The organism is Streptomyces sp. NPDC090021 (genome assembly GCF_044748225.1).
Classification (GTDB): Bacteria; Actinomycetota; Actinomycetes; order Streptomycetales; family Streptomycetaceae; genus Streptomyces.
In genome coordinates this window covers 1-55,005 of record NZ_JBIVFO010000005.1, presented here as the reverse complement: position 1 = coordinate 55,005, position 55,005 = coordinate 1, and the positions used below count along the sequence as shown (strand labels likewise).

The following is a 55,005-nucleotide window of genomic DNA, read 5'->3' as shown; positions in this document are numbered from 1 at the left end:
GGCCGCGGCCGACGCCGCCGAGCGGACCGGCGCGGGGGTGGTGTCCTCGACGTGGAAGATCTCTTCGTGCACCCGGGTCCGGGCGACCCCGAGCGCGCTCAGGGCCCGCTCCGCGCCCTGCACCAGACCGTACGGCCCGCACAGGAACCAGCCCGTGACCTCCGCCACCGGAAGCAGGGCGGGCAGCAGGGACACCAGCCGCTCCTCGTCGAGCCGGCCGGACGGCAGCCCCGACTCCTGCTCCTCCCGGGAGAGCACCGTGACCAGCTGGAACCGCGCGGGATAGCGGTCCTTGAGGTCGGCGACCTCCTCCAGGAACATCGTCGAAGCCGCCGTACGGTCGCTGCGCACCAGGCAGAAGCGGGCGTCGGCCCGCGCGGCCAGCAGGCTCGCGGCGATCGACAGCACGGGCGTGATCCCGCTGCCGCCGACGATCGCGGCGTAGTGCCCGGCGGCGGGGGCCGCGGCGGGATCCAGCACGAAGCGTCCGGCCGGGACCATGACGTCCAGCACGTCGCCGGCCGCGATCTCCTTGTGCGCGAAGGTGGAGAACTCCCCGCCCTCCACCAGCCGCACGCCGACCCGCAGCAGCGCGGGGCCCGGGCCGTCCGCCGTGGGGGCGGGCGAGCAGATCGAGTAGGTGCGGCGGACCTCGGCGCCGCCCTCCGGGGCGGTGCGGCGCAGCGTCAGGTGCTGGCCGGGGGCGTGCCGGTAGTCCTCGCGCAGCTCCTCGGGGACCCGGAGGGTCAGCGCCACCGAGTCGTCGGTGAGCCGGTCGACTTCCGCCACCGTCAGCGGGTGGAACGCGCCGTGGCGGGGGGCGGCCATCTACAGCTCCTTGAAGTGGTCGAATGGTTCGCGGCAGGCGGTGCAGCGGCGCAGCGCCTTGCACGCGGTAGAGGAGAAACGGCTGAGCAGCTCGGTGTCGGTCGATCCGCAGTTCGGGCAGCGGACGGACAGGGCCACCGGGACCGGCCCGCCAGCCGCGTGCGGCCTGGGCGGGGCGATGCCGAACTCGGCCAGCTTGCGGCGGCCCTCGGCGCTGATGTCGTCCGTGGACCAGGCGGGGGCCAGCACGGTGGTCACCCGCACCTCGGGGATGCCGTGGCCGGTCAGGATCCGCTCGATGTCGGCGGACATGGCCTCGATGGCCGGGCAGCCGGTGTAGGTGGGGGTGAGGGTGACCTCGGCGTGGCCGTCCTCGTGCATCCGCACCCCGCGCACCACGCCCAGCTCGCCGAGGGTGAGCACCGGCAGTTCGGGGTCCGGGACGGAGCCGGCCAGTTCGGCCAGCTCGGCCTCCAGGCGGGTCGTCGCGATGTCGGCGCTGGTCACCATGACGCCCCCGGGTGGCTGCGGTGCAGGTGCTGCATCTCGGCGAGCATCCGGCCGAAGGACTCGGTGTGCAGTCCCTGACGGCCGGCGCCGGCGGCCCAGGCGCCGGTGCGCGGCCCTTCGGGCAGGGTGAGCCCGGCACGCTCCACGACATCGGTCAGCGCGGCCAGCCAGCGCTCTTCGAGGGCGGCCCAGTCCACGCCGTCGAGGCCCTCCACCGGCTGGAAGAGCTCCCCGGTGAACTTCCACAGCGCCTTCAGCGCCGCCTGCATGCGGGCGCGGCTCTCCTCGGTGCCGTCGCCGAGCCGCAGGGTCCACTGCTCGGCGTGGTCGCGGTGGTACGCGGTCTCCTTGACGGCCTTGGCCGCGAGGGGCGCGAACGGGCCGTCCCCGCGGGCCAGTTCCGCGTAGAGCTCGTACTGGTGGACGGAGAAGTACAGCTGGCGGGCGATGGTGTGGGCGAAATCGCCGTTCGGCTGCTCGACCAGCTGGAGGTTGCGGAAGGACCGCTCCTCACGCAGGAAGGCCAGCTCGTCCTCGTCGCCGACCATGGACAGCAGGATGCGGGCCTGGCCGAGCAGGTCGAGGGCGATGTTGGCGAGGGCGACCTCCTCCTCCAGGACGGGGGCGTGGCCGGCCCACTCGCCGAGCCGGTGGGAGAGGATCAGCGCGTCGTCGCCGAGGGCGAGGGCCGCCGCCGCGGTGGCGGTGCTGGTGGTGGCGGTGCTGGTGTCGGTGCCGGTCACAGGTGGCTCACTCCCTCCGGGATGTCGTAGAAGGTGGGGTGCCGGTAGGGCTTGTCGGCGGACGGCGCGAAGAAGGGGTCCCGCTCGTCCGGCGAGGAGGCGGTGATCGAGGCGGAGGGAACGACCCAGATCGAGATGCCTTCGTTGCGCCGGGTGTAGAGGTCGCGGGCGTTGCGCAGGGCCATTTCCGCGTCGGGGGCGTGCAGGCTTCCCGCGTGCGTGTGCGAAAGGCCGCGGCGCGAGCGCACGAACACCTCCCACAGGGGCCAGTTCTGCGTCATACCCGTGCCTCCTCGTTCTGTCCGGCGGGCTTCGCCGTCTGCTGCTGTGCCGCCTGCTGCTGTGCCGCCTGCTTCCGCGCGTACGCGGCGGCCGCGTCGCGCACCCAGGCGCCTTCCTCGTGGGCCCGGCGCCGCTGGCCGATCCGCTGCTCGTTGCAGGGGCCGTTGCCCTTGAGCACGTCCCAGAACTCGGCCCAGTCGATGGCGCCGAAGTCGTGGTGGCCGCGCTCCTCGTTCCACTTCAGGTCCGGGTCGGGCAGGGTCAGGCCGAGGGACTCGGCCTGCGGGACGGCGATGTCCACGAACCGCTGGCGCAGCTCGTCGTTGGAGTGGCGCTTGATGCGCCAGGCCATCGACTGCGCCGAGTGCGCCGACTCGTCGTCCGGCGGGCCGAACATCATCAGGGAGGGCCACCACCAGCGGTCCACCGCGTCCTGCGCCATGGCGTGCTGCTCCTCGGTGCCCTTGGAGAGGGCCATGAGGAGCTCGAAGCCCTGGCGCTGGTGGAAGGACTCCTCCTTGCAGATCCGGACCATCGCGCGGGCGTAGGGCCCGTAGGAGCAGCGGCAGATCGGCACCTGGTTGGTGATCGCCGCGCCGTCCACGAGCCAGCCGATGGCGCCGACGTCCGCCCAGGTCAGGGTGGGGTAGTTGAAGATCGAGGAGTACTTCTGCCGGCCCGAGTGGAGCTTGTCCAGAAGCTCGTCGCGGCTGGTGCCGAGGGTCTCGGCCGCGCTGTAGAGGTAGAGGCCGTGGCCCGCCTCGTCCTGGACCTTGGCCATCAGGATCGCCTTGCGGCGCAACGAGGGCGCGCGGGTGATCCAGTTGGCCTCGGGCTGCATGCCGATGATCTCGGAGTGGGCGTGCTGCGCCATCTGCCGGACGAGCGATGCGCGGTACTCCTCCGGCATCCAGTCGCGCGGTTCCACGCGCTCGTCCGCCGCCACGGCTGCGTCGAACGCCGCCGCGAGCTGTGCGCCCAGGTCAGCCGTCATGCCCGTCCCGTCCGTCCCGTCTGTCCCCAGGGCCGTGTCCGGGCCCGTTTCCGGGGTCACTGCCACCATTCCGGCCCCTTGCGGTGTATGCCGGCCGTCCGTCACCCGACCGACCGATCGTTCGGTTCCTTCACTTCAATGGTGAGACGGCGGCCCGTAGGGTGTCAACCTCTGTGGTCAACCCTGTGGACGCCGGACGATCGGGGCGGGATGGATGCGAACGAGCACGAGCTCGCCGAAGGGGCCGCTCCACCACCCCCGAGGGCGCCCGGAATCGCCGGTCTGTCCACCCCGTACCGGGTCGTGACCGCGCTGGCCCTGGGCGCCGTGGGCATCGCCGCGTGCACGCACCTCGCACTGGTCTTCCTGCACGTGGCCCCCTCCAACACGGTGAGCAGGCAGCACGCGCGGACGATCGACGCCTGGATCTATCCCGAGTTCGAACAGAACTGGAAGCTCTTCGCGCCCAACCCGCTCCAGCAGAACATCGCCGTGGAGGTGCGCGCCGAGGTCCGGACCGCCGGCGGCGAGCTGATCACCACCGGCTGGCGGGACCTGAGCGCCGAGGACGCCGCCGCGATCCGGCACAGCCTGCTGCCGAGCCACACCGAGCAGAACGAGCTGCGCCGGGCCTGGGACTTCTACACCGGCTCCCACGACGAGGACGAGAAGCCCGTCGGCGAGCGCGGCGAGCTGTCCGAGGAGTACCTGCGGCGGATCGCGGTGAACCGGCTCGCACCGGACCACCGCGGCGGGCGCATCCTGCGGATCCAGCTGCGCTCGGCGACGACGGCCGTGCCCGCGCCGAAGTGGAGCACCGAGAGCACCGATACCCAGACCTACTACCGGGAGCTGCCGTGGTGGAAGGTGTGAGACGGGCCCGCGCCGCGCTGGCGCGGGCCGTCGCCGAGGTCAGCGGGCAGGCGCTCGGCCCGTACCAGAGCGCTGTCGTCCGCATCGGCTTCGCGGGCACCTGGCTCTTCTTCCTGCTGCGGGAGTTCCCCCACCGCGCCGAGCTGTACGGCCCGGACGGGCCGTGGAGCCAGGAACTGGCGCAGCGGCTGCTCGACTCCAACGGTGCCTTCACGGTCCTGACGTGGTCCGGCTCGGCCCTGTGGTTCGAGACCGTCTACGCCGTGGCCGTGCTGGCGAGCGCCGGCCTGCTGCTGGGCTGGCGCACCCGGGCGATGTCCGTGGTATTCATGATCGGCGTGCTGTCCCTGCAGAACCGCAGCGTGTTCATGGGCGACGGCGGGGACAACGTCATCCACCTGGTCGCGATCTACCTGGTGCTGACCCGGTGCGCGCAGGTGTGGTCGCTGGACGCGCGCAGGGCGCGCAGGCGGGGCTCCGCGACGGCGGGGGCGGCCGGGCCGGTGCTGTGGGGGGTGCTGGGGGTCGTCTTCGCCCACGGCGCCGCCACCGGGCGGTTCAGTCCCGGCTGGCTGGCGGCGTTCGGCGCGGTGTGGGTGGTCTGCGCACTGTGGTGGCTGGTCGACCGCCGCGACCCGGAGGGCGAGGGGCGGGCGGTCCTGGACGTCCTGGCGAACCTGCTGCACAACGCGGGCATGCTGGTGATCATGGTCGAGGTCTGCCTGATCTACGCGACGGCCGGCTGGTACAAGATCCAGGGCTCGCGATGGCAGGACGGGACGGCGCTGTACTACCCCCTGGGGCTGGACTACTTCACCCCGTGGCCGGCGCTGTCGGCGCTGCTGGCGGGCAGCGGGACGCTGGTGATGCTGCTGTCGTACGGGACGGTGGCGGTCCAGGTCGCCTTCCCGTTCACGCTCTTCAACCGGCGGATCAAGAACGTGCTGCTGGTGCTGATGATGCTGGAGCACGCGGGGATCGCGGTGCTGCTGGGGCTGCCGTTCTTCTCGCTGGCGATGATCGCCGCCGATGCGGTGTTCCTGCCGACGGGCTTTCTGGTGTGGCTCGGTGCGCGGGCCGCGGCGCTGCGGGCGGCAGCGCCGCGGGTCGTCCGGCGCCCGGAGCGGCGCCCTGCGGGGCCTTCCCCCGCCCCGCCGCCACCCGGACCCGGGCTCCGCCCGGACCCGGCCCTCGACCGCGGGACGGGCTGAGAGCGCCGAGGGGTGGGGGCCCGGGCTCCGTCCGGGCGAGGGGTCCGAGGGGTGGATGTCCCGGGGCGCGGAGCGGGGGCCGTAGGGTCGGGGCATGAGTGAGGATCAGGGGTCCGGGGAGATCGCGCGGGACTGGGCGGAGGCGTCCGGCCGCGGGGACCTCGTGCTCCTCGACGGGTTCCACGCGCTCAAGCACGCCCTGCGCTTCGGGGCCGACGTGCGGGTGGCCGTCGCGGACGATCCCGGCGCCGTACGGGCCCTGGCCCGGGCGCTGGCTCCGGACGTCGAGGCCGCTGTGGTCCGCCTGGTGCGGCCGGCCGTGCTCAGGGAGCTGCTGCCCCGCGTCCACCCGACCGGGGTCGCCGCCCTCGCCGTACGGCCCGACCGGGCCGCGGGCATTGCCGGCCTGGGGCGGATGCCGAGGAAAGCGCCCGTCGTCGTCCTCGACAACCCCCGCAACCTCGGCAACGTCGGGGCCGTCGTCCGCCTCGCCGCCGGCTTCGGCGCCACCGGCGTGGTCACCCGCGGCGACCTCGACCCCTGGCACCCCAACGTGGTCCGGGCCGGGGCCGGACTGCACTACGCCACCACCGTCGAGCGCCTCGCCCTGGAGGAGCTGCCGCCCGGGCCGCTCTACGCGCTCGACCCGGAGGGCGGGGACATCCGCGGCCTCACCCTCCCGGACGACGCGCTGCTGGCCTTCGGCTCCGAGCGGCACGGGATCTCCCCCGAACTGCGTGCGCGGGCCGACCACCTGGTGTCACTGCCGATGCGCCCCCAGGTCTCCAGCTACAACCTCGCCACCAGCGTGGCCATGACCCTCTTCCACTGGGGCGGTCCCCCGCCCGCCGGGCAGGAGAGCGGCGAGGACTCCTAGGAGTCCCCCGGCCAGGACGGCTGCGGCCGCGCCGAGCGTCGCCCCGTCGGGACGGACCAGGGCCGGCCGCGCCGTGCCTGCCAGGTCGGCAGGGCGAGCGCCGCCGCGTACACCGCACCGGCCGCCAGGACCGGCCGCACCCGCATCCGTTCGTCGCGCGGCCGGGCGGAACGCCGGGCGAGCGCGGCGAGGAGGAGCAGCGGCAGCAGCTGGAGGGCGCGCGTTCCGAAGAAGTGCGGGACGCGCAGGTCCCCTCCGGTGGTGGACCAGCCGGTGAGGAACATCCCGGGGCCGCCGTCGGGCACCCCCACGTTGTGCGCGCCGCTCTCGGCGAGGGCCGGACCTGCGGCTTCGCCGCCCTGCCGCTCGGGGGTGGGCAGGACCACCAGGAACGCCGGCGCGGCGCCGATCGGCGCGAGGACCGTGGAGATCCGGATCGACCAGGTCGTGGCCCGGTCGGCGGTTCGCGGGCGCCGGAGCAGGGCTGCGAGGACGAGCGTGCCGAGCCACAGCACGAGCGGACCTGCTCGCCGACTACGCCGAGGCCGCCGAGCGGGTGGGCCGTAGCGACCTGGGCTGCCTCGCCCGGCGGGTGGCCCGCGAGGAGCTCGTCGAGGCGGTGGCCGTGGGCACGGTGCTGGGCGACGCGGGCTTCGCCGCCCTGCGCGGGACCGCCCAGGTGGACGCCTCCGCCCGGATGTGCGGGGAGGAGGCGTCCAGGCCCTGGACGGGCGCCGGACGCTCCGGCGTCCGGCCGTCGCGTCCGGCGGCTACGCCTGGCGGCGGACCTCCACCACGCGGAAGCGGTTCGAGACGAAGGCGCCGTCGCACAGCGCGGCATTGGCCGCGGGGTTGCCGCCGGAGCCGTGGAAGTCCGAGAACGCCGCGGTCTGGTTGACGTAGACCCCGCCGGTCAGGTTCAGCGAGAGCTGGGCGGACTCCTCCAGGCAGACCTTTTCGAGGGCGCGCTCGGTGTCGGGGGAGGTGGTGTAGGCGCCGACCGTCATGGCGCCCTTCTCCCGCACGGTGCGGCGCAGCAGGTCCAGCGCGTCCTGCGTGGAGTCCACGGCCACCGCGAAGGAGACCGGGCCGAAGCACTCGGAGAGGTAGGGCGCCTCCGGGTCCGGCTTGGCGGCGTCCAGCTTGACCATCACCGGCGTACGGACCACCGCGTCCGGGAACTCGGGGTTGGCGACCTCGCGGGACTCCAGCGCGACCTCGCCGAGGCCGGCGGCCGCCTCCAGGCGGGCCCTGACGTCCGGGTTGACCAGCGCGCCGAGCAGCGCGTTGGCCCGGGCGTCGTCACCGAGCAGGCCGCCGACCGACGCCGCGAGGTCGGCGACCACCTCGTCGTACGACTTGTGGCCGGCGTCCGTCGCGATGCCGTCGCGCGGGATCAGCAGGTTCTGCGGGGTGGTGCACATCTGGCCGCTGTAGAGCGACAGGGAGAAGGCCAGGTTGGCCAGCATCCCCTTGTAGTTGTCGGTGGAGTCCAGGACGACGGTGTTGACGCCCGCCTTCTCCGTGTAGACCTGGGCCTGGCGGGCGTTGGCCTCCAGCCAGTCGCCGAACTCCGTGGACCCGGTGTAGTCGATCAGCTTGATCTCGGGACGGACGGCGAGGTCCTTGGCGATGCCCTCGCCCGGGCGCTCGACCGCGAGCGCCACCAGGTTCGGGTCGAAGCCCGCCTCCGCGAGGACCTCGCGCGCCACCCGCACGGTCAGGGCGAGCGGCAGCACGGCCCGCGGGTGCGGCTTGACCAGCACCGGGTTGCCGGTGGCCAGCGAGGCGAACAGGCCCGGGTAGCCGTTCCAGGTCGGGAAGGTGTTGCAGCCGATCATGAGGGAGATGCCCCGGGGGACCGCGGTGAAGGTCTTGCCGAGCTCCAGCGGGTCCTTCTTGCCCTGCTGCTTCGACCAGTCCGCCTGTCCGGGGACCCGGGTCTGCTCCTCGTAGGCGTAGGCCACGGCCTCCAGCCCGCGGTCCTGCGCGTGGGGACCGCCGGCCTGGAACGCCATCATGAAGGCCTGGCCGCTGGTGTGCATGACCGCGTGCGCGAACTCGTGCGTGCGGGCCGAGATGCGGGCCAGGATCTCGATGCAGACCAGGGCGCGCGCCTCCGGTCCGGCGTCGCGCCAGGCGCCCATGCCGGCCTTCATCGCGGGCAGCAGCACGTCCGGGTCCACATGCGGGTACTCGACGCCCAGCTCCGGGCCGTACGGGGACACCTCGGCGCCCGCCCAGCCGTCGGTGCCGGGCTGGCCGAGGTCGAACCGCGTGCCGCGGAGCGCCTCGAAGGCGGCGAGCCCGTCGGCCGGGGCGGTCTCGCCGTACGCCTTCGGGTGCTCGGGATGCGGAGACCAGTAGGCGCGGCTGCGGATCGCCGACAGGGCCTGGTCCAGGGTGGGCCGGTGCTTGGCGGACAGCTGGGGGACGGTGAGCTCGGCGGCCATCAGGGACCAACTCCTCGTTGAGCCGGGCGAAGGAGAGCAGACTGGAGTTAGAGTAACCGAACGATCGGTCGGGACAAGAGGGCCCGGCGGACCTGTGGACAAGTCGGTGCGGGAGGATCAGGACATGACAGCAATCGAGCGGTCCCGCACTGTGGCGGTCGTCGGCGCGGGCACCATGGGCCAGGGCATCGCCCAGGTCGCCCTTCTCGCAGGTCACCGCGTGCTGATCTACGACATCGACACCGCCCTCGCCGCCGACGGCGTCGGCATCGTGCAGGACCGTGTCGAGCGGATGGCCGCGAAGGGCCGTCTGGACCGGGCCGAGGCCGAGGAGGCGGTCGGCCGGATCGCGCCCGCCGGGGCCCTCGCGGACCTCGCCGGGGCCGCCCTCGTCATCGAGGCGGTCGTGGAGAACGTCCAGATCAAGCAGACCCTCTTCGCGGCCCTCGAAGAGGTGGTGGAGCCGGACGCGCTGCTCGCCACGAACACCTCCTCCCTCTCCGTCACCGAGCTCGCCGCAGGCCTCGCGCACCCCGGCCGCTTCCTCGGCCTGCACTTCTTCAACCCGGCCCCGCTGCTCCCGCTCGTCGAGGTGGTCAGCGGCTCCGCGAGCGACCCGGCGGCCGTCGAGCGCGCGTACCGCACGGTCCTCGGCTGGGGGAAGACGCCGGTCCGCTGCGCCGACACCCCCGGCTTCATCGTCAACCGGATCGCCCGCCCCTTCTACGCCGAGGCCTTCGCGGTGTACGAGGAGCAGGGCGCCGACCCGGCGACCATCGACGCCGTGCTCCGCGAGAGCGGCGGCTTCAAGATGGGCCCCTTCGCGCTGACCGACCTGATCGGCCAGGACGTCAACGAGGCCGTGACCCGCTCCGTGTGGGAGTCCTTCTTCCGCAGCCCCAAGTTCGTCCCGTCCCTGGCGCAGCGCCGGCTGGTCCAGTCGGGCCGCCTGGGCCGCAAGTCGGGGCACGGCTGGTTCCCGTACGGCCCCGGCGCGGCGGCCGCGCAGCCGCACACCGCCGGCCCCGAGGAGGCCCCGGCGAAGGTGACCGTCGTGGGTGACCTCGGGCCGGCCGCCGCCCTGGCCGACCTGCTGGAGGAGGCCGGGATCGCGGTCACGGCCACCGAGCACGGGGGCCCGTACATCCAGCTGCCCGGCGAGGGACAGCTGGTCCTCGCGGACGGGAAGACCTCCGTCGAGTTCGCGGACGTCGTCTACTTCGACCTCGCGCTCGACTACCGGAGCGCCACCCGGATCGCCCTCTCCGCCAGCGCGGACACCAGCGAGCGCACCCTCGCCGAGGCGATCGGCCTCTTCCAGAAGCTCGGCAAGCAGGTCTCCGTCATCGGCGACGTCCCCGGCATGATCGTCGCCCGGACCGTCGCGATGCTGATCGACCTCACCGCCGACGCCGTCGCCCGCGGCGTGGCCTCCGCCGAGGACATCGACACCGCGATGCGGCTCGGCGTCAACTACCCGCTGGGCCCCTCCGAGTGGTACGACCGGCTCGGCCGGGACTGGGCCTACGACCTGCTGCACCACCTCGACGAGCGCTGCCCCGGCGGCCGTTACGCGCCCTCGCTGGCGCTGTTCAAGCTGGGTTACGCGGCGGGCGACGAGGAGGACGCGCAGTGACGACGGCCAAGCGCGACACCTACACCCCCGAGACGCTGCTGTCGGTGGCCGTCCAGGTCTTCAACGAGCGCGGCTACGACGGCACCTCGATGGAGCACCTCTCCAAGGCCGCCGGTATCTCGAAGTCCTCGATCTATCACCACGTCACGGGCAAGGAGGAGCTGCTGCGGCGGGCCGTCAGCCGCGCCCTCGACGGGCTCTTCGCGGTGCTGGAGGAGCCCGGCGCGAACGGCGGCCGGGCCGTCGAGCGCGTCGAGTACGTCACGCGCCGCACCGTCGAGGTGCTGGTGGGCGAGCTGCCGTACGTGACGCTGCTGCTGCGGGTGCGGGGCAACACCCGCACCGAGCGGTGGGCGCTGGAGCGCCGCCGCGAGTTCGACCACCGGGTCGCGGACCTGCTCAAGGCCGCCGCCGCGGACGGCGACCTGCGGGCCGACGTGGACATCCGCCTCGCCACCCGCCTCCTCTTCGGCATGGTGAACTCGCTGGTCGAGTGGTACCGCCCGCACCCGGGCACGGGTCCCGAGCAGCTCGCGGACGCCGTCGTCCACATGGCCTTCGACGGCCTGCGCACGGCCCGCTGACCGACTGACCGGCCGACCCGGCCGACCGCCGCGCACAACGCCCCGGACGGGGTCCTCAGGGACCGTCCGGGGCGTTGTCGTGTCTCGGGCCGCCCGTCACCCGTTCGGCCCCCAGTCCTCCGTGATCGCGGGGCCGGCGCCCGGGCCCGGGCCGGGATCCAGCAGGTCCGTCTCCTCGAAGACCAGCAGGGTGCGCGTCGAGAGGACCTCCGGGATGGCCTGGAGGCGGGTCAGGACCAGCTCGCGCAGGGTCCGGTTGTCCGGGGTGTGCACCAGGAGCAGGACGTCGAAGTCGCCGCTGACCAGGGCGATGTGCGCGGCCCCCGGGAGTTCGCGCAGCTGCTCGCGGACCGTGCGCCAGGAGTTCTGGACGATCTTCAGCGTGATGTAGGCGGAGGCTCCCTGGCCCGCGCGCTCGTGGTTGACGCGGGCCGTGAACCCGCGGATCACCCCGTCGTCGATGAGCCGGTTGATCCGCGCGTAGGCGTTCGCGCGCGAGACGTGTACCTGCTCGGCCACCGAGCGTATGGACGCCCGGCCGTCCGCCTGGAGCAGCCGCATGATCGACCGGTCGATCGGGTCCAGGGGGCGGGGTGTGACGGGCGGGACCGCAGGGGCTCCCGGTGCGGTCCCCTGCGGAACCGGTGCGGAACCGGCCGCGGCCATTTGTTCATCCGGCATTGCCCGATGCCTCCCTCTGCTGGACGTCCTGCGTCCATCCCAGGCCCCCGGCGCCCGTTTGTCCACAGCCTGGAGCCGCCTGTAGCCAAATTGCGCGGACAACCGAACAATCGGTAGGTGAGGGGCCTCACATCCGGGGCACCCCCTGCCCGCTTCCCACGAGGAGGTGTACGCCGCCATGACGGTCCAAGAGCTGCCCGGTGCCGGTGCGTCCCGCCGTTCCACCCCGCCGCCCGCCTGGAGGCCCCGCACGGACGCCGCCCCGCTGCTCCCGGACGCCGAGCCCTACCGGGTGCTGGGCACCGAGGCGGCCGACCGGCTCGACCCCGCGCTGATGCGCCGCTGCTACGCCGAACTGGTGCGCGGCCGTCGCTACAACGCCCAGGCCACGGCGCTCACCAAGCAGGGCCGGCTCGCCGTGTACCCCTCGACCGTCGGCCAGGAGGCCTGCGAGATCGCCGCCGCGATGGTGCTGGAGGAGCAGGACTGGCTCTTCCCGAGCTACCGCGACACCCTGGCGGCCGTGGCGCGCGGACTGGACCCCGTACAGGCACTGACCCTGCTGCGCGGCGACTGGCACACCGGCTACGACCCGCGCGAGCACCGCATAGCCCCGCTCTCGACCCCGCTCGCCACCCAGCTGCCGCACGCGGTGGGCCTGGCCCACGCGGCGCGGCTGCGCGGCGACGACGTCGTCGCCCTCGCGATGGTCGGCGACGGCGGCACCAGCGAGGGCGACTTCCACGAGGCGCTGAACTTCGCCGCCGTCTGGCAGGCCCCGGTGGTCTTCCTCGTGCAGAACAACGGCTTCGCGATCTCCGTCCCGCTCGCCAAGCAGACCGCTGCCCCGACGCTGGCCCACAAGGCCGTCGGCTACGGCATGCCGGGCCGGCTGGTCGACGGCAACGACATCGCGGCGATGCACGAGGTGCTGGCCGAGGCGGTCCGGCGGGCCCGGGCCGGTGGCGGCCCCACCCTGATCGAGGCCGTCACGTACCGCATGGAGGCGCACACGAACGCCGACGACGCGACGCGCTACCGCGGTGACGCCGAGGTCGAGGCGTGGAAGGCGCACGACCCGATCGACCTGCTGGAGCGGGAGCTGACCGCGCGCGGGATCCTCGACGAGGCGGGCATCACGGCCGCGCGCGACGAGGCCGAGGCGATGGCGGCGTCCCTGCGCGACGGGATGAACGCGGATCCGGTGGTGGACCCGATGGACCTGTTCGCGCACGTCTACGCGGAGCAGACCGACCGCCTGCGCGAGCAGGCGACCATGCTCCGTGCCGAGCTGGAAGCCGAGGACCAGACGTGACGACGGTGGCGGCGAAGTCCGCGAAGACGGGGGCCAAGCCCGCGACGATGGCGCAGGCCCTGACGCGGGCGATGCGCGACGCGATGGCCGAGGACCCGACGGTCCACGTGATGGGCGAGGACGTCGGCACGCTCGGCGGCGTCTTCCGGATCACGGACGGCCTCGCGAAGGAGTTCGGCGAGGACCGCTGCACGGACACCCCCCTCGCGGAGGCCGGGATCCTGGGCACGGCGGTCGGCATGGCCATGTACGGGCTGCGGCCCGTGGTGGAGATGCAGTTCGACGCCTTCGCCTACCCGGCCTTCGAGCAGCTGATCTCGCACGTGGCGAAGATGCGCAACCGCACCCGCGGTGCGATGCCGCTGCCGATCACTATCCGCGTGCCCTACGGCGGCGGGATCGGCGGTGTGGAGCACCACTGTGACTCCTCCGAGGCGTACTACGTGGCGACGCCCGGCCTGACCGTGGTCACCCCGGCGACCGTCGAGGACGCCTACGGTCTGCTGCGCGCGTCGATCGCGAGCGACGACCCGGTGGTCTTCCTGGAGCCGAAGCGGCTGTACTGGTCGAAGGCCGACTGGTCGCCGCAGGCGCCGACGGCCGTCCCGGGCATCGGGAAGGCGCTGGTCCGGCGGACGGGCACGAGCGCGACCCTGATCACCTACGGGCCCTCGCTGCCGGTGTGCCTGGAGGCGGCCGAGGCGGCCCGCGAGGAGGGCTGGGACCTGGAGGTCGTGGACCTGCGCTCCCTGGTCCCCTTCGACGAGGACACGGTCGTGGAGTCCGTACGCCGCACCGGGCGCGCGGTGGTGGTCCACGAGGCCGGCGGCTTCGGCGGGCCGGGCGCGGAGATCGCCGCCCGTGTCACGGAGCGGTGCTTCCACCACCTGGAGGCCCCGGTGCTGCGGGTGACGGGCTTCGACATCCCGTATCCGCCGCCGATGCTGGAGAAGTACCACCTGCCCGGTGTCGAGCGGATCCTGGACGCCGTGGCCCGCCTGCAGTGGGAGAACTGATGCCGCAGGTCATGGAATTCAGGCTGCCGGACCTCGGCGAGGGGCTGACCGAGGCCGAGATCGTGCGGTGGCTGGTGGCCGTGGGCGACGTCGTCGCCATCGACCAGCCGGTCGTCGAGGTCGAGACGGCCAAGGCGATGGTGGAGGTGCCCTGTCCGTACGGCGGCGTGGTCACCGCCCGGTTCGGTGAGGAGGGCGAGGAGCTGCCCGTCGGCGCCCCGCTGATCACCGTCGCGGTGGGCGTGCAGTCCGCTCCGGAGGCCGGAACGGCCCCGCAGGACGAGGCCGAGGGCTCCGGCAACGCGCCCCGGCCCCTGATCGGTTACGGCTCGGACCACTCGCGCCCGGCGCGTCGGCGACGGGTGCGACCCGTCACCGCCGCGGTGTCGGCGCCCGTCGCGGCCCCGGTCGTCGCCCCGGCTCCGGTCGCCGTGGCCCCGGTGGCCCCGGTGGCCGCTGCGGTTCCGGCCGGGCCGGTGCCCGTTATCTCGCCGCTGGTGCGCAAGCTGGCCAAGGACGGCGGGGTGGACCTGCGCGCGCTGCACGGTTCCGGGCCGGAGGGCCTGATCCTGCGGGCCGACGTCGAGGCGGCCCTGGCCGCGCTGACGGCGCCCGCTCCGGCCCCGGCCGTCGCCCCGGCGGCGGTGTCGGCGCAGGGCGAGCGGATCCCGCTCAAGGGGCTGCGCGGCGCGGTCGCCGAGAAGCTGTCGCGCAGCCGCCGGGAGATCCCGGACGCGACCTGCTGGGTCGACGCCGACGCCACCGAGCTGATGGCGGCCCGGGCCGCGATGAACGCGGTGGGCGGGCCCAAGATCTCGGTGCTGGCGCTGCTGGCGCGGATCTGCACGGCCGCGCTGGCCAAGTACCCGGAGCTGAACTCCACCGTGGACCTCGCGGCCAAGGAGATCGTCCGGCTCCCGTCGGTGCACCTGGGCTTCGCCGCGCAGACCGATCGGGGCCTGGTGGTCCCGGTGGTCCGGGACGCTCAGGAGCGCAACCCGGAGTCCCTGTCGGCGGAGTTCGCGCGGCTGACCGAGCTCGCCCGCGCCGGCAAGCTGGCCCCGGCCGACCTGACGGGCGGCACCTTCACCCTGAACAACTACGGGGTGTTCGGCGTCGACGGCTCCACGCCGATCATCAACCACCCGGAGGCGGCGATGCTGGGTGTGGGCCGCATCATCGACAAGCCGTGGGTGCACCAGGGGCAGTTGGCGGTCCGGAAGGTGGTCCAGCTGTCGCTGACCTTCGACCACCGGGTCTGCGACGGCGGTACGGCGGGCGGCTTCCTCCGGTACGTCGCGGACTGCGTGGAATCCCCGGCGGTCCTGCTGCGCAGCCTTTAGCCGTGCGGCGCGGGGGCGGGGCTCGAAGACCGGGGCCCCGGCCCCCGGCCCTGGCGCCCCGGCCCCGGCCCTCGCGCCCCGGGCTCACACCGTGAGCAGCAGTTTGCCCACGTGGGTGCTGGATTCCATGACCCGGTGGGCCTCGGCGGCCTGCGCCATCGGGAACGCCGCGTGCACCACCGGCCGGACCCGGCCCGCGGCCACCAGGGGCCACACGTGCTCCCGTACGGCCGCGACGATCGCGGCCTTCTCCTCCAGCGGCCGCGCCCGCAGTGAAGTGGCGGTGATCGCTGCCCGCTTCGCCAGCAGCGCACCGAGGTTCAGTTCGGCCTTCACCCCGCCCTGGAGGCCGATCACCGCGAGCCGGCCGTTCACGGCCAGGGCGTCCACGTTCCGGGCCAGGTACTTGGCGCCCATGATGTCCAGGATGACGTCGGCGCCGGCCCCGCCCGTCGCCGCCCGCAGCTCGGCCACGAAGTCCTGCTCGCGGTAGTCGATGAGGATGTCCGCGCCCAGTTCCCTGCAGCGGGCCAGCTTCTCCGGGCCGCCGGCCGTCACGGCGACCGTCGCGCCCACCGCCTTGCCGAGCTGGATCGCCATCGTCCCGATCCCGCTGGACCCGCCGTGCACCAGCAGGGTTTCGCCGGGGCGCAGCCCGGCCACCATGAACACGTTGGACCACACCGTCGTGACGACCTCGGGCAGCGCGGCCGCCGTCACCAGGTCCACCCCCGCCGGGACGGGAAGCAGCTGGCCGGCCGGCACGGCCACCCGCTGCGCGTACCCGCCACCGGCCAGCAGGGCGCACACCTCGTCGCCCACCGACCAGCCGGACACCCCCGCCCCGAGGGCGGCGATCCGCCCGGAGCACTCCAGGCCCGGATAACGCGAGGCGCCGGGCGGCGGATCGTAGAAGCCCTGCCGCTGGAGCACGTCGGCGCGGTTCACGGCGCTCGCCGCGACCTCGACGAGGACTTCCCCCTCGCCGGGCACCGGGTCGGGAACGTCGGCCCAGACGAGGGCCTCGGGGCCGCCGGGCTGCTCGATGGTGATCGCATGCATGGCCCGGAGGCTACGCCACGGCGCGGCTACTCGGCAGGACCGCGCGTCGTCCTCGGGGCGGTCGGCGGTACCGCCCGCACGATGGAGATGAGACGGTCCGTCAGCTGCAGCGGGCTCGCGTGCGGGTCGTCGTACGGGAGCAGCCGGTGCCCTCGCAGCACGTTGACCACCAGGTCGTCGGCCTCGCGTACCGGCTTGCCCACCTCGGCCTTGCGGACGGGCCGTTCGATGAGGTCCAGGCCGCTGCCCTGCTGGATCAGGTCCTCCATCACCGTGCCCGCGCTCGGGCTGAGCACCGAGAGGCCCAGCAGGCGGCCGGCCGCGCTCGCGCTCGTGATGACCGCGTCCGCGCCGGACTGGCGCAGCAGGGGGGCGTTCTCCTCCTCGCGCACCGCGGCGACGATCTTCGCCCCGCGGTTGAGCTGCCGGGCTGTCAGGGTGACCAGTACCGCCGTGTCGTCGCGCTGTGTGGCGATGACGACCTGACGGGCCTTCTGGGTCTCGGCACGGAGCAGTACGTCGGAGCGGGTGGCGTCGCCGACCACGCCCGTGAAGCCTTCGCCGTTGGCCATGTCGATGACCTTGGCGCTGGGGTCGACGACGACGACCTGTTCCTTGGAGAGGCCGGTGGCCAGCAAGGTCATCAAAGCCGAGCGGCCTTTCGTGCCGAAGCCGACGACGACCGTGTGTTCGCGCAAGTTCTTCCTCCAGCGCTTCAGCCGCCACTCTTCCCTCGTCCGTTCCGTCAGGACTTCGAGGGTGGTACCGACGAGGATGATCAGGAACAGCACGCGCAGCGGTGTGATCACCATGATGTTGATCAGCCGTGCGCTGTCGCTGTACGGGACGATGTCGCCGTAGCCGGTCGTCGACAGCGTCACCGTGGCGTAGTAGAAGCAGTCGAGGAGATCGACCGTCTCGTTGGCGTTGTCGTGGTAGCCGTCGCGGTCCAGCCACACGATGAAGACCGTGAGGAAGAGCACGAACAAGGCCATCAGGAGTCGCTTGGCGACCTGTCGCAGCGGGTGTTCGACGATGCGCTTGGGCAGCTTGATGCGCCGGGAGACGAGCTTCTCGTCCGCCCCCCGGGCCATGGCGTCCTGTCCGGGCAGTTTCACGTGAAACATCCTCCCGAGGCCCACGGCAGATCGAGGACCTCAAGCTCCTGTCCGGACCGGGCGCCCCGGGGCGGCACGACGGCCAGCGCGTCCGCCGCCGCCACCCCGCGCAGCATCGCGGGGCCGTGGTAGCGCAGCGGCACGGCGTGCTCGTCGTCGAGGCGGACCGGGACCAGCCGGGTGTCGTACGGGTGGCCTGCCACGTCGCCCCGCACGGGCGCGGTGTAGCGAGGACGCGGGCGGCGTCCCGCGAGGGCGCGCAGCAGCGGCTCGGCCAGGGTCAGCAGCCCGGAGACGGCGGCGAGGGGGTTGCCGGGGAGACCGACCACGTGCCGTCCGTCCGCCGGGTCGCCGATCCGCGCCAGCAGCATCGGGTGTCCGGGCCGGACCGCCACCCCGTCGACGAGGAGCCGGGCGCCGGCTTTCTCCAGTACGGGGTGGACGTGGTCGACGGGTCCGGAGGCGGTGCCGCCGGTGGTGACCAGGACGTCGGCGGTGGAGGTGGTGACGGCCTCCAGCAGGGCGGCCTCGCCGGCCGGGTCGTCGCCCAGTGTCCGGGTCGTGGTGACCTCGGCGCCGAGGCGTGTGAGCCAGGGCGCCAGCATGGGGCTGAGGGCGTCGCGGATCAGTCCGTCGTGCGGGCGGCCCTCGGTGAGCAGCTCGTCGCCGAGCACCAGGATCTCCACGCGCGGCCGGCGCCGGGTGGCCAGCCGGTCGTAGCCGGCGGCCGCGGCGAGCCCGAGCACGGCGGGGGTGACCAGGGAACCGGCGGGCAGCAGCAGGTCGCCCGAGCGGCACTCCTGGCCGCGCGGGCGGATGTCCTGGCCGGTGACCACGGGCCGGTCGGCGAAGAGCTGCCCGCCCGCCTCCCGGCAGTGCTCGCTGCGGATGACGGCGGTGGTGTCGGCGGGGATCCGGGCGCCGGTGGCGATCCGGACGGCCTCGCCGTCGGCGATCGGCTCCGGTCGGCCGGAGCCTGCCAGGACGCCGGCGCCGTCGCGGACCTGCCACGGTCCGGGCCCGGCCACGGCCCAGCCGTCCATGGCGGAGGTGTCGAAGGACGGCAGGTCGGTCAGCGCCTCCAGGGAGGCCGTCAGGACCTCGCCGAGCGCGTCGGCGAGCGGGACGTCATGGGTACGGGCCCGCACACCGGCGCCCGCCCGGGCGGCGACGTCGCGGGCGCGGGGCCAGGCGACGGCCCGGTGGCCGCCGGCGTCGCCGCCGCTCCCCGGGGTACGGCTGACCAGGGCAAGGGCCTCTTCGAGGGCCTGCTCGGCGGAGTTCGTGGGGGTCATCCCGAGCCGTTCTCTTCGGCGGCCGCATCGGCCTCGGCCTCGGCGGCCCAGCGCAGCGCCAGGTCGGTGGCCTTGCGGGAGGCCTCGGCCACGGCTTCGGCGGGGTCGGCGCCGGTGGCGGCGGCGTGGGCGGCCGCGTAGCCGACCAGGAACGTGGTCAGCGGCGCGGCGGGCCGGGCCACGCCGTGGGCGGCGTCCCGGGCGAGGTCGAGCAGGGTCTTGGTGTCGACGGCGAGGTCGATGCCGAGCTCGTTCTTGACGGCGGTCATCCATTGGTCCAGCACGGTTCCATGCTCTCTGATCCGGGAGCGGGCGGTGGCGAGATCGTCCCAGGTGTCGCAGTCGAAGGAGGCCAGTGGCCGGGACGCGACGGCGGTCAGCTCCAGTTCCGCGGTGAGCGCGCGCAGCGGCAGTCCGGTGAGGCCTCCGTGTTCGGTGGCGAGCAGCGCGATCTCCCGGCGCAGGGGCTCGGCCCGGTAGGCGGCGACCAGCGGCTGGTCCCGGCCCTCGGAGTCCCGCAGCATTGCCCCGTCGGTGCCGTGCAGGCCGGGCGCGGCCAGCAGGGCCCGTACGGTGTCCCGGTCCAGGAACGGCAGGTCCGCGGAGAGTACGAGGACCAGCCCCGCGGTGGTCGCGCGCAGTCCGGCGTCCAGAGCGGCCACGGGTCCGCCCCCGGGCGGGTCCTCACACGTCCAGCGGACGGGGCGCGCGGTGGACCGTCGGCCGCCGACCACGACGGTGCTCAGGGCGTCCGGGCAGGCGTCGAGGACGCGGTCGAGGAGCGCGCGCCCGCCGACGCTCAGGGCGGGCTTGTCGGCGCCGCCGAGGCGGCGCGCGGCGCCGCCGGCCAGCACGATCGCGTCGTAGCTCATGCCCATGAGTATGCGCGGACCATGTCCCCGGCGGGGAGCCGCACTTACCTGTTGCTTATCCCGCCGGTGTTCCGGGCGCGGATGGCACCGCCGGGGCTCCGCCGGGGCACCGCCGGGGCACCGCCCCGCACCCCGCACGCCGCGCCTCCATCACCGGCGGGGCCGGGTTCGGTGTGGCGGGGCGGGATGTGGTGCCTGCGGGCCGGGTTCGGACAGGGGAGCGGTCCGGGCCGCGCGCGGGGGCGCGGGCCGGACCCGGTTCTTCTGTGCGGGCCGCCGGAGGCTAGAGGTAGGGGCCGGAACGGATCGCGCCGTGGCCGCCGTCCTCGTCGTCGTCGTGCGGACCGCCGGCCGGGAGGGCGCGGCGCATCTGCTCCAACTGGGCCCGCGCGGCCATCTGCTGCGCGAACAGAGCGGTCTGGATGCCGTGGAAGAGGCCCTCCAGCCAGCCGACCAACTGTGCCTGGGCGATGCGCAGTTCGGCCTCGGAGGGGATGGCCTCCTCGGTGAACGGGAGGGACAGGCGCTCCAGTTCCTCCACCAGCTCCGGCGCCAGGCCGTCCTCCAGCTCCTTCACGGAAGCAGCGTGGATGTCCTTGAGCCTGACCCGGCTCGCCTCGTCGAGGGGCGCGGCGCGTACCTCTTCCAGGAGTTGCTTGATCATGCTGCCGATCCGCATGACCTTGGCGGGCTGTTCGACCATTTCCGTCACCGGGACCTCGCGCGACTCGTCATCGGCGTCGCCGACCGCCGTCCCGTCCTGTCCCACGATCAGGACGTGCGGGGGACTGTCCTGCGACCGTTCACTCCTCGGCATCTCCATGCCGTCATTCTCTCGCACACCTTCGTTCTCACTCGGTGTGCCCCCGTACAGCCGTGATCCACCCTGTACGGGGGCACCTTCCACGCCCTAGCCCGCGGCCCGGCGGGCCAGGGCGCCGCTGGAGCGGGTGACGAGCGCCGCCAGCAGGGCCGCGCCCAGCGGGACCACGACGAGCAGTTGGGCGAGGGTCTCCCACGGCACGGCTATCGGGACGAAGGGCACGGACTCGCCCGCCAGGGCATGGCCGTTGTCGACGGCCCGCTGGGCGAGCGCCTCCAGTTCCCGTCGCTGCGTCAGGCGCAGACCGATCGCGGGCAGGATGCCGGCCGCCGAGCCCAGGACGACGCCCATCAGGGCCACCACCCCGCACTGGAAGCCGCTCAGCGTCCGCCGCACCCGCGGTGGGGCGCCCACCGCTGCCAGCGTCTTCAGGTCGACCTCGGCGTCGGCCTGGGAGAGCCCGGTGGCGATGCCGGCCGCGCCGATGGTGACCAGTCCGGCGAAGACGGTCAGGGCGAGTGGGACCAGGCTGTCGTTGCCCTGGTAGCCCGCCTCGATCAGCAGGGAGGCCTCCACGCCCATCCGGTCGATGTCCCCGTCGATGCGCTGCCGCTGCTCGGAGGTGGCCGTCCCGTCGAGGGCGAAGTAGGAGCCGACCGGTGCCGTGGTCAGCCCCGTGGCCTGGACGGCCGCGGGCGGCAGCACCAGTTCGAGGCCCCAGCCCTCGGTGCCCTCCGGGGCGAGGTGGACGGGGAGGACCTTGTCCACGCCGACCGGGTCGTCGGCCGTACCGGCGGAGGTCTCCTCCTCGTCCGAGCCGGCGACGATCCGCAGGGTGACCTTGCCGTCCTTGACCTGTCGCTTGTCGAAGGCGAGGGCCCGGCCCTGCTTCAGGGCGGACACGGAGCCGGGGTCGGTGACCGCGAGGACGCTCAGCAGCTTCTCGTCGGCGACGAGCGTGGAGTACTGCGTGCCCCGCATGTTGCCCTGGCAGCGCCAGTCCTGGCGCAGCTTGCGGGCGTCCTCGGCGCTGAGGCCGCCGGGGCCGTCGGGGCTGTCGTGGAGCGGGCACCGCTGGTCCTTGGGCGTGATGATCTCGACGCGGCCGCAGGTGGGGTCCTCGGAGTACGTCTCGCAGCCCGGTCTGCCGACGACCAGCCGGTCCACGTCCGCGCGCCGGGCCACCGGGAGCTGCTTGGTGAGGGCCTCGCGCAGGGCGGGGACCTCCTGGTGGGCGCCGTTCTCCGCGGTCATCAGCCGACCGGTGCCGTGCGGCAGGTCGGCGACGTACTCGTGCCGGGCCTGGATGTCGCTGCTGTGCTGGTACGTGGCCACCGCCACGGTGCCGGCGACGGCGGCCAGGACGGCGGCCACGGCGGGCGCCGTACGGCCCCGGTTGCGCACGGCGTCGCGCAGCGCGAGCCGCGGGGACAGCGGCAGCCGGCGTCCGAGCCGCCCGAAGGCGCCGACCAGGACCGGGGTGAGCGCGACGATGCCGAGCTCGGCGAGTACGCTGCCGCCCGCGACGACGGCGGCGCCCATGTCCGACACGCTGCCGTACAGGGCGACTGCGGCGCCGACGGCAACGGCGACCAGGCCGACCACCGGCAGCACCCGGTTGGAGCGGCGCACACCGCGGCGGCCGGTCAGCGAGGCCAGGACCGTCTGCCGGGAGGCGGTCACCGCGGGGACGATCGCGGACAGCAAGCCGGTCACCACGGCGAGCAGGGCGATGCCGGCCAGTTCCAGCGGGCGGAAGTCGAGGCCGCCGAAGCGGCTGCCGAGCTGTTCCTCCAGCACCGGCTGGAGGGCCACGGTCAGGGTGATGCCGATCGCGGTGCCGGAGACGGCGGCCGCGGCGCCGATGACCAGGCCTCCGGAGAGCACGATGGAACGGATGTGGCGGCGGTCGCCGCCGTTGGCGCCGACCAGGCCGAGCTGGCGGCGTGAGCGGCGGGCGCCGACCGCGAAGGCCGGTCCGGCGAGCAGGCAGATCTCCAGCATGGCGAGGCCCACGATCGTGGCCAGGACGGCCATTTCGGTGGCGCCGCCGGCGCTGCGCTCGAACTGCGCCTTGGGCTCCTGCCGGTAGAGCGGGACGTCGGCGTCGGCGGGCGGATGGTGGGCGACGGCCCGGGAGACGACGACCAGGGACCTGGCGTTGGCCGCCTGGACCATGTTCCACGTGAAACCATCACCGCCCACCGTGACCAGGTAGGAGTCCTCCAGGAACACGCCGATGCCCCGGGAGGCCCGCAGCGCCTTGTCGACCGGGGCGATCAGGCTCCCGGGCGGGGCGGTGATCTGGTCCGTCCTGAGGTCGCCCGGCAGCTCGTACGCGCCGACGATCTTGTAGGCGGAGGCGGCGCCGCGCGGGGTGACGGACGAGCCGACGTACAGGCCGGAGTGCTCCAGGAAGGCGTTGGTCGCGACGATCTCGCCCGCCCGCTCGGGCAGCCGGCCCCGGTCGAGCGTGAACAGGCCCTTGGTCAGCGGGTCGTGCAGGTCGATCTCGCGCAGCTCGGTGTCGAGCAGACCGTGCCGGGTACGGACCTTGCCGTAGCCGCTGGAGTCCTTCAGGAGCCGGGTCCCGGGCGGGAGCGCGGCGGCCACCTGCTCCGGGGACTCCTCCCGCGGTTTCGACGGGGTGTCTGCGTCGTCGAAACCGCCGGCGGGCACGTAGTGGGACCCGTCGGGCACCTGGTGGACGGGTCTGCCCATCTGCGAGGGCCTGATCCGGGCGTCGGAGGCGCCGACCACACGGCTGACGGCCTGGTCGGGGGAGAGTTCGGCGCTGCGCAGGGTGAGGTCGGCGGCGCTCACGCCGACGATCGGCAGGGCGATCATCGCGAGGACCAGGGAGCTGCGGCCCTTGGCGCGCCAGGCGTCCCGGCGCGCGATGCGCACGGCGGCGACCCAGGAGTGGTACCAGCCCCGGAGTGAGGAGGTCACTGGATGCCCGCCTGCCCGGAGAGGAGGGAGTCGGCGTGGCTGCGCAGGGTCTCGTCCACCACGCTGCCGTCGCGGAGGAACACCACGCGGTCGGCCCACGCGGCGAACCGCGGCTCGTGGGTGACGAGGACCCCGGCCGCGCCCGCGTCGCAGCGGGAGCGCAGCAGACCGAGGACGGACTCGCCGGTCTCGGAGTCGAGGGCGCCCGTCGGTTCGTCGGCGAGGACGAGGCGCCGGTCGCCCACGAGGGCGCGGGCGATGGCGACGCGCTGCTGCTGGCCGCCGGACATCTCGTCGGGGAAGCGGTCGGCGAGGACGCCCAGGTTCATCTCGGCCAGTGCCGCGAGGGCCGCGACGCGGGCCCTGCGGGCCGAGGTGCCGTCCAGTTCGAGCGGCAGGGCCACGTTCTCGGCGGCGGTGAGGGCCGGGATCAGGTTGTAGTCCTGGAAGACGTACCCGATGCTGCGGCGGCGCAGCGCGGCGAGCTGCTTGCGGCTCGCCGTGGTGATGTCGGTGCCCTCGACCAGCACCCGGCCGCTGCTGGGGGTGTCGAGGCCGCCGGCGAGGGTCAGCAGAGTGGACTTGCCGGAGCCGGAAGGGCCCATGACGGCGACGAGTTCGCCGGGGTGGACGGCGAGGTCGATGCCGCGCAGGGCGTGCACTTCGGTGGCGCCGCTGCCGTGGGTGCGGACGAGTCGCTCCAACTGCAGGACGGGTTGTCGGTTCTGGTGCTGGTCGGACATGAGGATTCCCCCCTGGAACGTGGTTCAGGCGCGCCGCGTACGGGCGGTGCGGGGCCGGGCAGTGGTGGTCGGGGCCGGCGTGTCGTCGTCGGTGGCCTGGGGCGGTTCGGGCGCGGCGGCTCTCCGGTCGGCCGTCAGGGAGAGCCGGACGAGCCGGGCTTCGCAGTGGTCGAGCCAGCGCGCCTCGGCCTCGGTCTGGAAGATCAGCTGTTCCAGGACGAGCAGCCAGGCGACGTCGTCGCGTTCGTGGGCCTGCCCGCTCTCGAGCGCCGCGAGCGCGGTGGCCTTGAGCCGGGTGTAGTCCTGCATCGCGCGGATCGTGGCGTGCCGCTGGGACTGGATGACGGCGCGGATGTCCACGCCCGTGGAGCCCACGGCCATGGCGAGCTTGATGGCCAGTTCGTCCCGCGGCGGGTTGGCCCGGTCGACGGGACGCTCGTACCACTCGCGCAGTTCGGCGCGCCCGGTGTCGGTGATGGCGTAGAGCGTGTGTCCCGCGGCGTCCTCGCCGTCGGGTGCGACGAGGCCGTCGCGTTCGAGCCGGGCGAGGGTCGTGTAGACCTGCCCGACGTTGAGGGGCCAGGTGGAGCCGGTCCGGGACTCGAACTCGGTGCGCAGCTGGGAGCCGTACCGAGGACCCCGTTCCAGGAGGGCGAGCAGCCCGTGGCGGATCGACATACTCGGTATGTATACCGAGTATGTTCACTCTCGGCAACCGTCCTCGGGCCTGTTGCGGGACAGGCGGCGGGTCTACGCGCTCCGGCGCAGCCGTATGCCCAGATAGCCCAGACCCAGCCCCATCAGGGCGAATCCGGTGCCCAGCGGCAGTATGTGCGCGGCCAGGTCGGCGGCGCGGTCGTTCGGCTGGGTACCGAGCGCGCTGACGGTGTCACGCACCGTCGGGTCGGCGGCGGAGGGCCGCGACACCGGGGGCGGTGGCAGGGGAGGGCGCGCGGAGGGCGTGACGGGCGGCGGCGTGGGCTCGGTGCGGGGGTGCACCGGCAGCGGCCGGGAGGCGATGAGCAGTTCGGGGTCGGCGGGTTCGCCGACGGGCCGGCCGGGCCGCTCGCGGCCCACCCCGGCGGCGCTCCCCGCCAGCTCCTCGCGGGCCTCGCCCTCGTCGTCCCCGTCGGCCGTGGTGCGCGCCGAGGTGCGCACCACGCTCCGTGCCGGGTCCGCCGGGACGTGCCCGGGGCGGGCGGCGTGCGCCGCACTTCCTCCGGTCCGGTGGGCCGGGGCGAGCGGTCCGGCGCACGCGGAGGTGGCGGGCGCGAGGGCGACAGCGGCCAGCGCGGCGCAGGCCAGCCAGCGCGACGGGCGGAAGCCTTGGATCACGGGGAGCCCCTCCCGTCCCGAGCGACCGGCGTGCTCGCTGGAGTCAGCGATATGCGCTCAGATTTACATAGTGGGGCAAAACCGGCATCCCGGACGCCCTATCGGGTGCCCGGGATGCCGGTGTGTCGTCAAGGCCGCGCTGTGCGGGCGCCTCGGTTACTCCGGATTGCCGGTGGACACGGTGAGCGTGTACTCCGTGCCCTCCTTGTCGATCTTCTCGCCGGCGGCCGGGGTCTGGCTCAGCACCGTGTCCTTGCCGTACACGGCCTCGTCCTTCTCGACGATCGTGTACTTGCCGCCCGAGGCCTGGATGCAGGCCTTCACCGACAGCACGTTCTTGTACTTGAGGTCCGGCGCCGAGTACTTGCCGGCCTCGCTGTAGTGCTTCACCGGCTCCGAGCACTTCTTCGGGTCGATCGTGCGCGAGACGTCGGGCCCCTTGTACCCGGCCTTCGCGGACGCGGACGCGGACGTCGAGGCGCCCGGATCGGCCGTGGTGGCGCCCTTGTCCTTGTCGTCCCCGTTCATCGAGATCGCCGCGATCAGGCTGCCGACGGCCAGCAGGGCCACCACGACCGCGCCCACGACCACCGGCGTGTTCCGCCTGCCGCCGCCGGAGCCGGACGGGCCCGCCGTGCCCGACGGGGACATCACGTACGGGGGCGGGGTCTGCGGCGTGTACTGCTGCTGCGGCGGGGGCGTGTGCGGGTAGGCGTAGCCACCACCCTGCGCCGCGTGTGGCTGCGGGGCGGGCGTCGGCGCGTACGGGGCCGGCGTGGGGGTGTGCGGCGCCTGGTAGGGCTGCTGCACCGACTGCGGCGGGGCCTGGAGACCGGACTCCAGCGGCGGGAACACGGCCGAGGAGACACCCGCACCGCTGCTCAGCGGCCCCTGGCCCGGCACGATGACGGGCGCGCCCGTCTGCCCGGAGCCCAGCACCCGCGCGACCTCGTCACCCATCGCCGCGGCCGTGGGGAAACGCTCGTTCGGGTTCTTCTTCAGCGCGCGGGCCACCAGCGCGTCCATGGCGGGGGTCACCGACCGGTTGACGGAGGACGGGGCGACCGGCTCCTCCTGCACGTGCGCGTACGCGATGGCCAGCGGCGAGTCGGCGTCGAACGGGAGCCGGCCCGTCAGCAGCTGGAACAGCATGATGCCGACCGAGTACAGGTCGGACCGGGCGTCGACGCCGCGGCCCAGGGCCTGTTCGGGCGAGAGGTACTGCGGGGTGCCGACGACCATGCCGGTCTGCGTCATCGAGGTGACCCCCGACTGCATGGCGCGGGCGATGCCGAAGTCCATCACCTTCACCACGCCGCGCTTGTTCACCATCACGTTGCCGGGCTTGATGTCGCGGTGGACGAGCCCCATCTCGTGACTGGTCTCCAGGGCGGCCAGCACATCGGCCGTCACCTTCAGCGCCTTGTCCGCGGGCATGGCGCCGTACTGCCGGATGTCCGCCTCCAGCACCGAGCCGAGCGGCTTGCCCTCCACGTACTCCATGACGATGTACGGCATCACGGCGCCGTCGTCCGGGCGGCCGCCGCCGAACGTCACTTCGCCCTCGCCGGTGTCGAACACCGAGACGATGTTCGTGTGCGACAGTTTCGCTACAGCCTGGGCCTCACGGCGGAAACGCTCGCGGAAGGACTGTTCCCGGCCGAGGTCGCTGTGCAGGGTCTTGATGGCGACCTGCCGGTCGAGCGCCGAGTCGTACGCCAGGTACACGGAGGCCATGCCGCCCGCACCCAGCAAGTCCCTTAGCTGGTAACGGCCACCGGCCAGAGAGCCGCCCGCGTACTGGCCCTGAGTGCCGTCCTGGCTCATGACTGTTGCTTCCCCTCGGGACGTGTCCCCACGCCTCCGGCCGGGCGCGGCTGGCGCCCAGTCTGCCCCAGGGCAAGCACACGTCAAGCCAGGTGCCCGTTCCGTGACCACACGTGCACAGGGTGGCCTTGTCCGAACGGTGACCGGTTCGGAGGCTGTAGCGTTCACCGGAGAACCACAGAAGAGGACTACCGCGCAGCGGCGGCCGAGAGAGACGACGGCGAGGACTGATGGCACCCGAACCCGAGGGAAACGGCGCCGGGATGACCGACGGTCCTGAGCACTGGGGCGACGGCGGCCTGGTGGGCGACGGCCGTTACCGGCTGACGCACCGACTGGGCCGTGGCGGCATGGCGGAGGTGTTCGCCGCCGAGGACGTGCGCCTGGGCCGCACCGTCGCCGTGAAGCTGCTGCGTGCCGACCTGGCCGAGGACCCGGTGTCCAAGGCCCGCTTCACGCGCGAGGCGCAGTCCGTCGCCGGACTCAACCACCACGCCGTGGTCGCCGTGTACGACTCGGGCGAGGACCGCGTCGGCCCGAACACCGTCCCCTACATCGTCATGGAGCTGGTCGAGGGCCGCACCATCCGCGATCTGCTGATCAGCGCCGAGGCCCCGGGGCCGGAGCAGGCGCTCATCATCGTCTCGGGCGTGCTCGAAGCCCTCGCCTACTCCCACCAGCACGGCATCGTGCACCGCGACATCAAGCCCGCGAACGTGATCATCACCGACGCCGGCGCCGTGAAGGTGATGGACTTCGGCATCGCCCGCGCCCTGCACGGCGGGCAGGCGACGATGACCCAGACCGGCATGGTCATGGGCACCCCGCAGTACCTCTCGCCCGAACAGGCCCTCGGCAAGGCCGTGGACCACCGCAGCGACCTGTACGCGACCGGCTGCCTGCTCTACGAACTCCTCGCGCTGCGTCCGCCGTTCACCGGCGAGACCCCGCTCTCCGTGGTCTACCAGCACGTCCAGGACGCACCGGTGCCGCCCTCGCAGCTGCCGGAGGGCCACCACATCCCGCAGGAGCTCGACGGCCTCGTCATGCGCTCCCTCGCCAAGGACCCGGACGACCGGTTTCAGAGCGCCGAGGAGATGCGCGGGCTGGTCCAGTACGCGCTCCAGATGCTGCACGACCAGGGGTCGAACACCGGTACGTGGAACACCGGCCCGGTCACCATGTCGCTGCCGCACGGGCGCGGCGGCGTCGCCGCCACCACGGCCATGCCGCCCGTGGGCGGGAACGGCGGCGGGCAGCGGTACGCCTCGAACGCCTCGACCTCGCAGTTCCAGCAGCCGATGGTGCCGCCGCTGAACCCGGACGACGGCACGGCCTTCCCCGGTGCCCCCGGCGGTCACGGCGGGCACAGCGGCGGGTACGAGGTCTACGACGACCGGGGCGGCAGCGGCGGCCGTTGGAAGATGTGGCTGTTCGCGGTGCTCGCGATCGTCGCGATCGCGGGCGGCGTGGCCTACGCCGTCAACGGTGTGGGCGCAGGCGGCGGTGGCAAGGGCGGCGAGAAGCAGGATCCGGGGACGAGCCAGACCGCCCCCAGCGTCAAGCCGAGCGCCTCGGACACGCCGAGCACCCCCACGCCCTCGCGCCAGACCACGGACAACACGCCGACGAACAACGACAACGCGCCGACGCCCACCCGCACCCGGACGCAGACCGCCTCGCAGCAGCCCACCGCGACCGCGACGCAGTCGGCGACCGCGACGGCGACCGCGACGGCGACGGCGACGGCGACGGCCACGCCGACCAAGACGGCGACGGCGACCACTGCGCCGACCAAGACCCCGCCGCCGCCGGGGCCGGACAGCGCGGAGTGAGTACGGGACGGGCCCGGCGGAATTCCAATCCGCCGGGCCCGTCCCGTACGACGGCAGGTCAGCGGGCGTACTGGTACAGCCGGTCGGGAATCCCCTTCCCCTTCCCCTTCCCCTTCCCCTTCCCCTTCCCCTTCCCCTTCCCGCTTCCGCTCCCGTTCCCGGAGAGCGAGCGAACGGTGATGAACTGGGGTTCGATGCGCAAGTAGACGGGGTCGAACACCTCGCCGTCCACGAAATGCGGACCCGGACCGAAGAGTTCCAGTTCTGTCGCGGTCGGCTCCACGAGCTGCGCCGTTCCGGTGAACTGCACCGACCAGAGCGGAGCGTCGGGGGAATTGAAATTGTCGGCCGCGTACGCGACCACGCTTCCGTCGCAGGCCTGGTGGTGGCCGGGTCCGGCGTGCATTCTCAGGGCCACCCGGCCGTCCACCACGATGTGGCGGGCCGGCGACAGGAAGGGCAGCGCGCGCATGCTGGTGGCCACCCGGCCGTACGGCACCCGGCGCAGCAGCTCAAGGGCGTGGAGATCCTCCGGCGACGACATGCCGTCCACTGTCCGGTGCCGGCACCGCGCCGCGACAGAGGAGCCCGCCCCGAGGACCGGGGACGTTGGTCCCGAATCGGACGCCCCGGACCGTGGAACAGCGCCGCGGACCGGCCGTCCCTCGCCGCCGGGGCAAGGCGGTGCGGGCGGGGCGCCGCGCCGACCACCGCGACCGGCGAACCTCTCCGGCCGCTAGCGCTTTTCTGCCTGCAGGCGGGCCACGTAGGCGGCGGCCTGCGAGCGGCGCTCCATGCCCAGCTTGGAGAGCAGGCTGGAGACGTAGTTCTTGATGGTCTTCTCCGCCAGGTGCAGGCGCTCGCCGATGACGCGGTTGGTCAGCCCCTCACCGATCAGGTCGAGGATCTTCCGCTCCTGCTCGGTGAGGTTGGCGAGCCGGTCGTCGCCCTTGCCGCTCTTGCCGTCGCGCAGCCGCTCCAGTACGCGGGCGGTGGCGACCGGGTCCAGCAGCGACTTGCCGGCGGCGACGTCACGCACGGCGCTCAGCAGCTCATTCCCGCGGATCGCCTTGAGCACGTAGCCGGAGGCGCCGGCCATGATCGCATCGAAGAGGGCCTCGTCGTCGGCGAACGAGGTCAGCATCAGGCACTTGACGTCCTCGTCCTGCGAGCGCACCTCGCGGCAGACCTCCACGCCGCTGCCGTCCGGCAGCCTGACGTCGAGAACGGCCACGTCGGGGCGGGTGGCGGGAATGCGGACCAGGGCATCGGCGGCCGTCCCGGCCTCTCCGACGATCTCGATGTCCTCTTCGACCGACAGCAGCTCGTGGACGCCCCGACGGACCACTTCGTGGTCGTCCAGGAGGAATACCTTGATTTTTCCGTCTTCGCGCACGAAGTCAGTTTCACACACTCACCCCTTCCCTGCCGGAGTTACCCGGGATAACGTGCCGTTGTTCCCGGCCCCTGCAAGGCTGTGACCAGTGGTTGTTCCCGCCCCTGCGGATTTACTTGGAAATCCAAGCAAAAACGCAGGTCAAACGGGGTTTCGCAGTTATGCGGCGCACTGGGTAACGTGCATTGCGCAGGGCACTCGCCGGGACGCCTGTCACGCCTGAATCCCGTACGCGACGCGCACCCACCCCGTGCGCTCGTTACGGATACAGGTGAGCCGCACTGGACCCCGGAGAACCCGGGTGCCGGACCGACGGAGGAGCACAAGTGACCGTGGAGAGCACTGCCGCGCGCAAGCCGCGACGCAGCAGCGGCACCAAGCGGGCGGCAGGTGCGGCGAGCGCCGCCAAGCCCGCCGCTGCCACCGCGCAGACGCAGGACGCTGAACCTCAGCTCGTACAGCTGCTGACGCCCGAAGGGGACCGCGTCGACAACGCGGAGAACGCCGAGTTCGCCCCCTTCGTCGCAGACATCACCACCGAGGACCTGCGCGGCCTGTACCGCGACATGGTCATGACCCGCCGCTTCGACGGTGAGGCGACCGCCCTGCAGCGTCAGGGCGAGCTGGGCCTGTGGGCCTCGCTCCTCGGCCAGGAGGCCGCGCAGATCGGCTCCGGCCGGGCGCTGAACGACGCGGACTACGTGTTCCCGACCTACCGCGAGCACGGCGTGGCCTGGTGCCGCGGGGTCGACCCGACCAACCTGCTCGGCATGTTCCGCGGTGTGAACCACGGCGGCTGGGACCCGAACCTGAACAACTTCCACCTCTACACGATCGTCATCGGCTCGCAGACGCTCCACGCGACCGGTTACGCGATGGGCGTGGCCAAGGACGGCGCGGACGCGGCCGTGATCGCCTACTTCGGCGACGGCGCCTCCAGCCAGGGCGACGTGATGGAGGCCTTCAACTTCTCCGCCGTCTACAACTCCCCCGTGGTGTTCTTCTGCCAGAACAACCAGTGGGCGATCTCCGAGCCGACCGAGCGCCAGATGCGCGTGCCGCTCTACCAGCGCGCGCAGGGCTTCGGCTTCCCCGGCGTCCGCGTCGACGGCAACGACGTGCTGGCCTGCCTGGCCGTGACCCGCTGGGCGCTGGACCGGGCGCGCCGCGGCGAGGGCCCGACCCTGGTCGAGGCGTTCACGTACCGCATGGGTGCGCACACCACCTCCGACGACCCGACGAAGTACCGGCGGGACGAGGAGAGGGCGGCCTGGGAGTCCAAGGACCCCATCCAGCGGCTGAAGGCCCACCTGCTGGCCACCGGGGGCGCCGACGAGGCGTTCTTCGAGGAGCTGGAGGCGGAGAGCGAGGCCATGGGCAAGCGCGTGCGCGAGGCCGTGCGCGCCATGCCCGACCCGGACACCATGGCGATCTTCGAGAACGTCTACGCGGACGGGCACGCGCTCGTCGACGAGGAGCGCGCCCAGTTCGCCGCCTACCTCGCGTCCTTCGAGGGTGGGGAGTGACCACCATGGCCATCGAGAAGATGTCGATCGCGAAGGCGCTCAACGAGTCGCTGCGCAAGGCCCTGGATCAGGACCCGAAGGTCCTGATCATGGGTGAGGACGTCGGCAAGCTGGGCGGTGTCTTCCGGATCACCGACGGTCTGCAGAAGGACTTCGGCGAGGAGCGGGTCATCGACACCCCGCTCGCGGAGTCGGGCATCGTCGGCACCGCCATCGGCCTGGCCCTGCGCGGCTACCGGCCGGTCGTGGAGATCCAGTTCGACGGTTTCGTGTTCCCCGCGTACGACCAGATCGTCACGCAGCTCGCGAAGATGCACGCGCGCGCCCTGGGCAAGGTCAAGCTGCCGGTCGTCGTGCGCATCCCGTACGGCGGCGCGATCGGCGCGGTCGAGCACCACTCGGAGTCCCCGGAGGCGCTCTTCGCGCACGTCGCGGGCCTGAAGGTGGTCTCCCCGTCGAACGCCGCCGACGCCTACTGGATGCTCCAGCAGGCGATCCTCAGCGACGACCCGGTGATCTTCTTCGAGCCGAAGCGCCGCTACTGGGACAAGGGCGAGGTCGACACCGAGGCCATCCCCGGCGAGCTGCACACCTCGCGCGTGGTGCGCGAGGGCTCCGACCTCACCCTGGCCGCCTACGGCCCGATGGTGAAGGTCTGCCTGGAGGCGGCGGCCGCGGCAGCCGAGGAGGGCAAGTCGGTCGAGGTCCTGGACCTGCGCTCGATGTCCCCGGTCGACTTCGACGGGATCCAGGCGTCGGTGGAGAGGACCCGCCGGCTCGTGGTCGTCCACGAGGCACCGGTCTTCCTCGGCGTGGGCTCGGAGATCGCCGCCCGCATCACGGAGCGGTGCTTCTACCACCTGGAGGCCCCGGTGCTGCGCGTGGGCGGGTTCCACGCCCCGTACCCGCCGGCCCGCCTGGAGGACGAGTACCTGCCGGGCCTGGACCGGGTGCTCGACGCCGTCGACCGCTCGCTGGCGTACTGAGGAGCCACGTTCCATGACCATCCGCGAATTCAAGATGCCCGACGTGGGCGAGGGCCTCACCGAGGCCGAGATCCTCAAGTGGTACGTCCAGCCCGGTGACACGGTCACCGACGGCCAGGTCGTCTGCGAGGTCGAGACGGCCAAGGCCGCCGTCGAGCTGCCGATCCCGTTCGACGGCACCGTGCACGCGCTCCTCTTCGAGGAGGGCACCACGGTCGACGTCGGCCAGGTGATCATCTCGGTGCAGACCGCCGGTTCCGCCGCCGACGCCCCGGTCCAGGAGGCCGCCGCGCCCGTCGCCGAGGCCGCCCCGGCGGCCCCGGCCGCCGAGGAGCCCGTGGCCGAGGCCCGCCAGCCCGTGCTGGTCGGCTACGGCGTCTCCACCGCCTCCACCAAGCGCCGCCCGCGCAAGGCCCCGGCGGGCACGGCCGCGCAGAACGGCACGGCGGCCCCGGCCGCCGCCGCGCCGGTGCTCCCCGCGGTCCCGGCGCAGCCGGGCGGTGAGCGCCCGCTGGCCAAGCCGCCGGTGCGCAAGCTCGCCAAGGACCTCGGCATCGACCTGACCTCGGTGGTGCCGACCGGTGACGGCGGGGTCGTGACCCGGGAGGACGTCCACGCGGCGGCCGCCGCGGCGATCACCCCGCAGGCCGCGCCCGTGGTGGCGGCCCCCGCCACGCCGCAGGCCCAGGCCCAGGCCCCGGTGGCCGAGGCCGCCGCGGCCCCGGCGGTGGAGCCGTCGGCGCGGGAGACCCGTATCCCGGTCAAGGGCGTCCGCAAGGTCACCGCCCAGGCCATGGTCGGGTCGGCCTTCACCGCGCCGCACGTCACCGAGTTCGTCACCCTCGACGTGACCCGCACGATGAAGCTGGTCCAGGAGCTCAAGGACGACCCGGACCTCGCGGGCTTGCGGATCAACCCGCTGCTCCTGATCGCGAAGGCCGTCCTGGTCGCCATCCGCCGCAACCCGGACGTCAACGCGTCCTGGGACGAGGCGGCCCAGGAGATCGTGCTCAAGCACTACGTCAACCTGGGCATCGCGGCGGCCACCCCCCGCGGGCTGATCGTCCCGAACATCAAGGACGCGCACGCCAAGACCCTGGGCGAGCTGTCGGAGTCCCTGTCCTCGCTGGTCGCCACGGCCCGCGACGGCAAGACCTCCCCGGCCGACATGCAGAACGGCACGATCACCATCACCAACGTCGGCGTTTTCGGCGTCGACACCGGTACGCCCATCCTGAACCCGGGCGAGTCCGCGATCCTCGCGGTCGGCGCGATCAAGCTCCAGCCGTGGGTTCACAAGGGCAAGGTCAAGCCCCGCCAGGTCACCACGCTGGCGCTGTCGTTCGACCACCGTCTCATCGACGGCGAGCTCGGCTCCAAGTTCCTCGCCGACATCGCGGCGGTCCTGGAACACCCGCGCCGGCTGATCACCTGGTCGTAGCGGACCGGAGCCGGACCCGGAGCCGGTCGTGGACCCGGACCCGGAGCCGGTCGTGGACCCGGACCGGGAGCCGGTCATGGACCGGACCCGAGCGCGACACCGATGGCCGGTCTCCCCCGAGGAGGCCGGCCATCGGCCGTTCCCGCGGCGGAAAAGTCACCACCGCATCCGCCACCTGCGCCACATCAAGTCCCTGATCCCCTGGCTGACGGCCGTCCGCCCCCACCTCGCGGACGACGACCCGCTGTCGGCATCGGTCGACGCCTGGACCCGGGTCAGACCCCTGCTGCCCTGGGGAGGGGCGAAGCCCCGGGCCCACGCCGGGCGATCGGAGTCCGGGGCCGCCGGTCGTCCGGACCCGTCTCAGTCCTGGCGGGCGGCGTTGCCGAGGACCTTGGTCGGGGTGATGCGGACGATCACACGGACGTTCTCGGGCGGGGCGTCCTGGTACTCCTTGCCGGCGCCCGGGCCCAGGTACTCCTCGGCGATCCGGACGGCCACCTCCCGGCCGACGTCCTCGCTGACCGTGGCCGTGCCGCGGATCTCGGCGTAGAGGAAGGGATTGGCCAGGTCGAAGACGGTCAGGCCGACCCGGCCGTCGCGGACGATGTTGCGCTCCTTGCGGCGGCCCTGCTCGGTGGAGATCAGCAGGTCGCCCCCGTCGCGGGTCACCCAGATCACCGAACTCTGCGGGCTCCCGTCGGGGTTGATGGTCGACAGGACGGCGGGATGCGGCGCGTCGAGCAGGCTCCGCACGGTTTCGTTCAGCTCAACAGTCATGGGACCGAGGCTAGTTCCGGGGCAGTGCGGGCCGCGGGCGGATTCCGGCCCGGCCGCCGACTACCCGAGGTCGGTCACTTCCAGGGGATGTTGCGCCATGGGCTGGCGGGGTCGGTGGTCAGCGTGAGGTGGGCGGCGAGGGCGCCCGTGTACCAGGTGCCGAACTCCTCCTCGTCGAAGTGCAGGCACCGGCCGAGCACGTACCCGGCGGAGAACTCCTCCCACGAGCGGTACGTGTCGCGGGCCGCCTCCCCGGCGCGCAGCACGGCCTTCTCCGCCTCGTGCAGGGTGCCGTAGCGGCAGCCGATGCCCCAGCGTGCCATCTGGGAGGCACGGCCGAGGTCCCAGGCCTCGACGGAACGGACCCAGCCGTCCTCGGGGAGCAGCCCGTCGGCGCGGAAGCGCTGTTCGTAGCGGGCCATCCGGCCTATGAGGCGTCTGACGCCGGCTATCTCCCCCTCTACCTCGGCGGTCGGGCGCGGCTGCGCGACCGTGACCCCGTCGGGGGTGAGCTGCGGCTGGGCGGCGCGTTCGGCGTTGCGGCGCATGCTCGCCTCGGCGGCGTGCCGCCAGTGCTCGACGTCCACGGGGCCGGCGAAGTCGGAGGCGAGGACGCGGCGGACGCGGAGTGCGAACTCCCAGACGGGGCTGACCACCGTGGTGTTCAGGAGCTCTTCGAGCGTGGCGAGCCAGTCGGCCCGGTCGGTGATGCCCCAGCTCTTCGCGACCCGTCGGCGCTCGTGCTGGTAGCCGCTGCCGTGGTAGGCGAGGGCGTTCCAGAACTCGCCGTTGGTGACGGCGAGATGCGCGCCGACGGCGAGGCCGTGGGCGATGTCCCCGTGCAGGGGTCCGCCGGTGAAGAGGGCATGGACCTTGCCGTCGGGCAGGCCGTAGCAGGGCGCGGCGTCCGCGTGCGCGCGCCAGCGGGCCAGGTCGGCGGGGGTGGTGGTGAGGTAGGCCTCGGCGGGGGAGCCCGGGTTCACGGCGAGGAAGGCGGGGTCGCCGGCGGCCCACACCTTGGAGAACCATCCCAGGCTGCGGGATTCGAAGACCGTCTCGGGGGTGGGCGCGGGCAGCATGCCGGCGGTCCGGACAACGAGCATGCGGTCCGGGGTGGGGTGGAAGAAGACCGAGTCGGGGTGGGCGTCGGACTGCACCCGGGGCTGTACCAGGTAGAGCTGGGCGCGGGCGAGCACATCGAAGTACGCGGCCCAGTCGTCGGCGCTCTTGGCCTCGTACAGCTCTCTCTCGATGACGCTCGGCGCGATCCAGGTGCCCATACGGGGACCCTATACGGCCCTCTGCACGAGGAGACCGGCCCCGTTCCGGCTCCTCGCGGGTACCGTCGTGCCCGGCAGGTCGGGCGGGAAACCGGGCGGAGGAACTGATGGGACGGTTCGACACAGGGGGATCCGACGGCGCCGCCGTGACCGTGTACTGGCGGCCCGGATGCGTCTTCTGCGTCACGCTCCTTACGCGGCTGCGGTTGGCGCGGATCTCCTACCGGAAGGTCGACATCTGGCGGGACCCGGAGGCGGCCGCCTTCGTCCGCGGGGTCGCCGACGGCAACGAGACCGTGCCGACGGTGGTCGTCGCCGGCCACCCCCCGATGGTGAACCCCTCCCTGGCCCGGATCAGACAGGCTCTCGCCGACGCCTGACCCACCCGCCGGCTGGGCATGGTCGCGGGAGACGGACCGGATGAAGGGGGCGGTGCGGGTGGAGACGGACGTGTACGAGGTGGCGTACCTCGTCGCCGGTCCGCAGCGGGTGGCAGAAGCGGCTCTGCTGGGACTGCGGGGGCGCGGCCTGGTCCGCGTGGTCGGGCCGCGAGTGCGGGCCGAACTCGGCGCGGACGGCGGGCATCCCGTCGAGCGGGCCCTGACCGGGGCCTGCCCGCGGGGCAGGAGCGTGGCGGCCGTGCTCGCCGCCGTGGCCGGCGGGGCGGAGGTGGCCGCGATCCGGGACCGGCTGCGTGCCGCCGGGCTGCTGGGCCGGGTACGGTCCCGTCCCACCGCGGCCGGGCGGCGCCGGGTCGCGGCGGCCCGGGCGGAGGGTGCCTGGCCCGCGTACGTCTTCGACGGGCCGCCGGCGGTGGCGGACCGCATGCTGCGGCGCGTCGTCCAGGAGGCGGCACCCCTGCCGTCCGGATTCGGCCGGCACCTGGTCCGGATGGGGAAGGCGCTCGACCGCGGCGATCACCGCGGCGATCATCACTACGAGCAGGGCCACGGCCATGACGGAGGTTCGTGCGGCGGCGGGGGCGGCGGGACGGACTGAGACGGCGGGACGGACTGATACGGGGTCGGGCGAGGGTGGGGGCACGCTCCCCTCGTGCCACCGCGCGACCGTGCGGACCCCCTTGACTGCCCCCGGTGGCGGGGGGACGCTCCCCGGATCTCGGATCCGAACGGTCGCAGCTGGGGGGCCGCCATGCCGCAGGAGTCTGTTCAATCGGTGGGGGAATTGCGTGCGCGGCTGATCGCACGCGGGGCGCGCTGGTCGGTGCTGGAGCACCTGGCCGACGAGGAGCCGGTACCGCGGCCCTCGCTCGGTCTGGAGCCCGGGGTGAACCTGACGCCCGCCGAGGCCGTGGGCCCGGTCGACCTGCCGGGGCTCATCGGGCACGCCAGCGGCAACCCGCACCTGACCCGCCGCCGGGCCGCCCACGGCCTGCTGGCCGGCGCGTCGCGGACGGCGGTTGCGGGGGCCCGGCCGGCCGCCGTGGACTGGCGCAACCGCTGGGGCTGGCCGTGGATCACCAAGGTGAAGGACCAGAACCCGTGCGGTTCCTGCTGGGCCTTCGGTGCCGCCGGCCTGGTGGAGTCCATGGCCCGCATCGAGCACGACGTGTGGGCGGAGCGCTCCGAGGGGGACGTCCACGACGGTCTGCGCTTCAGCTGCGGCCAGGGCAGCAACCCGGAGACCGCCCTCGACTGGATCACGGCGAACGGCGGTCTCGCCGACCCGGACTGCTGGCCGTACAGCACCCCGCCGGCCGGGCTGCCGGCCGCCCGCCGCGACGCCTGGCGCGCCGAGTACACGCCCAGCTGGGACCGTTCCGGCCGGACCGTCCGCGTCACCGACTACGTCCGGCTCGGCGACGTCGAGCAGCAGAAGGTGTGGCTGGACACGGTCGGCCCGCTGACGGCCTGTTTCGACGTCTACGACGACTTCTTCGGCCTCGGCTCCGGCGTCTACCACCGTACGAGCGACCGTCTCGCGGGCGGCCACTGCGTGCTGGTCGTCGGCTACGACGACGCGGCGGGCTGCTGGCTGTTCAAGAACTCCTGGGGCACCGGCTACCACGTCGGCGGCTACGGCCGGATCGCCTACGGCGAGGTCAACATCGACTACTGGGCCAAGTGCGGACTGCGCGGCACCAACCCCGACCCGTGGACCAAGCGCCGCCTGCACACCGGCAACGTCTACGAGAGCGGCAACGGCCGTGCCCACCGCAACTTCGAGCTCCTCGCCACCACCACGGGCGCCCGCCTTCAGCACTGGTGGCGCGAGGGCGACGCGCCCTTCGCGTGGGCCCGTGCGCGCACCTTCGCCCACGACGCCTCCGGCCAGCCGGCCTTCACCGGGACCACCTACAACCGCAACATGGAGTCCCTGCACGTGACCACGGGCGGCCGGCTGCGCCACTGGTACTTCGAGCAGTCCGCCGGAGTGTGGCGCGACGGCGGTGCCTTCGGCCCGGGGGACGCCGCGGTCGGATCCACCCCCGCGTTCATCCAGAGCGACTACGGCAAGCCCGGCAACTTCGAGGTGGTGGTCCGCACCGCGGACGGGCGCCTGAACCACTGGTGGCGGATCAACGGCGCCCCGTGGACCTGGAACGACGGCGGCCGCTTCGCCTCCGGCATCGCCCACTACGGCCCCGCGCTCGTCCAGACCCGCGCACGCCACCTCGACCTCGTGGCCGCCCGCACCGACGGCCGCATGCAGCTGTGGTGGCGCGACGACCCGAACGGCTTCGTCTGGCGGGCCGGGGAGGTCTTCGGCAGCGGTACGCCCGCGATCTCCGCGCCCTGCCTGATCGAGGGGCAGTACGGGGCCGCCGACGAGGACACCGCCGGGAACTACGAGCTGTGCGTGGCCGTGGCCGGAGGGCAGGTGGAGCACTGGTGGCGCGGCAACGCGGGCGGCTCCCCGTGGCGGCGCGGCGCGGTCTTCGGCCACGACGTCGCCGCGGTCACCGGGATGCTCCAGGGCAGCTTCGGGTTCAACCTGGAAGTCGTCGTCCTGCGCACCGACCGCCGCCTCCAGCACTACTGGCGCGACGGCGCGGGCTGGCACGAAGGGCCGGTGATCGGCCCCGTCTGAGAGGACCGGACGGCTGTGGAGGTACGCAGGGTCGTACTGAGGCCGGGTGAGGCGTACGGGCTGCGGCTCACCGGGCGGGGCGCGCGCGGGTACGTGTGGACCTGGCAGGTCGCGGGGGACGCGGACGTGGTGTCGGTGGCGCCCGGGCCGGCCGCCCCGGCCGCCGCGCCGCCGGGGGCCGCGGTGGAGCTGGGCTACGTCGTCAGGGCCCGGCCCCCGGGCGGGGGCCGGGCCAGGATCCGCTTCGCTCAGGTACGGCCGCCCTACCCGGACGAGGCGCCGTACGACGAGTTCGTGCTGGACGTCGAGGTCACGCCGGGGAGCGGCGGCGCGGGCTGAGGACCTTGTGCTGCAGGGACTCCAGGGGGCCGCGGTCGAAGCGGCGCAGCCACAGCCAGGACCCGGTGGCCAGGACCAGGCTCACGCCCGCCCACAGGCCCATCACCCACCAGGGGCCGCTCCCGCCGAGCCGGTCGGCGAGGCCCAGCCCGATGCCGTAGCAGAGCAGCATGCACAGCAGGTTCTGGGCTACGTAGCAGGACAGCGCGGTGCGGCCGACGGAGCCGAGGGCGCGGGTCGCGGCCGCCGGGATCCACAGCCGGTCCAGGGCGATGCCGATCAGGCCGATGTAGCCGAGGGCGAGCAGCGGAGCGGCGCCGTAGCGGCCCAGGACGAAGAAGTCGCCGCCGCCGAGGGTGGCCGCGGCGTTCAGCGGGAGCCCGAGGCCCAGGCCCCAGGCGGCCAGCCGGGTGCGGATGCGGCGGCCTTCGGCGGTGTCGGTGAAGGCCCCGGCACGGTGGAGGCGTACGCCGAGGAGGAAGAGGAAGACCAGCAGTGCGAAGGAGAAGACGGGCTCGATGCGCAGGGCGACGGCGTTCTCCAGGCGGAAGGCGACCTGGGCCGCGTAGCCGCCGTGGGCGTACAGGTCGACGGCGGCCGGTTCGGGGCCGTCCGGTGCGGTGCCGGCCCGGACCGTCGCGGCCAGGGTCACCAGGGCGACCAGCGCCAGGTGCACGCCGGCGGCCGTCCACATGGCCACCCGGCGCACCTTCTCCGAGCGGGCCAGCAACCAGGCCACGAGCAGGGCGGTCACGGCGTACCCCATCAGCACGTCCCAGGCGAAGACGAGGACGAAGTGGACGGTGCCCTCGACGAAAAGGAAGGCGGCGCGCCTGGGGTAGCGGCCGGGCCACCGTTCGCCGCGGCGGGCCGCGGAGTCGTACTGGATGGCCAGACCGACCCCGAAGAGCACGGTGAGCAGGGCCAGGAACTTGCCGTCGGCGAGGAAGCGGAAGACGGTTTCGGCGATGTTCGCCGCGGAGGGGTCGGCGATCGGATCGGGCATGCCCAGACCGCCCCGGAGCACGCTCCACTCCGAGCCGGGGGAGGCGAAGATCCAGACGTTGGTCATGAGGGTGCCGAGGATGGCGGCGCCGCGTAGGACGTCCAGGAGGGGGAGCCGGGTGGTCGTACGGACCACCGGGGCGAGGGTGTCGGCCATGACTCCAGGCTCCCGGCGCGCCGGGCCGGGAACGTCGTGCGGGCGGACGAAGGCGCCCTACATCCTTCGGTGCAGGCGGGCCCCGGCGGGGTCGGAGAAAACCGGGTGGCGCCTCCTGCCGGGGGACGACGACGCGGTGCGGCGGGGGGCCCGACGCGGGGCGGGGTCCTGCCACGCGGCAGCCGCCGGTCCACATCCCGGACCGGACCCCGGGTTGCCCCTCTGTTGTATCTATTCTGTGCGCATGCCCGCCGCCTCCAGCACCGCGACCGCCTCCAGCACCGCGACCGCCTCCAGCGCCGCGACTGCAACCAGCGCCGCGACCGCCGCCGACCGCGTCTACCGGCACGTCAAGCACGGGGTGCTCGACCGGCGCTACGAAGGCGGCACCCTCCTCACCGAGGGCGAACTCGCCGAAGCGGTGGGGGTGTCGCGGACACCGGTCCGCGAGGCGCTGCTGCGCCTGGAGACCGAGGGACTGCTGAAGCTGTACCCGAAGAAGGGTGCGCTGGTCCTGCCGGTCTCCGCGCAGGAGATCAACGACGTCCTCGAAACCAGGCTGCTGGTCGAGGAGTTCACCGTGCGCCGGGCCGTGCCGGCGCCACCCGGCCTGCTGGACCGGCTCGAAGAGCTGCTCGGCGAACAGCGCCGGCACGCCGCCGCGGGCGACCTCGCCGCGATGACGGCGGCGGACCGGGGCTTCCACGCCGAGATCGTGCGCAGCGCCGGTAACCAGATCCTGTGCCGCCTCTACGACCAACTCCGGGACCGGCAGCTGCGGATGGGCGTGGCCCTGCTGCACGCCCGTCCCGACCGGCTGGAGCGGACGCTGGCCGAGCACGCCGGGATCCTGGACGCGCTGCGGGCCGGGGACGCCGCGGCGGCCGCCGCTGCGGTCCGCGGGCACATCGGCCGGGTCGAGTCGCTGGTGCGGGGGCCGGGCCTGTGAGCGCCGGGCCGGCGGGCGGCACCGCGGCGGCCGCCACGGCCCGGAGCGCCGGGGCGGAGGACCCGCCGGGCGGTGGGAAGGCCGTCGCCGTCTGGTGCATCGGCGTCGCCGTCTACTTCGTGGCGGTGATCTTCCGCACCAGCCTGGGTGTCGCCGGTCTCGAAGCGGCGGACCGCTTCCACGTGAACGCCTCCGCCCTCGCCGCCTTCTCCCTGCTCCAACTGCTCGTCTACGCCGGCATGCAGGTCCCCGTCGGTCTGATGGTGGACCGGCTCGGCACCAAGAAGGTGCTGACGCTGGGCGCGGTGCTCTTCACCGCCGGTCAGCTCGGCTTCGCGCTCTCCCCCTCGTACGAGATGGCGCTCGCCGCCCGCGCGCTGCTGGGCTGCGGCGACGCGATGACCTTCATCTCGGTGCTGCGGCTCGGCACGCGCTGGTTCCCGGCCCGGCGCGGGCCGCTGATGGCGCAGCTGGCCGGGCTCGTCGGCATGGCGGGCAACCTCGTCTCCACGCTCGTCCTCGCGCCCGTGCTGCACGGGGTCGGCTGGACCGCGGCCTTCACCGGCAGCGCGGCGGCCGGGCTGGTGGTGCTGGTGCCCCTGGTGCTGTTCCTGCGCGACCACCCGGCGGGACACGAGCCGCCGCCGCGGGCGCGGACCGGCGGCGCGGGCTTCGTGCGCCGCCAGATCAGGGAGTCCTGGAGGGAACCCGGCACCCGGATCGGGCTGTGGGTGCACTTCACCACGCAGTTCCCCGCGATGGTGTTCCTGCTGCTGTGGGGGATGCCCTTCCTGATCGAGGCGCAGGGGCTGACGCGGAGCACCGCGGGCGGGCTGCTGACGCTGGTCGTCGCCTCGAACATGGCGCTCGGGCTGGTCTACGGCCAGATCATCGGCCGCCGTCCGTCCTCGCGGGTACCGCTCGCCCTGGGGACGGTCGGCCTCACGGCCCTGCTGTGGGGCGCGGTCCTCGCGTACCCGGGCGGGCACGCCCCGATGGGGCTGTTGATCACCCTGTGCCTGGTGCTGGGCGGCTGCGGCCCCGCGTCGATGATCGGCTTCGACTTCGCCCGCCCGGCCAACCCGCCCGAGCGCCAGGGCACCGCCTCCGGGATCACCAACATGGGCGGTTTCATCGCCTCCATGACCACCCTGCTGACGGTGGGCCTCCTGCTGGACGCCACCGGCGACGACTACCGCATCGCGTTCTCGACGGTCTTCGTGCTGCAGGCGCTCGGCGTCAGCCGTATCCTCGGCCTGCGCCGGCGCGCGCTGGCCCGCGAGGCGGACCGCGGGCGCGCCACGGCCCGGCCGAGCGCACCGGTCACCGCACAGGTCACCGCGCCGGTCACCGCACAGGTCACCGCGCCGGCGGCCTCGCGGGACCGTGGCCCGGGGACGGAACCGCAGCCGCGCCCCACCGCGTGTCCCCTGCCGGAAACAGCGGGGCGCGAGACGCCGTAGGCCGCCGCCCACCCGGAGCGGCGGCGGGGAGGGAGTACCGCAGATGTGGGCGAGGATCTCCGCCGCCACCGTGCCGGCGGCGGAGCGGTTCGAGTGGTTCACCGACGTCATCGCCGACTCCCTGATGCCGACGGCCCTCAGCAGCGAACGCTCCGCCGACTTCCAGGCGGCCGCGGCCGTACTGGACCTCGGCTCGGCCCAGGTCTCGTCCTTCGACTACTCCCGGCTGCGTTCCCGCCGCACACCCGCGCTCATCCGGCGCGGCGACCCCGAGCAGTACCACCTGGCCCTCCTCACCCGCGGCCGCATGTGGATGTCCCAGTGCCGCAGCGAGGCGGAGCTCTCCCCCGGTGACATGATCCTCTGGGACACCTCGCGCCCCTTCGAGGCCGACTGCCGCCCCGGCGACGGCACCCTCAACGCCCTGGTCGTTCAGTTGCCGAGGACCGCACTGCCGCTGCGGTCCGGCCGGGCCGACCGGCTGCTCGGCCGGCGCATCGGTGCCGACAGCGGCATGGCCGCCGTGCTGGCGGGGTTTCTCACCTCGCTCGGAGCACACGGCTCCGAATGCGGGCCGCAGGAGCTGCGCCGGCTCGGCGCGGTGGTCACCGACCTCGCCGCGGCCTGTCTCGCGCAGCACGTCGACACCTACGCGGAACTGCCCGCGGAGGTCCGCGCCCGCGCGCTGCGCGAGCGGATCGACGCCTTCATCGACCACAACCTCGCCGACCCGGCGCTCACCCCGGGCCTCATCGCCGCCGCGCACGGCATCTCCGTGCGCGGCCTGCACCTGCTCTTCCGTGACGAGCCCGAGAGCGTCGCCGCCACCGTCCGGCGGCGCCGCCTGGAGCGCTGCCGCACCGACCTGGCCCGCCCCGAGCTGGCGGGCCGCCCGGTCCACGACATCGCCGGCCGCTGGGGCTTCGCCAACGCCCCCGCCTTCAGCCGGGCCTTCCGCGCCGCCTACGCGATCAGTCCGGCCGAATTCCGCCGCGTGGCCGCCGGGACCGCCGGGGCCGCGGTGCTGCGCACCGCCTGAGCCGTCACGCGATCACGCGATCACGGGTCAGGCGATCACGCGATCACGGGGTCACGGAGAACTGCGTCAGGATCGCCTCCGCCAGCTGGGCGTCACCCTCCACCTTCACCCGGTCGGCGACCGCGTGCGCCCGCACCCGGCCCGCCGCGAGCCGGACGTACGTCTCCCAGTCCAGGGCCAGCGTCACCGCCGGGCCCAGCGAGGGGGACTTGTCCACCGTGCCGCGGCCGTCCGCGTCCACCCGTACCGTCCGCATGAACTCCAGCCGGCCGTGAACATCGATCACCACCGCCGAGTTCGCCGGGGCCCCCGCGTGCTTCGCCACCACCTTGGGCAGCCCGGCCAGCAGGATGTCCCGCGCCACGTACGCGCCCGGCGAGTCCCAGTTCCCCGGCACCCCCAGCGCCCACCGCAGGTCCTGCTCGTGGATCCACACGTCGAACGCCCTCAGCCGCAGCGCGTGTTCCAGGGTCGCCTGGTCGCCCAGCGGCCCCCGCACCATGGTGTCCGGATCCCGCTTCTCGTTGCGCAGCTGCCGCGCGCGGCGGATGACGGTGTATTCCAGCTCCGAGGTCATCTCCGGCGCGGTGTGGTGGCGCCGCACGTCGACCTGCACCTCCATGTACCGGCTGAACTCGTCCACCACGTGCCGCAGGTCCCGTGCCACGGTGTGGATCGGCCGGGGGTCCCCGAGCTGCTCGCACTCGATGCCGATGATGTGGGAGACGACGTCACGGACCGACCAGCCCGGGCACGGCGTCGCCCGGTTCCACTCTCCCTCCGTCAGGGGGAGGACCAGCTCTGATATCGCCTCGATCGAGTGTGTCCACGCGTCGGCATAGGGCTGAAGACGGGGATGCGGATGGACGGTCAACGGGACCCCTCGCGGTGCTGTTCAGTGGCGTCGTTCAGTGGCGCGTTTCGGAAGCGGTGGACTCAGTTTCCAAAACTACGCTGCCTGTGAGCACCCCGGCAGTGCTTTCGTGTGAGGATTCGTGGGCCCGAGTTGACGGCCTGAACGCCAGGACGGTGGTAGTGTGCGCGCCTCGCTGATCCAAACCGCAGTGAACGAGGGCGAGTCGGTGTCTTCCCGACGCGCCCGCGTGGCCGATCTCGTACGGGAGCAGGACGATTGCGATCTCGTCGTGCTGCCCGAGCTGTGGACCGTGGGCGCCTTCGCCTACGAGCAGTTCGAGACCGAGGCCGAGCCGCTGGACGGGCCGACCTACGAGGTCATGTCGAAGGCGGCGGCCGACGCCGGGGTCTGGCTGCACGCGGGCTCTGTAGTGGAGCGCGCGGGCGACGGCTCCCTCTACAACACCGCCCTCGTCCTCTCCCCGGCCGGTGAGCTGGCCGCCACCTACCGCAAGATCCACCGCTTCGGCTTCGACCAGGGCGAGGCGGTCCTGATGTCCGCCGGTGATTCGCTGACCACCGTGGAGCTGCCGGAGCAGACCCTCGGCATCGCCACCTGCTACGACCTGCGCTTCCCGGAGCTGTTCCGCGGCCTGGTGGACGCCGGGGCCACCACGATGATCGTGGCCGCCGGCTGGCCCGCGCGCCGCCGCGCGCACTGGACGCTGCTGAACCGGGCGCGCGCCGTGGAGGACCAGTCGTACGTCCTGGCGTGCGGGCTGGCCGGTACCCACGCGGGCGTCGAACAGGCCGGGCACAGTCTGGTCGTGGACCCGTGGGGCGAGGTCCTGGCGGAGGCGGGTCCGGGCGAGGAGGTCCTCACGGTGGACCTGGACCCGGCGAAGGTGGCCGAAACCCGCGCGCAGTTCCCGGCCCTCAAGGACCGCCGCCTGGGCCGCTGACCGCCAGCCGGCCAGTCGGCCGGCGGTCAGCCGGTCAGGGCCCAGAGCCAGACCGCGAGGGCGGTCGGAACGGGGCACGCCACCGCGCCGAGGAGCAGCATCCGTGTGGACGCGGTCAGGGCGCGGACCCGGGGTGCACGGGCCAGGGCGGTGATCCCGGCGGCGCCCGCCGGGATCAGCAGGAGCGGCAGGACCAGGCCGGCGGCGGGCTCCCCCGCCGCGGCGGTCCAGAGCAGCGCGATGCAGGCGAGGCCGCCGATCAGGGAGACCGAGAGGGCGGTCACCGCCCACAGCAGGGCGGCGAGCACGACGACGACCGGCCGTCCCCCGCGGGCGGGCTGCGCGGGCTGCGCGGGCTGCCACGGACCGTACAGGGCCGCCTGGGTGCTGGGGTTCACCGTGGGTTCCTTCCGTGCTGCCGGGTTGCCGGGGTGCCGGGGTGCCGGGTTGCCGGGTTGCGGTGCTGCCGTGGCGCCGGGGCCCGGTGGGTCCCGTCCCCGGGGACGTCCACGATCCTGGCAGCCGGCCCGCCACCGCGGCATGAGCGCGGATGCTCACCTGCCCGCGGGCCGCGTACTCAGTCGCCCGGGGCGTCCTCCCGTTCCTTCTCGGCCATCCGGATCACGCACACCGCGACCGCGACCAGCAGCGCCGCGTCCGCGTCCTCCCGGACCACGTCCACCGCGTACGTCTCCCGCACCCGGTACCACTGCCGGGAGACCAGCGCGAGCAGCTCCCCGTCGTACTCGACCTTGAACTCCCGGTCCAGGATCCGCCCGCTCACGTCGAGCACCGTGCCCTCGGCCAGCGTCACGCGGAAGTGGTTGCGCAGCAGTGAGAGCCGCTTCCTGCGGATCACCGCGAGCCGCCGCTCGTCCCGCTCCAGGGTCATCGCGTCGCGGAAGCCGAAGAGCTTCTCCCGCAGGGTGATCAGGATCCGGCCGTCCGGGTCCTTCAGCTCCAGCGTGTCCCGGAAGCGCAGCGCCTTCCCGTCGACGAGGAAAGCGTGCCGCCCGTCCTCGTCCTCGATCCGGTAGTCGTCGCCGATGGCCAGCATTTTGTCCCGAACGAGGTATTTCATGCGGTCATCAGTGCCCGCGATAGGTTGCCCCCATGCCCCTGCTCTACGTGACCGACCTGGCGTACCCCGCACGCGGCCGCCGCTACTGCGACGAGGACATATTCCTCACCTCGCGCCTGCGCGAGCACTTCGGGCTGGCCCTGTGCCACCCCGCCGACGCACGCGCCCTGATGCCCGGCTTCGACGCCGTGATCGTCCGCAACAGCGGCCCGGTCCTGCACTACCAGGAGGAGTACGACGCCTTCCGTGCCGCCGCCCTGGCCGCCGGTACGCCCGTCTACAACCCCCTCACCGGCCGCGCCGACATGGCCGGCAAGCAGTACCTGCTCGACCTGACGGCCGCCGGCTACCCGGTCATTCCGACCGTCGACGACCCGGCCCGGCTCGGTGAACTGCCGCAGGCGCCCGAGTACGTGGTCAAGCCGAAGCAGGGCGCCGACTCCATCGGCCTCACCTTCACCGCCACGCCCGACGGCCCGGCCGGGGCCGTGCTGATCCAGCCGCGCATCGACTTCGCGTACGAGGTGTCCTTCTACTTCGTGGACGACGCCTTCCAGTACGCCCTCCACGCCCCGGACCCGGCCCGCCGCTGGGAGCTGCGCCCCTACGAGCCGACCGGCGAGGACCTGGCCTTCGCCCGCGCCTTCGTGGAGTGGAACACCCTCTCCCACGGCATCCAGCGGGTGGACGCCTGCCGGGCCCCCTCCGGTGAACTGCTCCTCGTCGAGCTGGAGGACCTCAACCCGTACCTGTCCCTCGACCTCGTCCCCGCGCAGGTCCAGGACGCCTTCGTCAGCTCCCTCGCGGGATCCCTCCGCTCCTTCCTCGGCTGATGTCAGTGCCGGGTGCCAGGCTCTGCCCATGGACAAGCAGACGTTCTGGCAGTTGATCGAGACGGCGCGCGCGGACGTGGCGGCGGACCCGGCGGCGGCGGGTGGCGCGGGGCAGGACGCGGACCGGGACGCGGTGGCGCGGCGGGCCGCGGAGCTGCTCGCGGCCCGCCCCAAGGCGGAGCTGCTCGCGGCCCAGCAGGTGCTGTGGGACCTGCTCGCCGAGTCCTACCGCAGCCCGCTCTGGGCCGCCGCCTACATGATCAACGGCGGCTGCTCGGACGACGGCTTCGACTACTTCCGCGGCTGGCTCCTCACCCAGGGCCGGGCGGTCTTCGACGCAGCCCTGGCCGACCCGGACTCCCTCGCGGAGCACCCCGCGGTCCGCGAAGCGGCGGCGGAGGGCCTGGAGCTGGAGGACGAGGAGGCGCTCTCGATCGCGTGGACGGCGTACGAGAGCGCCACCGGCCGTGAGCTCCCGTCGGACTCCTTCACGATCGGCTACCCGCCCCTGGACCCGGCCTGGGACTTCGACTTCGACGACGAGGCCGAGCTGGCCGCCCGACTGCCGCGCCTGAGCGCCCTGTTCGGCGGCGCGTAGTCCGGCCGACGGGCTGCCCGGCCGACCGCCGCCGGCTGACGGGCCGACGGGCTGTCCGGTGCAGGCCGACCGGCTAGTCGTAGCGGTACAGCAGCGACTCGCGTTCCTGTCGGCGGACGTCCTCGATCGTCAGCCCGGGCATGTCCAGGTGGGAGAGCGTGACCTCGGCGGAGCTCGGGGCGGCGTCCTCGGCGAGCCACTGCCCGGGCTTCCACGCGCCGCTGCGCAGGAACGCCTTCGGGCAGTGCTGGTACGCCTCCTCGACCCCGACGACGATCGCGCTGCGCGGCGGCTTGCCGACGGGGGTCAGCTGCTCCAGCAGCCGCGGATCGGCGCTGACGCAGGCCCGCCCGTTCACGCGCAGCGTGGTGGCCCGGCCCGGGATGACGAAGATCAGCCCGGCCCGGCCCGTCTCCACGACGTTGTGGGCGGTGTCGAGCCGCTTGTTGCCGGTGGCGTCGGGGATCGCGAGGGTGAACTCGTCGAGGACGGCGACGAATCCGGGCGGCCCGCCCCGGGGCGTCACGTCGCAGTGCCCTTCGGCACCGGCGCTCGCGACGAACACCAGCGACGAGCGCCCGATGAGCGCGCGGGCGGCGTCGTGGATCCGGTCGACGGTCTTGCGGCGGGCCATCTCCCCCGGATCCTCGTACAGCTCGCGCAACTGCCCGGTGCTGCGTACGGCGTCGGCGTGCAGGGCCTCGAAGGTCCGCCCGTTCGGCGGCGTGCTGTCCGTCATGCTCCCGCACGCTACCGGCGGCGTCACCACCGGCGGCGGCATCACCGTCCACCCGCTGCCCACCCCCGACGCCGGCCCCGTCGGCATCACGGCGGGCGCGACGGCGCACTGTGGTGTGCGGAGATCGGCGTCGGGCGGATCGCCCGGATCACCACCGCGGGCGAGGTCACCGAGTATCCGCTGCCGATCCGGCCTGCAGGCCGCACGCCATCACGGCGGGCCCGGACGGAGCCCTGTGCGCAGCCCTGGAAACGGGCCGGATCGCCCGCCCGCCCCTGCGGTCCTAGAGTCCACCGGTGTCGAGATCGACCCCGAACGGCTCCGGCAACCGCACGACCGTCCCGAACGGGTGCGGCCCGTCCACCTTCGTGTACCCCAGGCTCCCGGGCTCGGCGAACAGCGTGACGGACCGCTCCAGCCGGTCGACCAGCAGATAGAGCGGCGCCCCGTACTCGGCGTACCGCCTGCGCTTCACGATGCGGTCGGTATCGGCATTGGACTCGGAGGTGATCTCGACGACGAGCAGCACTTGATCCGGCAGCAGCGCGCCCCCGCCCTTGGCGATCGCCCTCGGCACGACAGCGAGATCGGGGATGTACCAGTTCGGTGAGCCCGGCAGGTCCAGGTTCCCCGAGCCGGTGACGCACTCCAGTTCCTTGACCCGGGGGCGGATCTGATCGCGGATCTCTTCCACCGCGTTCTCGTGGTCCCAGCTCGGCGTCACGTTGCTGATGACCCCTTCGACGATTTCGGCGCGGTCTCCACTGTGGTGCTGGATGGCGTACTTCAGCGCGCGCTCGGGATCGATGCCCTCGCTGTAGTCGTGGGCGGTGGTCATTGCGGACGCCTCCCTTTCTTCCCGTGCCCAGGTTCCCACGGGCTCCCGCCCCCCGTCGTCACCCCTGCGGGTGCGCGTTCCGTACGGGTGGGGCGGGTCGGTGCGGCGCCTTGCAGTACGGGCGTGACGGGACGTTCACGGGCCAATGGCAAGCTTGAAGGATGAACGATGCTGCCCCGGCGCCCACCCCCGCGCCCGCACCCCGCAAGCGTGCCCGTGTCCGTGCCCCCGAGCTGATCGGCAAGGGCGGCTGGATCAACACCGGCGGGAAGGACCTGAAGCTCGCCGACTTCCGAGGTCGCGCATTGATCCTCGATTTTTGGACCTTCTGCTGCATCAACTGCCTGCACGTCCTCGACGAGCTGCGGGAGCTGGAGGAGAAGCACCGTGACACCGTCGTGATCGTCGGGGTGCACTCGCCCAAGTTCGTGCACGAGGCGGACCACGCGGCCGTCGTGGACGCCGTCGAGCGCTACGAGGTGCACCACCCGGTGCTCGACGACCCCGAGCTCGCCACCTGGAAGCAGTACGCCGTGCGCGCGTGGCCCACCCTCGTCGTGATCGACCCCGAGGGGTACATCGTCGCCCAGCACGCCGGCGAGGGGCATGCGCACGCCATCGCGAAGCTGGTCGAGGAGCTGGAGGCCGAGCACGAGGCCAAGGGCACCCTGCGGCGCGGCGACGGCCCGTACGTGGCGCCCGAGCCCGTCGCCAGCGACCTGCGCTTCCCCGGCAAGGCGCTGCTGCTGCCCAGCGGGAACTTCCTCGTCTCGGACTCGACGCGGCACCAGCTGGTGGAGCTGGCCGCCGACGGGGAGAGCGTCGTCCGCCGCATCGGCAGCGGCGAGCGCGGCTTCGCCGGGGACAGCTTCAGCGAGCCGCAGGGGTTGGCGCTGCTGCCCGACGGGCGGCGGGTGGTCGTCGCCGACACGGTCAACCACGCGCTGCGCGTCCTCGACCTGGAGAGCGGGGCGGTCGAGACGGTCGCCGGGACCGGGCGGCAGTGGTGGCAGGGCTCGCCGACCTCCGGGCCGGCCCTTGAGGTGGACCTGTCCTCGCCGTGGGACGTGGCCTGGTGGCAGGGCAAGGTGTGGATCGCCATGGCCGGTGTCCACCAGCTGTGGACCTGGGACCCGGAGGCGGGGACCGTCGAGGTCGCGGCCGGCACCACCAACGAGGGGCTGCACGACGGGCCGGCCGCCGAGGCCTGGTTCGCGCAGCCGTCCGGGCTCGCCGCCGCCGGGGACCGGCTGTGGATCGCCGACTCCGAGACCAGTGCCCTGCGGTACGTCCACCCCACCGACAGCGGGTACGCCGTCAGCTCCGCCGTCGGCACCGGCCTGTTCGACTTCGGGCACCGGGACGGGGACGCGGGCCAGGCCCTGCTCCAGCACCCGCTCGGGGTGACCGCCCTGCCCGACGGATCGGTCGCGGTGTGCGACACCTACAACCACGCGCTGCGCCGCTACGACCCCGCCACCGGGCAGGTCTCTACCCTGGCGACCGACCTGCGCGAGCCGAGTGACGCCGTGCTGGTCGGCGAGGACATCGTGGTCGTCGAGTCCGCCCGGCACCGTCTGACGCGGCTGCGGCTCCCGGAGGAGGCGGTACGGGTGGACGCGGTCGCCCACCGCACCCAGCGCGCCGCCACCGAGGTGGCGCCCGGCACGCTGCGCTTGGACGTGGTCTTCCGGGCCCCGAGCGGGCAGAAGCTCGACACCCGCTACGGTCCCTCCACCCGCCTGCTGGTCTCCTCGACCCCGCCGGAGCTGCTGGCGGGCGGCGAGGGGGCCGGGACGGACCTGTTCCGGGAGCTGGAGCTGAACCCGGCCGTCACCGAGGGCGTGCTGCACGTCTCGGCGATGGCCGCGTCCTGCGACGACGACCCGGCCAACGAGTACCCGGCCTGCCACGTCCACCAGCAGGACTGGGGCGTACCGGTCCGGGTCACCGCCGACGGCGCCGCCCGGCTGCCCCTCGTCCTGGCCGGGATGGACGACGAGGGGTAGCGGTGTCCGGCGTGAGGTCCGGCCGACAGCCGTTGTCCGGGCCGAGCCGGGCCCTGCCGGTCTACTGGGGCTGCTCGCCCTCCGGCTCTGCCTCGTCGTCCGGTGTGATCTTCCGGCGAAGGTTCTCGATGTCCGTCTGCAGGCCGATCAGTGAGGTGAGCAGTTCGTCCAGGACCGTCTGCGGGATGACGGGCGTATGCGATCCGACTTCCGGTTCGAGCAGGTGGAGCCTGTCGAGTGCGTCGCGGGCGGTGGCGACGCCCTGACGCAGCACATACCGCTGCTCGGCGGCCCGCTGGCTCGGGGGGCGGGGGTCCACCGACTCGTCGTCCTCCGTGCCAGAGCCCGCATCCATGCCGGTACCTGCATCGGTGTACAGAGGCTCGGCCCCCGTCCCGTCCGCGGTCACACCCGTCGCCGTGGGTGGGGGCGCCGGGTGGGACTTGCGAGCCCGATCCGGATTGGATGCCCAGACCACGTCCCATTGGAGCAGGTGCTGCGGGATACCGTCCCCATCTCGGGCGATCTTGTCCTTCTCCGTGAGGTCGGTCTGGAAGTGGACGTAGGCCTCTTGGGTGTCGCCTGACTTCTGCTTCAGGTTGAGCTGCCGCATGGTCACCGCGTTGGTGGGCAAGGCATCGCTGCGGAACCGGTTCGCGACCAGCGCGAGGGTCCACAGGCCCAGCTCGTTGTCCTGCCGCGACAAGTCCTCGACGACCTGGTTGACGTCGGCGCGGAAGGGGACACCGCCGTTGGCCTTGGAGGCTGTCAGGCCCGAACCGACGTTGCGCGTCAGCAGCTTGTCGGCGATGAGCGCCACACCGCCGGCCACGGCGAGTGTGCAGCGGGCGTTCCTGTCACCAGCGAGGGCGGGTGCGACGAGTTCGGTGAAGTCGTTGGTCGGGACAGGGTCCCACTCTCTTGTGACATCAGTGGTGAGTACACCGCCGTTGTTCCAGGCGTTGCGCGCTTGTGTGGTGACCAGCTTCTTGTGGCTGCGCCATGGCACGTCGATGAGTGGGCCCAGGAGTTCGGCGAACCCCTTCAGCCCCATCCGCTTACCCCCCTTGATTGCTTTGGCCTGGTCTTTCAGCCGTTCCAGAAGCTCCGGACGAGTCAGGGCGTGTACGAGGTAGATGCTCCGCCAGAGCGCGGTGCCGGGGGGTGCACCGTCGAAGAGGCCGGGGATGTCCTCTACCGGTATCCGGCCGACGGCCAAGCCGTAAACGACCTGGAGATCGTTCTGCGAAACCAGGGAGTCTCCCTGCTGGATCACCCGCTTGAGCGCGCGGGTGGCGACTTCGGTGTTCTGGGCAGCAGCGTCCCACTGCTTGAACTCGACGTGGACGCTGGCCAGCACGGACCTGATCGCGTCGTCGAAGATGTCCTGTGCCGCGAGCAGTCGTCCGGGGTGCCCTTCCACCCCTACGGTGATCTGGGCGGGCAGTACATAGGTCTGGGCGATCTGGACTGCGCGGAGGCCCGGCTCGGCAGCAGCCATTTCCCGGGTGAACTCCTCACGAAGGGAGAGGCGCCACCGTTCCCGGCTCCTCGCCAGCCGCTCCCCAAGAGAGCCGCCGACTGCGCCGGGTGCTTTGGCCGGCACCTGTGCGAAGAGCGCTTCTACTGCTGTGGTGGCCGCTTCACCGGCATCGGCATCGGGGCCGGCCAGCACGGCCCAGGAGCTGGCCAGCCGGGTGATTCCGTCCCGTGTGACCACGGTGTGGAAGGAGTCGGTGCCGTCCTCGAAGGTGATCTCGACAGGGTGCGTGATCAGGTTGCGCGTGACCTTGCGGGCGAGGATGGACTGCGCGTAGCTGTTGAGCGAAAGCGTGGCGTGGATGGTCTGCCACACGTGGTTCCGCAGGTGATCGAGGTCCCGGTACTGGTAGCGCACCATGGAGCAGGGCTGGTCCCCGTCCGTGATTCCCTGCACCAGAGGGTCGGGGGTCTCCAGTACCGCCATGCCCGTACGGGGCTGGATGCCGGGCAGGAGTTCGTTCAGCTGGACCCGGGTGACGACCGACCGCAAGGTCGCGCCCTCGACGTTCTCCTCCATGAGGAGCCCGGAGGGCGTCTGCGCGGACGGCTGGAGCTGTACAGCGAGGTTCTCCGGTCCGATCGTCGCACGGGCCACCGCCTCCCATGCCTCTTCGGGCAGACTGGCTGCCGGGTTCGAGCTTCCGGCAACGACGACCTTCTGCAGGGCGCTTTCGTCGGCCTCTCCCGGAAGGTCTGGCTCGATGCTGGTGACCAGGACGTCCTCGGACCCCCAGCGAATCGTGGTGGACCGTGGTGAGTTCAGGGGCATGGTGCAAGACCTCCGTAGTGAGCGCGGTGCGATGCGGCCGGGGGGGGGGCCCCGGGCCCCCCCCCCCCCCCCCGGCCGCGCCGCCCCCCCCGGCGGCGCTCCAGGGGCCACAGGGGCCAGAAACAAAAACAAAACCGGCCCACCCCCCCGGTCGAGCGA

51 protein-coding genes and 1 pseudogene (1 of these 52 only partly in view) are annotated in these 55,005 nt (G+C 73.1%); 23 read left to right on the top strand and 29 right to left on the bottom strand.

The window, feature by feature from the left end:
- The 5 genes in view from paaE to paaA are tightly spaced (each overlapping or abutting the next) and all read right to left on the bottom strand, a layout consistent with a single transcriptional unit that may run on beyond the window.
- Positions 1–828 carry the 5' portion of a 1,2-phenylacetyl-CoA epoxidase subunit PaaE gene (paaE, locus tag ACIPXC_RS04990; protein WP_401613625.1) on the bottom strand. The gene continues 279 nt to the left of window position 1, outside the view, so only the first 828 of its 1,107 coding nucleotides appear in the window; its start codon is at positions 826–828; its stop codon lies off the left edge, out of view.
- Positions 829–1,338: a 1,2-phenylacetyl-CoA epoxidase subunit PaaD gene (paaD, locus tag ACIPXC_RS04985; RefSeq protein WP_401613623.1), complete on the bottom strand. Its 510-nt coding sequence runs from the start codon at positions 1,336–1,338 to the stop codon at positions 829–831.
- Entirely contained in the window at positions 1,332–2,081 is a 750-nt protein-coding gene (gene paaC / locus ACIPXC_RS04980; protein ID WP_401613621.1) for a 1,2-phenylacetyl-CoA epoxidase subunit PaaC, read from the bottom strand. Before paaC ends, paaD begins: the two co-directional genes overlap by 7 nt.
- A complete protein-coding gene (paaB, locus tag ACIPXC_RS04975) occupies positions 2,078–2,362 on the bottom strand; it encodes a 1,2-phenylacetyl-CoA epoxidase subunit PaaB (protein WP_401613619.1) in 285 nt (94 codons plus the stop codon). The genes paaC and paaB overlap by 4 nt, the downstream gene beginning before the upstream one ends.
- Positions 2,359–3,357 (bottom strand): 1,2-phenylacetyl-CoA epoxidase subunit PaaA, encoded by a 999-nt coding sequence (gene paaA, locus ACIPXC_RS04970; protein WP_401613617.1) that lies wholly within the window; start codon positions 3,355–3,357, stop codon positions 2,359–2,361. Before paaA ends, paaB begins: the two co-directional genes overlap by 4 nt.
- A gap of 210 nt (positions 3,358–3,567) precedes the next feature.
- On the opposite strand from paaA, the gene ACIPXC_RS04965 reads away from it, so the two are divergent.
- From ACIPXC_RS04965 to ACIPXC_RS04955, 3 genes are all read left to right on the top strand, one after another.
- Positions 3,568–4,230: a DUF5819 family protein gene (locus ACIPXC_RS04965; RefSeq protein ID WP_401613615.1), complete on the top strand. Its 663-nt coding sequence runs from the start codon at positions 3,568–3,570 to the stop codon at positions 4,228–4,230.
- The gene (locus tag ACIPXC_RS04960) at positions 4,227–5,441 is read left to right on the top strand and encodes an HTTM domain-containing protein (protein WP_401613613.1); all 1,215 of its coding nucleotides are present in this window, start codon (positions 4,227–4,229) and stop codon (positions 5,439–5,441) included. Before ACIPXC_RS04965 ends, ACIPXC_RS04960 begins: the two co-directional genes overlap by 4 nt.
- Before the next feature lie 94 nt (positions 5,442–5,535).
- A complete protein-coding gene (locus ACIPXC_RS04955) occupies positions 5,536–6,318 on the top strand; it encodes a TrmH family RNA methyltransferase (protein ID WP_401613611.1) in 783 nt (260 codons plus the stop codon).
- On the opposite strand, the gene ACIPXC_RS04950 is transcribed toward ACIPXC_RS04955, so the two are convergent.
- Positions 6,315–6,833, bottom strand: a complete 519-nt coding sequence (locus ACIPXC_RS04950) for a hypothetical protein (protein WP_401613609.1) — start codon at positions 6,831–6,833, stop codon at positions 6,315–6,317. The genes ACIPXC_RS04955 and ACIPXC_RS04950 overlap by 4 nt on opposite strands.
- A gap of 255 nt (positions 6,834–7,088) precedes the next feature.
- Entirely contained in the window at positions 7,089–8,771 is a 1,683-nt protein-coding gene (gene paaN / locus ACIPXC_RS04945) for a phenylacetic acid degradation protein PaaN (protein WP_401613607.1), read from the bottom strand.
- A 124-nt stretch (positions 8,772–8,895) separates the two neighbouring features.
- On the opposite strand from paaN, the gene ACIPXC_RS04940 reads away from it, so the two are divergent.
- On the top strand, positions 8,896–10,407 hold the full coding sequence (locus tag ACIPXC_RS04940; protein ID WP_401613605.1) for a 3-hydroxyacyl-CoA dehydrogenase: 1,512 nt from the start codon (positions 8,896–8,898) through the stop codon (positions 10,405–10,407).
- Positions 10,404–10,991, top strand: coding sequence for a TetR/AcrR family transcriptional regulator (locus ACIPXC_RS04935; protein ID WP_401613603.1), 588 nt, complete (start codon positions 10,404–10,406; stop codon positions 10,989–10,991). Before ACIPXC_RS04940 ends, ACIPXC_RS04935 begins: the two co-directional genes overlap by 4 nt.
- 96 nt (positions 10,992–11,087) lie before the next feature.
- On the opposite strand, the gene ACIPXC_RS04930 is transcribed toward ACIPXC_RS04935, so the two are convergent.
- The gene (locus tag ACIPXC_RS04930) at positions 11,088–11,672 is read right to left on the bottom strand and encodes an Lrp/AsnC family transcriptional regulator (RefSeq protein WP_401613601.1); all 585 of its coding nucleotides are present in this window, start codon (positions 11,670–11,672) and stop codon (positions 11,088–11,090) included.
- 178 nt (positions 11,673–11,850) lie between these two features.
- Here ACIPXC_RS04930 and pdhA (ACIPXC_RS04925) point away from each other — a divergent pair, with 178 nt between their 5' ends.
- Genes pdhA (ACIPXC_RS04925) through ACIPXC_RS04915 form a run of 3 tightly spaced genes read left to right on the top strand, consistent with a single transcriptional unit; the run spans position 11,851 to position 15,346 of the window.
- Positions 11,851–12,987: a pyruvate dehydrogenase (acetyl-transferring) E1 component subunit alpha gene (pdhA, locus tag ACIPXC_RS04925; RefSeq protein ID WP_401613599.1), complete on the top strand. Its 1,137-nt coding sequence runs from the start codon at positions 11,851–11,853 to the stop codon at positions 12,985–12,987.
- Between the two features lie 47 nt (positions 12,988–13,034).
- Positions 13,035–14,003, top strand: a complete 969-nt coding sequence (locus ACIPXC_RS04920; RefSeq protein WP_199819194.1) for an alpha-ketoacid dehydrogenase subunit beta — start codon at positions 13,035–13,037, stop codon at positions 14,001–14,003.
- Positions 14,003–15,346: a dihydrolipoamide acetyltransferase family protein gene (locus tag ACIPXC_RS04915; RefSeq protein ID WP_401613597.1), complete on the top strand. Its 1,344-nt coding sequence runs from the start codon at positions 14,003–14,005 to the stop codon at positions 15,344–15,346. Before ACIPXC_RS04920 ends, ACIPXC_RS04915 begins: the two co-directional genes overlap by 1 nt.
- An 84-nt stretch (positions 15,347–15,430) precedes the next feature.
- On the opposite strand, the gene ACIPXC_RS04910 is transcribed toward ACIPXC_RS04915, so the two are convergent.
- The 10 genes from ACIPXC_RS04910 to ACIPXC_RS04865 all read right to left on the bottom strand — a co-directional run bounded on the left by ACIPXC_RS04910 (position 15,431) and on the right by ACIPXC_RS04865 (position 27,373).
- The gene (locus ACIPXC_RS04910; RefSeq protein ID WP_401613596.1) at positions 15,431–16,408 is read right to left on the bottom strand and encodes an NAD(P)H-quinone oxidoreductase; all 978 of its coding nucleotides are present in this window, start codon (positions 16,406–16,408) and stop codon (positions 15,431–15,433) included.
- 26 nt (positions 16,409–16,434) lie between these two features.
- A complete protein-coding gene (locus tag ACIPXC_RS04905) occupies positions 16,435–17,535 on the bottom strand; it encodes a potassium channel family protein (protein WP_401613594.1) in 1,101 nt (366 codons plus the stop codon).
- Entirely contained in the window at positions 17,523–18,821 is a 1,299-nt protein-coding gene (locus ACIPXC_RS04900) for a molybdopterin molybdotransferase MoeA (RefSeq protein ID WP_401613592.1), read from the bottom strand. The genes ACIPXC_RS04905 and ACIPXC_RS04900 overlap by 13 nt, the downstream gene beginning before the upstream one ends.
- Positions 18,818–19,693 carry an NTP transferase domain-containing protein gene (locus tag ACIPXC_RS04895; RefSeq protein WP_401613590.1) on the bottom strand — a complete coding sequence of 292 codons (876 nt, stop codon included), beginning with the start codon at positions 19,691–19,693 and terminating at the stop codon, positions 18,818–18,820. Before ACIPXC_RS04895 ends, ACIPXC_RS04900 begins: the two co-directional genes overlap by 4 nt.
- A gap of 283 nt (positions 19,694–19,976) precedes the next feature.
- Complete coding sequence (locus ACIPXC_RS04890) at positions 19,977–20,516, bottom strand: bacterial proteasome activator family protein (RefSeq protein ID WP_401613588.1); 540 nt, start codon at positions 20,514–20,516, stop codon at positions 19,977–19,979.
- Between the two features lie 87 nt (positions 20,517–20,603).
- On the bottom strand, positions 20,604–23,363 hold the full coding sequence (locus ACIPXC_RS04885) for an FtsX-like permease family protein (protein ID WP_401613868.1): 2,760 nt from the start codon (positions 23,361–23,363) through the stop codon (positions 20,604–20,606).
- A gap of 101 nt (positions 23,364–23,464) precedes the next feature.
- On the bottom strand, positions 23,465–24,211 hold the full coding sequence (locus tag ACIPXC_RS04880; RefSeq protein ID WP_401613586.1) for an ABC transporter ATP-binding protein: 747 nt from the start codon (positions 24,209–24,211) through the stop codon (positions 23,465–23,467).
- 24 nt (positions 24,212–24,235) lie between these two features.
- Positions 24,236–24,889, bottom strand: coding sequence for a PadR family transcriptional regulator (locus tag ACIPXC_RS04875; protein WP_392576913.1), 654 nt, complete (start codon positions 24,887–24,889; stop codon positions 24,236–24,238).
- A gap of 72 nt (positions 24,890–24,961) precedes the next feature.
- The gene (locus tag ACIPXC_RS04870) at positions 24,962–25,546 is read right to left on the bottom strand and encodes a hypothetical protein (protein ID WP_401613584.1); all 585 of its coding nucleotides are present in this window, start codon (positions 25,544–25,546) and stop codon (positions 24,962–24,964) included.
- Positions 25,547–25,702: 156 nt separating this feature from the next.
- Positions 25,703–27,373, bottom strand: a complete 1,671-nt coding sequence (locus tag ACIPXC_RS04865) for a protein kinase (protein WP_401613582.1) — start codon at positions 27,371–27,373, stop codon at positions 25,703–25,705.
- 263 nt (positions 27,374–27,636) lie between these two features.
- On the opposite strand from ACIPXC_RS04865, the gene ACIPXC_RS04860 reads away from it, so the two are divergent.
- Positions 27,637–29,208 carry a protein kinase gene (locus ACIPXC_RS04860; protein WP_401613580.1) on the top strand — a complete coding sequence of 524 codons (1,572 nt, stop codon included), beginning with the start codon at positions 27,637–27,639 and terminating at the stop codon, positions 29,206–29,208.
- A gap of 58 nt (positions 29,209–29,266) precedes the next feature.
- Here the strand turns inward: ACIPXC_RS04860 and ACIPXC_RS04855 are convergent, their stop codons facing one another.
- Complete coding sequence (locus tag ACIPXC_RS04855) at positions 29,267–29,752, bottom strand: pyridoxamine 5'-phosphate oxidase family protein (protein ID WP_401613579.1); 486 nt, start codon at positions 29,750–29,752, stop codon at positions 29,267–29,269.
- Between the two features lie 192 nt (positions 29,753–29,944).
- On the bottom strand, positions 29,945–30,604 hold the full coding sequence (locus ACIPXC_RS04850; protein ID WP_401613577.1) for a response regulator: 660 nt from the start codon (positions 30,602–30,604) through the stop codon (positions 29,945–29,947).
- Between the two features lie 326 nt (positions 30,605–30,930).
- Between ACIPXC_RS04850 and pdhA (ACIPXC_RS04845) the strand changes: the two genes are divergently transcribed.
- From pdhA (ACIPXC_RS04845) to ACIPXC_RS04835, 3 genes are read left to right on the top strand one after another with little or no spacing between them, the layout of a single operon-like run.
- The gene (gene pdhA / locus ACIPXC_RS04845; RefSeq protein ID WP_030956672.1) at positions 30,931–32,130 is read left to right on the top strand and encodes a pyruvate dehydrogenase (acetyl-transferring) E1 component subunit alpha; all 1,200 of its coding nucleotides are present in this window, start codon (positions 30,931–30,933) and stop codon (positions 32,128–32,130) included.
- A gap of 5 nt (positions 32,131–32,135) precedes the next feature.
- Positions 32,136–33,116, top strand: a complete 981-nt coding sequence (locus ACIPXC_RS04840; RefSeq protein WP_401613575.1) for an alpha-ketoacid dehydrogenase subunit beta — start codon at positions 32,136–32,138, stop codon at positions 33,114–33,116.
- Between the two features lie 13 nt (positions 33,117–33,129).
- Positions 33,130–34,557: a dihydrolipoamide acetyltransferase family protein gene (locus tag ACIPXC_RS04835; RefSeq protein WP_401613573.1), complete on the top strand. Its 1,428-nt coding sequence runs from the start codon at positions 33,130–33,132 to the stop codon at positions 34,555–34,557.
- Between the two features lie 363 nt (positions 34,558–34,920).
- Here the strand turns inward: ACIPXC_RS04835 and ACIPXC_RS04830 are convergent, their stop codons facing one another.
- Together ACIPXC_RS04830 and ACIPXC_RS04825 are read right to left on the bottom strand one after the other, a co-directional pair.
- Positions 34,921–35,337, bottom strand: a complete 417-nt coding sequence (locus ACIPXC_RS04830) for a PPOX class F420-dependent oxidoreductase (RefSeq protein WP_401613571.1) — start codon at positions 35,335–35,337, stop codon at positions 34,921–34,923.
- A gap of 74 nt (positions 35,338–35,411) precedes the next feature.
- A complete protein-coding gene (locus tag ACIPXC_RS04825; protein ID WP_401613569.1) occupies positions 35,412–36,617 on the bottom strand; it encodes a DUF1266 domain-containing protein in 1,206 nt (401 codons plus the stop codon).
- Positions 36,618–36,724: 107 nt separating this feature from the next.
- Here ACIPXC_RS04825 and ACIPXC_RS04820 point away from each other — a divergent pair, with 107 nt between their 5' ends.
- The 4 genes and pseudogenes from ACIPXC_RS04820 to ACIPXC_RS04805 all read left to right on the top strand — a co-directional run bounded on the left by ACIPXC_RS04820 (position 36,725) and on the right by ACIPXC_RS04805 (position 40,007).
- Positions 36,725–36,997, top strand: a complete 273-nt coding sequence (locus ACIPXC_RS04820) for a glutaredoxin domain-containing protein (RefSeq protein ID WP_401613567.1) — start codon at positions 36,725–36,727, stop codon at positions 36,995–36,997.
- Between the two features lie 25 nt (positions 36,998–37,022).
- Positions 37,023–37,616 (top strand): annotated as a pseudogene (locus ACIPXC_RS04815) (TIGR04222 domain-containing membrane protein); the annotation flags it as partial.
- A 177-nt stretch (positions 37,617–37,793) separates the two neighbouring features.
- Positions 37,794–39,668 carry a C1 family peptidase gene (locus tag ACIPXC_RS04810; protein ID WP_401613565.1) on the top strand — a complete coding sequence of 625 codons (1,875 nt, stop codon included), beginning with the start codon at positions 37,794–37,796 and terminating at the stop codon, positions 39,666–39,668.
- Between the two features lie 15 nt (positions 39,669–39,683).
- Positions 39,684–40,007 carry a hypothetical protein gene (locus tag ACIPXC_RS04805; RefSeq protein ID WP_401613563.1) on the top strand — a complete coding sequence of 108 codons (324 nt, stop codon included), beginning with the start codon at positions 39,684–39,686 and terminating at the stop codon, positions 40,005–40,007.
- On the opposite strand, the gene ACIPXC_RS04800 is transcribed toward ACIPXC_RS04805, so the two are convergent.
- Positions 39,979–41,169 carry a DUF418 domain-containing protein gene (locus ACIPXC_RS04800; protein ID WP_401613561.1) on the bottom strand — a complete coding sequence of 397 codons (1,191 nt, stop codon included), beginning with the start codon at positions 41,167–41,169 and terminating at the stop codon, positions 39,979–39,981. The two genes, ACIPXC_RS04805 and ACIPXC_RS04800, sit on opposite strands and share 29 nt — an antisense overlap.
- 244 nt (positions 41,170–41,413) lie before the next feature.
- On the opposite strand from ACIPXC_RS04800, the gene ACIPXC_RS04795 reads away from it, so the two are divergent.
- From ACIPXC_RS04795 to ACIPXC_RS04785, 3 genes are read left to right on the top strand one after another with little or no spacing between them, the layout of a single operon-like run.
- Complete coding sequence (locus tag ACIPXC_RS04795; RefSeq protein WP_401613559.1) at positions 41,414–42,118, top strand: GntR family transcriptional regulator; 705 nt, start codon at positions 41,414–41,416, stop codon at positions 42,116–42,118.
- The gene (locus ACIPXC_RS04790; RefSeq protein ID WP_401613557.1) at positions 42,115–43,581 is read left to right on the top strand and encodes a nitrate/nitrite transporter; all 1,467 of its coding nucleotides are present in this window, start codon (positions 42,115–42,117) and stop codon (positions 43,579–43,581) included. Before ACIPXC_RS04795 ends, ACIPXC_RS04790 begins: the two co-directional genes overlap by 4 nt.
- A gap of 43 nt (positions 43,582–43,624) precedes the next feature.
- Positions 43,625–44,620 carry a helix-turn-helix domain-containing protein gene (locus tag ACIPXC_RS04785; RefSeq protein ID WP_401613555.1) on the top strand — a complete coding sequence of 332 codons (996 nt, stop codon included), beginning with the start codon at positions 43,625–43,627 and terminating at the stop codon, positions 44,618–44,620.
- A 43-nt stretch (positions 44,621–44,663) separates the two neighbouring features.
- Here ACIPXC_RS04785 and ACIPXC_RS04780 read toward each other — a convergent pair whose 3' ends face one another.
- On the bottom strand, positions 44,664–45,494 hold the full coding sequence (locus ACIPXC_RS04780) for a maleylpyruvate isomerase family mycothiol-dependent enzyme (RefSeq protein WP_401613553.1): 831 nt from the start codon (positions 45,492–45,494) through the stop codon (positions 44,664–44,666).
- 163 nt (positions 45,495–45,657) lie between these two features.
- On the opposite strand from ACIPXC_RS04780, the gene ACIPXC_RS04775 reads away from it, so the two are divergent.
- Positions 45,658–46,437: a carbon-nitrogen family hydrolase gene (locus ACIPXC_RS04775; RefSeq protein ID WP_401613551.1), complete on the top strand. Its 780-nt coding sequence runs from the start codon at positions 45,658–45,660 to the stop codon at positions 46,435–46,437.
- Positions 46,438–46,463: 26 nt separating this feature from the next.
- On the opposite strand, the gene ACIPXC_RS04770 is transcribed toward ACIPXC_RS04775, so the two are convergent.
- Both ACIPXC_RS04770 and ACIPXC_RS04765 read right to left on the bottom strand, forming a co-directional pair.
- The gene (locus ACIPXC_RS04770; protein ID WP_401613549.1) at positions 46,464–46,835 is read right to left on the bottom strand and encodes a hypothetical protein; all 372 of its coding nucleotides are present in this window, start codon (positions 46,833–46,835) and stop codon (positions 46,464–46,466) included.
- A 179-nt stretch (positions 46,836–47,014) separates the two neighbouring features.
- Positions 47,015–47,518 (bottom strand): LURP-one-related/scramblase family protein, encoded by a 504-nt coding sequence (locus ACIPXC_RS04765; protein ID WP_401613548.1) that lies wholly within the window; start codon positions 47,516–47,518, stop codon positions 47,015–47,017.
- A gap of 32 nt (positions 47,519–47,550) precedes the next feature.
- Between ACIPXC_RS04765 and ACIPXC_RS04760 the strand changes: the two genes are divergently transcribed.
- Positions 47,551–48,351, top strand: a complete 801-nt coding sequence (locus ACIPXC_RS04760) for a hypothetical protein (protein WP_401613546.1) — start codon at positions 47,551–47,553, stop codon at positions 48,349–48,351.
- A 28-nt stretch (positions 48,352–48,379) separates the two neighbouring features.
- On the top strand, positions 48,380–48,949 hold the full coding sequence (locus ACIPXC_RS04755; protein ID WP_401613544.1) for a DUF4240 domain-containing protein: 570 nt from the start codon (positions 48,380–48,382) through the stop codon (positions 48,947–48,949).
- 73 nt (positions 48,950–49,022) lie between these two features.
- Here the strand turns inward: ACIPXC_RS04755 and ACIPXC_RS04750 are convergent, their stop codons facing one another.
- Positions 49,023–49,688: an MSMEG_1061 family FMN-dependent PPOX-type flavoprotein gene (locus ACIPXC_RS04750; protein WP_401613542.1), complete on the bottom strand. Its 666-nt coding sequence runs from the start codon at positions 49,686–49,688 to the stop codon at positions 49,023–49,025.
- A 283-nt stretch (positions 49,689–49,971) separates the two neighbouring features.
- Positions 49,972–50,526: a Uma2 family endonuclease gene (locus ACIPXC_RS04745; protein ID WP_401613540.1), complete on the bottom strand. Its 555-nt coding sequence runs from the start codon at positions 50,524–50,526 to the stop codon at positions 49,972–49,974.
- 161 nt (positions 50,527–50,687) lie between these two features.
- Between ACIPXC_RS04745 and ACIPXC_RS04740 the strand changes: the two genes are divergently transcribed.
- Positions 50,688–52,535: an NHL domain-containing thioredoxin family protein gene (locus tag ACIPXC_RS04740; protein ID WP_401613538.1), complete on the top strand. Its 1,848-nt coding sequence runs from the start codon at positions 50,688–50,690 to the stop codon at positions 52,533–52,535.
- Positions 52,536–52,596: 61 nt separating this feature from the next.
- Here the strand turns inward: ACIPXC_RS04740 and ACIPXC_RS04735 are convergent, their stop codons facing one another.
- Complete coding sequence (locus ACIPXC_RS04735; RefSeq protein WP_401613536.1) at positions 52,597–54,846, bottom strand: hypothetical protein; 2,250 nt, start codon at positions 54,844–54,846, stop codon at positions 52,597–52,599.
- Positions 54,847–55,005 lie beyond the last annotated feature (159 nt).

Coding starts and splice junctions, on each gene's coding strand:
- paaD (WP_401613623.1), bottom strand. CDS start 1,338: ATGGTGACCAGCGCCGACATCGCGACGACCCGCCTGGAGGCCGAGCTG.
- paaB (WP_401613619.1), bottom strand. CDS start 2,362: ATGACGCAGAACTGGCCCCTGTGGGAGGTGTTCGTGCGCTCGCGCCGC.
- paaA (WP_401613617.1), bottom strand. CDS start 3,357: ATGACGGCTGACCTGGGCGCACAGCTCGCGGCGGCGTTCGACGCAGCC.
- ACIPXC_RS04965 (WP_401613615.1), top strand. CDS start 3,568: ATGGATGCGAACGAGCACGAGCTCGCCGAAGGGGCCGCTCCACCACCC.
- ACIPXC_RS04955 (WP_401613611.1), top strand. CDS start 5,536: ATGAGTGAGGATCAGGGGTCCGGGGAGATCGCGCGGGACTGGGCGGAG.
- paaN (WP_401613607.1), bottom strand. CDS start 8,771: ATGGCCGCCGAGCTCACCGTCCCCCAGCTGTCCGCCAAGCACCGGCCC.
- ACIPXC_RS04940 (WP_401613605.1), top strand. CDS start 8,896: ATGACAGCAATCGAGCGGTCCCGCACTGTGGCGGTCGTCGGCGCGGGC.
- ACIPXC_RS04930 (WP_401613601.1), bottom strand. CDS start 11,672: ATGCCGGATGAACAAATGGCCGCGGCCGGTTCCGCACCGGTTCCGCAG.
- pdhA (WP_401613599.1), top strand. CDS start 11,851: ATGACGGTCCAAGAGCTGCCCGGTGCCGGTGCGTCCCGCCGTTCCACC.
- ACIPXC_RS04920 (WP_199819194.1), top strand. CDS start 13,035: ATGGCGCAGGCCCTGACGCGGGCGATGCGCGACGCGATGGCCGAGGAC.
- ACIPXC_RS04915 (WP_401613597.1), top strand. CDS start 14,003: ATGCCGCAGGTCATGGAATTCAGGCTGCCGGACCTCGGCGAGGGGCTG.
- ACIPXC_RS04910 (WP_401613596.1), bottom strand. CDS start 16,408: ATGCATGCGATCACCATCGAGCAGCCCGGCGGCCCCGAGGCCCTCGTC.
- ACIPXC_RS04905 (WP_401613594.1), bottom strand. CDS start 17,535: ATGTTTCACGTGAAACTGCCCGGACAGGACGCCATGGCCCGGGGGGCG.
- ACIPXC_RS04900 (WP_401613592.1), bottom strand. CDS start 18,821: ATGACCCCCACGAACTCCGCCGAGCAGGCCCTCGAAGAGGCCCTTGCC.
- ACIPXC_RS04895 (WP_401613590.1), bottom strand. CDS start 19,693: ATGAGCTACGACGCGATCGTGCTGGCCGGCGGCGCCGCGCGCCGCCTC.
- ACIPXC_RS04890 (WP_401613588.1), bottom strand. CDS start 20,516: ATGGAGATGCCGAGGAGTGAACGGTCGCAGGACAGTCCCCCGCACGTC.
- ACIPXC_RS04885 (WP_401613868.1), bottom strand. CDS start 23,363: ATGATCGCCCTGCCGATCGTCGGCGTGAGCGCCGCCGACCTCACCCTG.
- ACIPXC_RS04880 (WP_401613586.1), bottom strand. CDS start 24,211: ATGTCCGACCAGCACCAGAACCGACAACCCGTCCTGCAGTTGGAGCGA.
- ACIPXC_RS04875 (WP_392576913.1), bottom strand. CDS start 24,889: ATGTCGATCCGCCACGGGCTGCTCGCCCTCCTGGAACGGGGTCCTCGG.
- ACIPXC_RS04865 (WP_401613582.1), bottom strand. CDS start 27,373: ATGAGCCAGGACGGCACTCAGGGCCAGTACGCGGGCGGCTCTCTGGCC.
- ACIPXC_RS04860 (WP_401613580.1), top strand. CDS start 27,637: ATGACCGACGGTCCTGAGCACTGGGGCGACGGCGGCCTGGTGGGCGAC.
- ACIPXC_RS04855 (WP_401613579.1), bottom strand. CDS start 29,752: ATGTCGTCGCCGGAGGATCTCCACGCCCTTGAGCTGCTGCGCCGGGTG.
- ACIPXC_RS04840 (WP_401613575.1), top strand. CDS start 32,136: ATGGCCATCGAGAAGATGTCGATCGCGAAGGCGCTCAACGAGTCGCTG.
- ACIPXC_RS04835 (WP_401613573.1), top strand. CDS start 33,130: ATGACCATCCGCGAATTCAAGATGCCCGACGTGGGCGAGGGCCTCACC.
- ACIPXC_RS04830 (WP_401613571.1), bottom strand. CDS start 35,337: ATGACTGTTGAGCTGAACGAAACCGTGCGGAGCCTGCTCGACGCGCCG.
- ACIPXC_RS04825 (WP_401613569.1), bottom strand. CDS start 36,617: ATGGGCACCTGGATCGCGCCGAGCGTCATCGAGAGAGAGCTGTACGAG.
- ACIPXC_RS04820 (WP_401613567.1), top strand. CDS start 36,725: ATGGGACGGTTCGACACAGGGGGATCCGACGGCGCCGCCGTGACCGTG.
- ACIPXC_RS04800 (WP_401613561.1), bottom strand. CDS start 41,169: ATGGCCGACACCCTCGCCCCGGTGGTCCGTACGACCACCCGGCTCCCC.
- ACIPXC_RS04795 (WP_401613559.1), top strand. CDS start 41,414: ATGCCCGCCGCCTCCAGCACCGCGACCGCCTCCAGCACCGCGACCGCC.
- ACIPXC_RS04785 (WP_401613555.1), top strand. CDS start 43,625: ATGTGGGCGAGGATCTCCGCCGCCACCGTGCCGGCGGCGGAGCGGTTC.
- ACIPXC_RS04765 (WP_401613548.1), bottom strand. CDS start 47,518: ATGAAATACCTCGTTCGGGACAAAATGCTGGCCATCGGCGACGACTAC.
- ACIPXC_RS04760 (WP_401613546.1), top strand. CDS start 47,551: ATGCCCCTGCTCTACGTGACCGACCTGGCGTACCCCGCACGCGGCCGC.
- ACIPXC_RS04755 (WP_401613544.1), top strand. CDS start 48,380: ATGGACAAGCAGACGTTCTGGCAGTTGATCGAGACGGCGCGCGCGGAC.
- ACIPXC_RS04750 (WP_401613542.1), bottom strand. CDS start 49,688: ATGACGGACAGCACGCCGCCGAACGGGCGGACCTTCGAGGCCCTGCAC.
- ACIPXC_RS04745 (WP_401613540.1), bottom strand. CDS start 50,526: ATGACCACCGCCCACGACTACAGCGAGGGCATCGATCCCGAGCGCGCG.
- ACIPXC_RS04740 (WP_401613538.1), top strand. CDS start 50,688: ATGAACGATGCTGCCCCGGCGCCCACCCCCGCGCCCGCACCCCGCAAG.
- ACIPXC_RS04735 (WP_401613536.1), bottom strand. CDS start 54,846: ATGCCCCTGAACTCACCACGGTCCACCACGATTCGCTGGGGGTCCGAG.